Origin of the sequence: Pseudomonas sp. 22082, assembly GCF_052046055.1 — a bacterium.
GTDB classification, from domain to species: Bacteria; Pseudomonadota; Gammaproteobacteria; order Pseudomonadales; family Pseudomonadaceae; genus Aquipseudomonas; species Aquipseudomonas pharyngis.
This window is the reverse complement of the sequence record NZ_JBQEQB010000036.1, coordinates 1-49,468: the sequence shown is the minus strand read 5'-3', so window position 1 is coordinate 49,468 and position 49,468 is coordinate 1. Positions and strand designations below refer to the sequence as shown.

Below are 49,468 nucleotides of genomic sequence, written 5' to 3'. Positions count from 1 at the left end.
GGCGGAACCGGTCAATTGGCCGTCCTCGACATTGGTCGAGAGGGTATAGCTGACAGAGGTCTTGATCAGGTCATGACCTTCGCCGGTCAATTCGATAACGGAATCGTTGGCGTTATCGACGATGAACGTATCATCGCCCACACCGCCACTCATGGCGTCGGCACCTGCACCTCCGTCCAACTGGTCGTTGCCGGTGCCGCCTTGCAGGATGTTGTTGGCTGCGTTGCCGACCAGGATGTTGTTGCTGTCGTTACCAATCAAGGTGAACGCACCTGCACCACTGACCATGACGTTTTCGACGTTCAACAGGTTGGTCTGGGTGAGGTCTACAACATAGGTCTGGGCATTGGCGTTGTAGACAATGTTGAGAGTGTCCAGGCCCTCGTTGGCGTTTTCTTGCAGCAACGCCAGCTCCCCGGCTTGATCGAGACTGTATAGGTCGTCACCCGCACCGCCAATCATGGTATCCAGGCCACCGCCACCGCCCAGCAGATTGTTCCCGGCATTGCCGATCAGAACGTTGTTCAGATTGTTGCCAATCGCATTGATGTTGTCCGAGCCCGTCAGGGTCAGGTTTTCAATATTGGCGCCGAGAGTGAAGCTGACGGACGAAAGGACGGTGTCGATCTCATTCGGCAGTTCGCTGTTCTCAATGACCGCATCGGAAGCGTTGTCGACGATATAAGTGTCGTTGCCCGTGCCACCGATCATGGTGTCGGCACCAAGGCCACCATCGAGGATATTGTTGCCGTTGTTGCCTGTGAGCGTGTTACTCAGGGCATTGCCGGTGGCGGTCAGGTCGTTCCAACCGATGAGGGTAAGGTCTTCCAGATTACTGCCCAGAGTGTAGCTGATTGACGAAATGACTGTGTCGATGCCAGATCCCACAGTTGCCTGTTCGACAATGACGTCACCTGCATTGTCTACATAGTAGGTATCGTTGCCATCACCGCCGGCCATGGCATCGGCGCCGGCCATGCCATTGAGCGTGTTGTTTAGCGCGTTTCCGATCAGGGTGTCATTGAACTGAGACCCCGTGGCGTTTTCGATCTTCGCCCCATAAGCAATCGCCAGCCCGTCATTGATGGCGGTATTGTTGTTGAGGTCAACGAACGCCTTGCCAATCTGACTGTAGCTGCCTTCATTCAGGTTGATGATGACCGAACCAAGCTGGTTGCTACCATCAATCGTGTCATTGCCACCCGCATCCCAGATTGTTTCAAAAATCGACTGGTTGGCATCCCACTTGTAAACGTTGTCGCCGGTCTGCCACAGCATGTTGGCGCCATACAGGCTCTGCATCGTGATGATGTCCAGAACCATCGGCGTCGTTGGCTGATAGGAGTAGTTACTGTTGTAACTCATCACTGTGAAGTGGACGTCGTCGAGTGACGGATCAAGCAATAGCTTGTTGGTGTTGCTCGCATCGAAAGGATGTTTGAGACCCAGCGCATGGCCGATTTCATGGACGAATGTCAGGTAGTCGTAGCTACCTTTGCCCGGATTGGGATCATTGGTCTGAGGCCCGATCCAGACGTCGCCCGCAGTCGGTGTATCGGCAGGGAAATAAGCCCAGGCTGCCGTTTTGTCATCCATCAATCGGTATGCGCCAAAGCGCAGGTCGCCGACGTTGAACAAGGTATCGGTGGTCAATGTGAAATTCAGGTTCGCGACGGCGCTCCATGCATTGAGCGCGCTGGTCACCGCGGTCTTTTGACCGGCCGTCAACTCATACAGGGCGTTGTATTCATTGTCAGGGCTGTAGTTGGTGATGAAGTACGAGGTCACCGGAGCCATGAAGCTGTAACTGAGGTTGGTCGGCCCGTTGGGCGTCCAGTTGGAACCCAGCCAGAAGGTGCCGGAGATCAGACTGTCGACAATGGCATTGCCAGTCAGGGTGGCGGTGAAGGTAGGGGAATACGTCTTGGGCGTCGGCATGGGATTTCCTGAATGCGCTGCGGCCCTTCCTGAATGCGACCGCTACAAAAAAAAGCGATTTTGCACCAGATTTTGTACATTTGACATCATTGAGCCATCATTTTCCGATTGGTGGCGTCAAATTACTGACCCGGCGATCTATATCGGCTTGTGGGATAGAATCATTAGCGAACGCGTATTGCCGTCTGTCGAGGATTCAATGTCTGCCCCAAATCCTGCGCTTCTGCGCGAAACCTTCCCCGTCGGCCCCCTTCAGTGCAATTGCACGATCATCGGCGACCCGCTCACCAAAAAGGCCATCGTCGTTGACCCGGGCGGCAACCCTGACCTGATCATGGCCCGCCTCGATGCGTTGGGCCTGAAAGTGGTCAGCATCATTCACACGCACGCACACCTCGATCACTTCCTGGCGTCCGGGCAAATGAAAGAAAAGACCGGCGCCACCTTGCATCTGCACAAGGAAGATCAGTTCCTGTGGGACAACCTCGAGATGCAATGCCAGATGTTCGGCGTGCCCTACACCCCTGTGCCGTCGCCAGATCGCTGGTTGAGCGACGACGAAGAACTGGCCTGCGGTTGCGGCGTGGCGTTGCACACACCGGGGCATACGCCAGGTTCCATGAGCTTCTGGTTTTCCGAGGCTAAGCTGTTGATAGCCGGCGACACGTTGTTTCGTCGCGGAGTAGGGCGCACGGATTTGTGGGGCGGCGATCAGGCGACCATCGTGCGATCGATCAAGCAGCGGCTGTACTCCCTGGATGAAGACGCGACTGTTGTGGCCGGTCATGGTCCTGATACGCGTCTGGGGGATGAAATGCGCGAGAACCCGTTTGTGCGTGCCTAAACATTTTGTCACGGGTACCCGGCGGAATTTTTGTGCATTGTCATGATCCAACGCCCGCACGGGCCAGTTGCCAATGTCCGCTGCACCACAGAATGCAAAATGTAGGAGCACTCCATGTTCACCACGCGTCGTTTGATTATTGTCGCTACTGCCGTGGCCGTTTTGTCCGGCTGCGCCTCGCCCAACCCGTATGACAATCAGGGTCAGGCCGACGGTGGCTCCCAGGGCATGAGCAAAACCGCCAAATACGGTGGCCTCGGTGCTTTGGCCGGCGCGCTGGCCGGTGCCGCCATCGACCACAACAACCGCGGCAAGGGTGCGCTGATTGGCGCGGCCGTGGTCGGTGCCTCGGCCGCCGGTTACGGCTACTACGCCGACCAGCAGGAGAAAAAACTGCGCGCCAGCATGGCCAACACCGGGGTTGAAGTGCAGCGTCAGGGTGACCAGATCAAGCTGATCATGCCGGGCAACATCACCTTCGCCACCGATTCGGCGAACATCGCTTCCAGCTTCTATCAACCGCTGAACAACCTGGCCAACTCCCTGAAGGAGTTCAACCAGAACCAGATCGAAATCGTCGGCTACACCGACAGCACCGGCAGCCGTCAGCACAACATGGACCTGTCCCAGCGTCGTGCGCAGAGCGTGGCCACCTACCTGACTTCGCAAGGCGTCAGCGGTGCCAACCTGAGTGCCCGCGGTGCCGGTCCGGATAATCCGATCGCCAGCAACGGTGACGTCAACGGCCGGGCGCAGAACCGCCGCGTCGAAGTCAACCTCAAGGCGATCCCGGGCCAGCAGTACGGTGGTCAGCAACAACCGGGCACGGTTCAGCAATACCCGTAACCGTCAGCTACAAAAAAGCCCCCGGACAAGTGATTGTCCGGGGGCTTTTTGTTGGCGCGAAGGTTGATTACTTCTTCAGGCCGTAATGCTCATCAAGCATGCCCGGCGAGTTCGGGGTCTTCGGCGCGTAGTCACGCGGCGGTTCCTGATCCCGTGGTGGCGTCAGGCGTTCCCGTGGGGCCTGTGCTGCTTCGGAGTGCAGCGAGGCCAGCAGGCGTTGACGAGTCTGTTCGTCCAGCGCCAGACGGTTGGCACCCTCGGCGAGGTGATCCTGCACTTCCTGATAGCTCTGGGTCAGTTTCTTGACCAGATTGGCGGTGCTGTTGAAGTGGGTCACCACTTCGTTCTGATAACTGTCGAAACGTTCCTGAATATCGTCCAGTTGACGCTGCGTGCGGCTGGGCGCGGCGTTCGGCGCAACGCGAGCGATCAGGAAACCAATGGCGACACCCACAACCAGGGCAAGAGTCGGTAACAACCAAACTAAGAGCGAGTGTTCCACGAGTCCTTCCTCTATAAACGGCTTTGCTTTACGTTAACGGCTCGAACCTGCGCTGTATACCGCGATTCACTCGCAATAGACTGGCACAGACAATTTGCTAGACGAGTCGACCCGATTCGAGGTCACGGAGTTCCTTCCTTGCTGATGCGTGAAACCCCTGTAGTGATTGATGGCCCGGTAGGGCAACTTGAGTCTTTGTATCTGGACAACGAGCAGCCGCGCGGCATCGCGTTGATCTGCCATCCTAACCCGGTGCAGGGCGGCACCATGCTCAACAAGGTCGTCTCGACCCTGCAGCGCACCGCGCGCGACGCCGGTCTGATCACCTTGCGCTTCAACTATCGCGGCGTCGGTGCCAGCGAAGGCTCCCATGACATGGGCACCGGTGAAGTCGATGACGCCCAGGCCGCTGCCGCATGGCTGCTGGAAAAACACCCGGATCTGCCGCTGACCCTGTTCGGTTTCTCCTTCGGCGGATTTGTTGCCGCAAGTCTCGGCGGCCGTCTCGAAGCCCAAGGCGTCACGCTCAAGCACCTGTTCATGGTTGCGCCGGCGGTGATGCGTCTGGGCGAGCAGGATCAACTGCCGCAGCAGGGCGAGCTGACCGTGATCCAGCCGGAAACCGACGAAGTGATCGATCCGCAGCTGGTCTACGACTGGTCTGACAAACTCCAGCGCCCCCATGAGCTGCTGAAAGTGGCAGAATGCGGACACTTTTTTCATGGCAAGCTGACCGATCTCAAGGATCTGATCCTGCCGCGTCTCTCGAATTGATTGCAGTCTGACAAGCGATTACCCATGACGAACCGTACCCGCATCCTCACCGGCATCACCACCACCGGCACCCCGCACCTGGGCAACTACGCCGGCGCCATCCGCCCGGCGATTCTCGCCAGCCGCGAAAGCCATGCCGATTCGTTCTACTTCCTGGCCGACTATCACGCCCTGATCAAGTGCGATGACCCGCTGCGCATCCAGCGCTCGCGTCTGGAAATCGCCGCGACCTGGCTGGCCGGTGGCCTGGATGTGGATCGCGTGACCTTCTATCGTCAGTCCGACATCCCGGAAATCCCCGAGCTGACCTGGCTGCTGACCTGCGTCGCCGCCAAGGGCCTGCTCAACCGCGCCCATGCTTACAAGGCTTCGGTGGACAAGAACGTCGAGACCGGCGAAGACCCGGATGCCGGCATCACCATGGGCTTGTACAGCTATCCGGTGCTGATGGCGGCGGACATTCTGATGTTCAACGCGCACAAGGTGCCGGTCGGTCGCGATCAGATCCAGCACGTGGAAATGGCCCGCGACATCGGTCAGCGCTTCAACCACCTGTTTGGCCAGGGCAAGGAATTTTTCACCATGCCTGAAGCGCTGATCGAGGAAAGCGTGGCCACGTTGCCGGGCCTGGACGGTCGCAAGATGTCCAAGAGCTACGACAACACCATCCCGCTGTTCTCCAGCGCCAAGGAAATGAAGGACGCGATCTCGCGCATCGTTACCGACTCCCGCGCGCCGGGCGAAGCCAAGGATCCGGACAATTCGCACCTGTTCACCCTGTTCCAGGCGTTCTCCACGCCGGCGCAGGCCGACGAGTTCCGCAGCGAACTGCTGGGCGGTCTGGGTTGGGGCGAGGCGAAGAACCGTCTGTTCCAGCTGCTCGACAACGAGCTGGGCGAATCCCGCGAGCGTTATCACCAGTTGATCGAACGTCCGGCAGATCTGGAGGACATCCTGCAACACGGCGCCCAGAAGGCCCGTGCGGTGGCGACGCCGTTCCTCAACGAGCTGCGCGAAGCGGTCGGCCTGCGTTCCTTCGTCAATCAGGTTCAGGTGGCCGCGACCACCAAGAAGAAAGCCGCGAAAGCCGCACGTTTCGTCAGCTTCCGTGAAGACGACGGCAGCTTCCGTTTCCGTCTGCTGGCGGCCGACGGCGAGCAATTGCTGCTGTCGCGTAACTTCGCCGACGGTAAAACCGCCGGTCAGGTGACCAAGCAGCTGCAATCGGGTCAGGCGCTGGATGTACGTAGCGAAGACCTGAGCTTCAGTGTCTGGCTGGAAGGCGAGTGCGTCGGCGACAGCCCGGCGTTCGCCGACGTGGCTGCGCGGGATGCGGCCGTCGAGGCTTTGCGGATCGCTCTGACGCCGGTTCAGGAATAATCAACGGGCCGGCCCGACCAAGGGCCGATTGCCATTCCCACGGGCCATCGCTACAGTGACGGCCCGTTTTTGTTGCCTTGCTAACGAATTATGACGCCCCTAGAACGATATCAAGCTGATCTGAAACGCCCGGACTTCTTCCATGATGCCGCGCAGGAAACTGCCGTACGTCATCTGCAACGCCTGTACGACGATCTGATCGCGGCTGAGCAGAACAAGCCGGGTTTGCTGGGCAAGCTGTTTGGCAAAAAGGATCAGACGCCGGTCAAGGGTCTGTATTTCTGGGGCGGTGTGGGTCGCGGCAAGACTTACCTGGTGGACACCTTCTTCGAGGCGCTGCCATTCAAGGAAAAGACCCGTACCCACTTCCACCGCTTCATGAAGCGTGTGCACGAAGAGATGAAAACCCTCGGCGGCGAGAAAAACCCGCTGACCATCATCGCCAAGCGCTTCGCGACTGAATCGCGGGTCATCTGCTTCGATGAGTTCTTCGTCTCGGACATCACCGATGCCATGATCCTCGGCACGCTGATGGAAGAGCTGTTCAAGAACGGCGTGACCCTGGTCGCCACGTCGAACATCGTGCCGGATGGCCTGTACAAGGACGGCCTGCAACGCGCGCGCTTCCTGCCGGCCATCGCGCTGATCAAGCAGAACACCGAGATCGTCAACGTCGACAGCGGCGTCGACTACCGTCTGCGCCACCTCGAGCAAGCGGAACTGTTCCACTTCCCGCTCGACGAAGCTGCTCACGAAAGCCTGCGCAAGAGCTTCCGCGCGCTGACGCCGGAATGCACGGCGGCGGTGGAAAACGATGTGTTGATCATCGAGAACCGCGAAATCCGTGCCCTGCGCACTTGTGACGACGTGGCATGGTTCGACTTCCGCGAACTGTGCGACGGCCCGCGCAGCCAGAACGACTACATCGAATTGGGCAAGATCTTCCATGCCGTGCTGCTCAGTGGCGTGGAGCAGATGAGCGTCACCACCGACGACATCGCCCGACGCTTTATCAACATGGTCGACGAGTTCTACGACCGTAACGTCAAACTGATCATTTCTGCCGAAGTCGAGTTGAAAGACCTGTACACCGGCGGGCGTCTGACGTTCGAGTTCCAGCGTACCCTCAGCCGTCTGCTGGAGATGCAATCGCACGAATTCCTGTCCCGGGCACACAAGCCTTAAGCGGATTCGGCAAACAAAAAGGGCCTGCAGATGCAGGCCCTTTTTTGTGTCTGGTCGAGTCGTCAGGCAGCCTGCTGAAACTGCTGTCGATACTGGTTCGGCGACAGTTCGGTGTGTTGGCGGAACAGCCGTGCGAAGAAGCTCGCATCGTCGTAGCCGACTTCGTAGCTGATGGTCTTGATGCTCTTGCGGCTGCCGGAGAGCAGGCCTTTGGCGGTCTCGATGCGCAGCCGTTGCAGATAGTGCAGCGGTTTGTCGCCGGTGGCGGTCTGGAAGCGGCGCATGAAGTTGCGAATGCTCATGCCGTGCTCGCGGGCCACATCCTCGAAGCGGAACTTGTCGGCGAAATGCTCTTCGAGCCAATGCTGGATCTGCAGGATGATCACGTCCTGGTGCAGCTTCTGACCGCCGAAACCGATGCGTCCCGGGGCGTAGCTGCGCTGCACTTCATAGAGAATGTCGCGAGCTACTGCCTGGGCCACGTTGGCGCCGCAGAAGCGCTCGATCAGGTAAATGTAGAGATCGCAGGCCGAGGTGGTGCCGCCGGCACAATACAGGTTGTCGGCGTCGGTCAGGTGCTTGTCCTGATTGAGATAGACCTGCGGAAAGCGCTCGGCGAAGGCGTTGAAGAAACGCCAGTAGGTCGTCGCTTCCTTGCCGTTGAGCAATCCGGCCTCGGCCAGCCAGAACACCCCGGTGGCCTCGCCACATAGCACGGCGCCCCGGGCATGCTGTTCGCGCAGCCACGGCAGGACCTGTGGATAACGCTGGCACAGGGTATCGAAATCGTCCCAGAACGCCGGGAGGATGATGACGTCGGCGTTTTCCAGGCCGCCGTCCACCGGCATGACCACGTCACTGAAGCTGTTCACCGGTTTGCCGTCGGGGCTGACCAGGCGGGTTTCGAACGCCGGAGTCAGGCCGTGGCCCAGTTGTTTGCCGTAACGCAGGCTGGCCAGATGGAAGAAATCCTTGGCTTGCATGAGAGTGGAAGCGAAAACCCGGTCGATCGCCAGGATGCTGACGCGCCGCAAGGGCGGGGAGACGTGCTTGGACATAATTCAACTTTTGTTTTTATAAGGGAAAGTGGTCACCAGACGGCTGGATCGTCTTATTTTTTGTCGGATGTGTCCAGTGTCCTGTATCGGAAGTGAGGCTTAGTCTCTGAAGGTCTGATCCCTCCAACAATAAAGAAAAGGTGCCGCATGATTCCCAGAACCTTGTTCAGCTCCGAGCACGAATTGTTCCGCGACAGCGTACGAACATTCCTCGAAAAAGAGGCCGTGCCGTTCCATGGGCAATGGGAAAAACAAGGCTACATCGACCGCAAACTGTGGAACAAGGCGGGGGAGGCGGGGATGCTCTGTTCGCACCTGCCGGAGGAATACGGCGGGTTGGGCGCAGATTTTCTCTACAGCGCGGTGGTGATCGAGGAAGTCGGCCGGTTGGGCCTGACCGGCATCGGCTTCTCGCTGCATTCGGACATCGTTGCGCCGTACATCCTGCATTACGGCAGCGAGGCGCTGAAGCAGAAATACCTGCCGAAGCTGGTGTCCGGCGAGATGGTCACCGCGATCGCCATGACCGAGCCGGGCGCCGGTTCCGACCTGCAAGGGGTCAAGACCACCGCGGTGCTGGATGGCGACGACTATGTGATCAACGGTTCGAAAACCTTTATCACCAATGGCTTCCTGGCTGATCTGGTGATCGTCGTCGCCAAGACCGATCCCAAGGCCGGAGCCAAAGGCACCAGCCTGTTTCTGGTGGAGGCGAACACGCCGGGCTTCGACAAGGGCAAACGCCTGGAGAAGGTCGGAATGAAGGCGCAGGACACGTCGGAATTGTTCTTCCAGGACGTGCGCGTACCGAAGGAAAACCTCTTGGGTCAGGCCGGGGCTGGGTTTGCCTATTTGATGCAGGAACTGCCGCAGGAACGTTTGACCGTGGCGATTGGCGGTCTGGCTTCAGCCGAGGCGGCGCTGCAATGGACGCTGGATTACACCCGTGAGCGCAAGGCGTTCGGCAAGTCGATTGCCGACTTCCAGAATACCCGCTTCAAACTGGCGGAAATGGCCACCGAGATTCAGATCGGCCGAGTGTTCGTCGACCGCTGCCTGGAGCTGCACCTGCAAGGCAAGCTCGACGTGCCGACAGCGGCGATGGCCAAGTATTGGGGGACCGATCTGCAATGCAAGGTGCTCGATGAGTGCGTGCAACTGCATGGTGGCTACGGTTTCATGTGGGAATACCCGGTGGCCCGGGCCTGGGCGGATGCGCGGGTGCAGCGGATCTATGCCGGGACCAATGAAATCATGAAGGAGATCATTGCGCGGTCGCTGTAATGCAGTGTGATCGTTCCCACGCTGAGCGTGGGAGCGATCTTCGTCTTGGATCAAGGCGCCGGGTTCGGATGATCCTTGTGAATAGCTTCGATCCCTTCCAGCACTTCCCTCGACAGTTTCAGCTCGTAGCTGGCGATGTTGCTGTCCAGTTGCTCCAGCGTCGTCGCGCCGATGATGTTGCTGGTGACGAACGGTTGCTGATTCACAAACGCCAGGGCCATTTGCGCCGGATCCAGGCCATGTTCACGGGCCAGTGCCACATAGCGGCTGCACGCCGCTTCCGATTGCGGGTTGAAATAGCGGCTAAAGCGGCTGTAGAGGCTCAGGCGGCCTTTCGGCGGACGCGCCCCACCTTCGTACTTGCCCGACAGGAAACCGAACGCCAGCGGCGAATAGGCGAGCAGGCCGCACTGTTCACGGATGGCGATTTCTGCCAGGCCGATCTCAAAACTGCGGTTGAGCAGGTTGTACGGGTTCTGGATCGACACTGCGCGCGGCCAGCCCCGCGCTTCGGCCAGGGCGAGAAAACGCATTGTGCCCCACGGCGTTTCGTTGGAAAGACCGATGTGGCGGATCTTGCCGACCTTCACTTGCTCATCGAGCGCCTCAAGGGTGTCTTCGAGCGGCGTCAGGTTGGCTTCGGTCTGGTGCTTGTAGCCCAGTTGTCCGAAAAAGTTGGTGCTGCGCTCCGGCCAGTGCAACTGGTAGAGGTCGATGTAGTCGGTCTGCAGGCGCTTGAGGCTGGCATCCACCGCTTCGGTGATGTGCTGGCGGTTGTGGCGCAGGTTCCTGTCGCGGATGTAGTCGATGGTGTTGCCGGGGCCGGCGATCTTGCTGGCGAGGATCCAGTCGGCGCGGTCGCCGCGGCTCTTGAAGTAATTGCCGATGTAGCGCTCGGTGGTGGCGTAGGTGTCGGCTTTGGGTGGCACCGGATACATCTCGGCGGTGTCGAGGAAATTGATCCCGGCCTCTTTTGCCCGTTCGATCTGGGCGAAGGCTTCAGCTTCAGTGTTTTGCTCGCCCCAGGTCATGGTGCCGAGGCAGATTGCACTTACGTTCAGGTCGGTACGGCCTAGCTGGCGATAGTCCATCGGGTGCTCCTTGGGCAAAACAAGCATAAAAGCAGGTTGAAATTTTTTTCGCAATCTGCATAATTGCCGACCTCTTTCTGCAGTGGAAGTGATGCCCCGCCGCCGAAGAATCTTGCCGTTGAACGGACGCGCCGACCCGAGCCCCCGAAAGCGTCTGTATCCGGCTGCCTTTGACTTGTCAAAGTACGCACTATTCAGTAAGATCCGCCGTCTTATTTACAGGCGGCCCCTGAGGCTATAAAGAATGAAAACTTTTACTGCTAAACCGGAAACAGTAAAGCGCGACTGGTTTGTCGTCGACGCTGCTGGTCAGACCCTGGGTCGTCTGGCCACCGAAATCGCGAGCCGTCTGCGTGGCAAGCACAAGCCTGAGTACACTCCTCACGTTGACACCGGCGACTACATCGTCGTAATCAACGCTGAGCAGATCCGTGTTACCGGCGCTAAAACCACTGACAAAATGTACTACTCCCACTCCGGTTTCCCGGGCGGCATTAAGTCGATCAACTTTGAAAAGCTGATCGCCAAGGCCCCTGAGCGCGTGATCGAGACCGCGGTTAAAGGCATGCTGCCTAAAAACCCACTGGGTCGCGACATGTACCGTAAGCTGAAAGTCTATGCGGGCGCTGCACACCCTCATACTGCTCAGCAGCCCCAAGAACTGAAGATTTAACGGAATAGTTCATTATGTCGGCGACTCAAAATTACGGCACTGGCCGTCGCAAGACCGCAACCGCACGCGTTTTCCTGCGTCCGGGTACTGGTAACATCTCCATCAACAACCGCTCCCTGGACACGTTCTTCGGTCGCGAAACTGCCCGCATGGTAGTTCGTCAGCCGCTGGAACTGACTGAGACTGTCGAGAAGTTCGACATCTACGTCACCGTCATCGGTGGTGGTGTAAGTGGTCAGGCTGGCGCAATCCGCCACGGCATCACTCGCGCTCTGATGGACTACGACGAAACCCTGCGTGGCGCTCTGCGCAAAGCTGGCTTCGTTACTCGCGACGCTCGTGAAGTTGAACGTAAGAAAGTTGGTCTGCGTAAAGCGCGTAAGCGTCCGCAGTACTCGAAGCGTTAATTTCGCTTCCACGTTCAAAAAGAACGCCCGATTCCTCACGGAACCGGGCGTTTTTTTATGCGTGCGATTTCTTGAATAATTGCGCTGTGACAACTTGCCACATTCGTAGACCCCCTATACTACAAGGCTTGAGGGCCAGCCCTCCGGGTAATTACCTTGTCAGAATTGGGGGTTTTCATTACCATTCGGCAAAATTTTTATAAGTACATAGTTTCAATTTAGTAGACGCCTGATTTAACAGGCCACAAAGCTGATGGGAGAGGACTGAATGAGCAATGACGGCGTGAATGCAGGCCGGCGTCGCTTCTTGGTAGCAGCCACATCCGTGGTGGGTGCTGCAGGAGCGGTGGGGGCTGCGGTCCCGTTCGTGGGGTCATGGTTTCCCAGTGCCAAGGCGAAGGCTGCCGGAGCACCGGTGAAAGTGAATGTCAGCAAAATCGAGCCAGGACAGCAGATGATTGCTGAATGGCGAGGCCAGCCGGTGTTCATTGTCCGCCGTACCGAGGAAATCCTGGGGAATCTCAAAAAGATCGAAGGCCAACTTTCCGATCCGACCTCCAAAAACTCCACGCAACCCACTTATGTCGACCCTGAAGTGCGCTCGATCAAGCCGGAAATCCTGCTGCTGATCGGGATCTGCACTCACCTGGGTTGCTCACCGACCTTCCGTCCCGAAGTGGCACCCGCGGATCTGGGCAAAGACTGGGTAGGCGGTTATTTCTGCCCTTGCCACGGTTCCCACTACGATCTGGCTGGCCGCGTCTACAAGTCGCAACCTGCGCCTTTGAACCTGCCAGTACCCCCGCATTCCTATGAGACCGATGACCTGATTGTCATTGGCGTCGATACGGAGAAAGCGTGATGAGCAAGTTCATGGATTGGGTTGATGCACGCTTCCCCGCCACCAAAATGTGGGAAGACCATCTCAGCAAGTATTACGCTCCAAAAAACTTCAACTTCTTCTATTTCTTCGGCTCGCTGGCGCTGCTCGTTCTGGTCAACCAGATCGTCACCGGCGTCTGGCTGACCATGAGCTACACCCCGTCGGCGGAAGAAGCGTTCGCTTCCGTCGAATACATCATGCGCGACGTCGAGTACGGTTCGATCCTGCGTCTGCTGCACTCCACCGGCGCTTCGGCGTTCTTCATCGTGGTCTATCTGCACATGTTCCGTGGCCTGCTCTACGGTTCGTACCAGAAACCGCGCGAGCTGGTGTGGGTCTTCGGGATGCTGATTTATCTGGCGCTGATGGCTGAAGCCTTCATGGGTTACCTGCTGCCGTGGGGCCAGATGTCCTACTGGGGTGCCCAGGTGATCATCTCGCTGTTCGGCGCGATTCCGGTCATCGGCAACGACCTGACCCAGTGGATCCGTGGTGACTACCTGATTTCCGGGATCACCCTGAACCGCTTCTTCGCCCTGCACGTGGTCGCGCTGCCGATCGTGATTCTCGGTCTGGTGGTGCTGCACATCCTGGCGCTGCACGAAGTCGGTTCGAACAACCCTGACGGCGTGGACATCAAGAAGCACAAAGATGAAAACGGTATCCCGCTGGACGGCATTGCCTTCCACCCGTACTACACCGTGAAAGATATCGTCGGCGTCGTGGTGTTCCTGTTCATCTTCTGCTTCATTGTGTTCTTCTTCCCGGAAATGGGCGGTTACTTCCTCGAAAAGCCTAACTTCGAGCAAGCCAACCCGTTCAAGACCCCTGAGCACATTGCACCGGTCTGGTACTTCACACCGTTCTACGCAATCTTGCGGGCGGTCCCTGACAAGCTCATGGGCGTTATCGCCATGGGGGCGGCCATTGCGGTGCTGTTCGTCCTGCCATGGCTGGACCGCAGCCCGGTCAAGTCGATGCGCTACAAAGGCTGGATGAGCAAGATCTGGCTGGTGGTGTTCTGCATTTCGTTCGTGATCCTCGGCATTCTGGGCGTTCTGGCCCCGACGCCAGGCCGTACGCTGCTGTCGCAGGTCTGCACCTTCCTGTACTTCGCCTACTTCATTCTGATGCCGTTCTACACCAGGCTCGAGAAGACCAAACCGGTTCCGGAAAGGGTGACTGGCTGATGAAAAAGTTATTTTTTGCTCTGATTTTTGCTGCTCTGCCAGTGCTGTCTTTCGCGGCTGAACACGGTGGTCCGGAACTGGAAAAGGTCGACATCGACGTTTCCGACAAGGCTGCCCTGCAGGATGGCGCGCGTACCTTCGCCAACTATTGCATGGGTTGCCACAGTGCCAAGTTTCAGCGTTACGAGCGTGTCGCCGATGACCTCGGCGTTCCGCACGAAATGATGCTGGAGAAGCTGGTGTTCACCGGTGCCAAGATCGGCGATCACATGAACATCGGTATGCAGCCGGCCGACGCCAAGACCTGGTTCGGCGCAGCGCCGCCGGATCTGACGCTGGTGGCTCGTGTTCGCGGCACCGACTGGCTCTACGGTTACCTCAAGTCGTTCTACGAAGATCCTGCACGTCCATGGGGCGTGAACAACAAGGTCTTCCCGAACGTCGGCATGCCTAACGTGCTGGTCGGCCTGCAAGGTCGTCAGGTCGTGGGTTGCAAACAGGTACAGATCGTCGAAGACGGCAAGAAGCAATATGACCCGCTGACCGGTACGCCTTTGACTCATGAAGCGTGCGATCAGTTGACCATCGTGCCGAAAACCGGAACCCTCAACGAAGAGCAGTTCGATGAGAAGGTCAAGAATCTGGTAACCTTCCTGGCTTACTCGGCTAACCCGGTTAAGCTGCAACATCAGCGCATCGGTACTTACGTCTTGTTGTACCTGGCGTTCTTCTTTGTGTTCGCCTACCTGCTCAAGCGTGAATACTGGAAAGACGTGCACTGATAACGCTTCAAGCAATTGCTGTTAATCGCGCGCGCCCNTGGTTCACCAGCCGTTGCGGGAGGCGCCCTCTGGGCGCGCGCGTTTTTCCGGCTCCGACTATTTCAACAAGCGAGGAGGATCGCCATGGGCGTGACCAATCGGTTGGCCTGTTACTCCGACCCCGCCGACCACTATTCCCACCGAGTGCGCATCGTGCTTGCAGAGAAGGGTGTCAGCGCCGAAATCATTTTTGTGGAGGCTGGTCGTCAGCCGCCTAAACTGATTGAAGTGAACCCTTACGGCAGTCTGCCCACGCTGGTCGATCGTGACCTGGCGTTGTGGGAGTCGACCGTGGTGATGGAGTATCTGGATGAGCGTTACCCGCATCCACCGTTGATGCCTGTATACCCGGTGGCACGTGCCAACAGCCGTCTGCTGATTCATCGTATTCAGCGCGACTGGTGTGGTCTGGTGGATCTGATTCTGGATTCGCGCACCAAGGAAGCGGCTCGTGCCGTGGCGCGCAAGGAATTGCGCGAAAGCCTGACGGGCGTGTCGCCGCTGTTTGCCGACAAGCCGTTTTTCCTCAGTGAGGAACAAAGTCTGGTGGATTGCTGCCTATTGCCAATACTCTGGCGTTTGCCGATTCTGGGTATAGAACTGCCGCGGCCGGCCAAGCCGCTGCTTGATTATATGGAGCGTCAGTTTGCGCGTGAGGCATTCCAGGCGAGTTTGTCTGGTGTCGAACGCGACATGCGCTAAGGCTTAAGGAGCCGCTATGAACTCCAGTCGACCTTATCTGGTCCGCGCGCTCTACGAGTGGATTGTAGATAACGATTGCACCCCGCACATGCTGGTCAATTCCGAGTACCCGGCGGTGCAGGTGCCACAGGGATTTGCCAGCGACGGGCAGATTGTCCTGAACATTTCGCCAAGTGCCGTGCGGCATTTGCACATGGACAACGACGTTGTGACCTTCGAAGGTCGCTTCGGCGGCGTCCCGCATAGTCTGTACGTGCCGATTGCTGCAATCCTGGGCATCTACGCCCGGGAAAACGGTCAGGGCATGGTGTTCGATCTCGAGTCGCCGATGGATGACGAGGACGAGATCGAGCAGGACGACGACGTTCCGCCACCGGACAGCGAGCCGCCGCGCCCAAGCGGCCGGCCAAGCCTGAAAGTGGTGAAGTAATAAAAAAGGCGATCCGGTTGGATCGCCTTTTTTGTGCCAGTGGGAGCGAGCCTGCTCGCGATAGCGCTTTCGTAAGCGCCACCGAGGGCAAGTCGTTCTCAGTCGATGTACTCGAACAGCTTCACAATCTTCTGCACACCGGAAACGCCCTGCACCAGGTTGGTCGCCTGGGCGGCTTCCTGTTTGGTCAGCAGGCCCAGCAGGTAGACGATGCCGTTCTCGGTCACGACCTTGATCCGCGAGCCGGGAATGCTGGCGTCGGTGAGCATCTGGGTCTTGATCTTGGTGGTCAGCCAGGCATCGTTCTGGCGGGCCAGCAGGGAGGAGGGCTGCAACACTTGCAGTTCGTTATGGACCTTTTTCACGCGCTGAACGTTGGCGGCGGCCTGTTCGGCCTTCTCCTTGAGGTCCGCGCGCGGGGTCTGACCGGCCAGCAGCACAACGCCGTTGAAGCTGGTGACGACGATGTGCGAGTCGTTGTCCAGGGCCGGATCGGCCTTGGCCACGTTGACACCGACTTTGGTTTCGATCAGCGAGTCATCGATCTTGCTGCCGAAAGTGCGGGTACCGCGGTCGTCTTCGATCGGCGCTTCACGGCTGGCATTCACCACAGAGGTGCAGCCGCTGATGCCGAGGCACAGGGTCAAGGCCAGAAGGCCAAGGCGATTAGGGGTCATTCTTCACTCCCGAACAGTTGGCTGTCGATCAGATCGCAAAGGCAATGGATCGCCAGCAAGTGGACTTCCTGAATACGTGCGGTGACATTGGCCGGTACGCGAATCTCGACGTCTTCAGGCAGCAGCAGCGAAGCCATGCCGCCGCCATCGCGTCCGGTCAATGCTACGACAATCATTTCGCGATCATGTGCGGCCTGGATCGCCTGAATAATGTTCGCCGAGTTGCCGCTGGTCGAAATTGCCAGCAGCACGTCACCCGGCTGGCCGAGTGCGCGGATCTGCTTGGAGAACACTTCGTTGTAGCTGTAGTCGTTGGCGATCGAGGTGATGGTCGAGCTGTCGGTGGTCAGCGCGATGGCTGGCAGGCTCGGGCGCTCACGCTCGAAACGGTTGAGCAGTTCCGAGGAGAAGTGCTGGGCATCGCCGGCCGAGCCGCCGTTACCGCACGAGAGCATTTTGCCCTCGTTGAGCAGGGCGTTGACCATCACCTGGCTGGCTTGCTCGATGTGCGGTGCAAGTACGTCCATCGCCTGTTGCTTGGTGTCGATGCTGGCCTGGAAAAGCTGGCGAATTCGGGATTGCATGTCCATCTGTGTGACCTTAATTAGCGCGGCTGTCCGGCACGTGAATGTGCAGCCCGCAAAGCAAAGAGCAAAAGTGTTGAGTGAAAGTGTCCGGGTCGGAGCAGGCGGTCAACTGTCGAACGCATTCTGCAACCAGTTCAGCTGACCGTGGCGGCTGTCGATGGCCACCACGTCGAAGCGGCAGGGGGAATTGGCCCAACGCGACTCGCGCTGAAGAAAATACTGTGCGGCGAAAATCAGTTTCTGCCGTTTGCGCTCATCGATGCTGTCGAGTGCGCCACCCCATTGAGTGTTCTTTCGGTAACGGACTTCGACGAATACTACTGTATCGCCATCAAGCATGACCAGATCAAGCTCACCGCGTTTGCATAACCAGTTCTGCGCCAGCAGGCGCAGACCCTGGTGTTGCAGATGCTCGAGCGCCTGGCGCTCGGCATCCTTGCCGCTTTGCAGGTGTGACCTGTCGGGCATCAGCGTGGAGTGTCCGGCAGACGCTGGATCTGACCGCTGACGAACTGCGCCCATGGCAACTGACGCACAACGCGCTGGGACTGGGTCATGCCCAGGCTGCCCGACTGACCTTCGATGCGGCTGTCCGGCAGTGCCTTGAGCTGGTCCAGGCGTGGCGCCAGGCGATAGGCGTCAACGCCCATCGCGTACAGGCGGCCCAGGCTGCCGGCGGCTTGCGGCCATTGCGCGGTGACCTGCTGACGCAGCGGATCGCTGGTTTCCAGCAGCCACGGGGTTTCGCAGAAACGCACGCCGTTCATGTCGTTGTACTGGTTCACGTCGCCGCTGGCGCTGAACACGTGGGAGGTCGCGTAGACCGGCACGTCACCGGCGTACTGGAAGTTCAGGGTCGGCTTGATCTGCTGCGCCTGTTGTGGGGTGGCGGCGAGGAAGATGAATTCGATGTCCTGGCGACGCGAAGGCTGGGCGGCAACGTTGGTGCCGGCGGCATTCTGCAGGCTCTTGGCGCGAGCTTCGCTTTGACGCAGCTGGAACATGTCGGCGATCTGCTGGGCCAGTTGCACTGGCTGATCGACGCGTTCGGTGGCGACGATGCTGCCGCCGTTGGCTTGCCAGTCCTGGCTGAAGGCGCGCAGGACGCGGTCGCCCCATTCGCCTTTCGGCACCATGATGGCGGCGCGGTGCAGGCCGTCGGCACGGGCGCGGCGGGAGACTTCGCGGGCTTCGTCTTCAGCGGCCAGGCCGAACTGGAACAGCTGCGCCGGGCCTTGGTCACCTTCGCTGTAGTTCAGAGCGAGGGTGGTGATCGGCAGTTGCGGGCGAGTGCTCAGCTGTTTGACCAGCGGCTTCTCCAGCGGGCCGACGACCAGTTGCACGCCATCGGCCTGGGCCTTGCGGTAGAACTCGTCGAGGTTGGTCAGTTTCGAGCTGTCATAGAATTCGATGGCCGGTGGTTTCTGGCCGGCTTGCTGAGCCTGATAGTGCGCGGCCATGAAGCCGTCACGCAGGGCCTTGCCGACCGAGGCCAACTGGCCGTCCTGTGGCAACAGCAGGGCAATCTTGCTCAGAGGCTGGCTAGCCAGCTCCTTGAGTTTGGTCAGGGGCAGCGGCAGGTTGATTGCAGCTGGGTGTTTCGGATGCTGGTTGCGCCATTTGTCGATGGCGGCTTGCTGTTGCTCCAGGGTGCCGGCGGTTTTCACTGCCAGAGCCAGGCTCATCCAGCCGCCAAGGTCATCGGTGGTGTTCGCTTGCAGTTGATCGGCCGGCAGCGACGCAATCAGGGTCCAGATCGCTTCGTGGTTCTTGCTGGCGGCTTCGCCTTCCAGCATCGGCGCGATGAAGATGCGCTCGCGGGCGGCGGCCAGCGTCTGGCCGTCAGCTTCAAGGGCGCGGGCGTGAACGGTACCGGCGCGAACTTGCAGCGGCACCGACATTTCGCTCAGGCGTTGCAGGCTTGGGTGGCTCAGGGCGGTCAGCGCGGCTTTCGGCTGATTGCGGGTCATGGCCAGTTCAGCAGACAGGGTGCTGGCGAATGCCTGCTGGCCCGGCTGGAGTTGTTCCATCGGCACTTGCTGCAGGATTTGCGCGGACTGTCCGGCATTGCCTTGGCGGTACGCCATGTCTGCCGCACTCAGGCGCAGCAGCGCAGCCTTGTCCGGCGATTTGGCCTGGGCAGCCTGTTCGAGCAGTTGCTCGATACTGGCATCCGGGGTCCGTGGAAGTTCGCCAAGGCTGGAGGAAGGGGAGCTGGCGCAAGCCGCCAGCAAGGCAGCGAGGCAGAGGGCAGTGAACAGCCGCAGGCAAGCGATCATGTAAGTGTTCCTGATACTCGATCAAATTAGCGTCGAATTGTACCCAAGCACTGGCCGGGGCGCGATGTTACTGGCGTGAAACCGTCAATTTAGCTGATACAAAGAGTGCGCAGCCTCACAATGGTGCGACAAACCGTGTCCGACCCGGACGCATCGTCCGGCGCACGACGCGCTACAATGGCGGCTTTTAACGATCATGAGGTGTGCGCTTTGACTGCTCCAGGTCCTTTGAATTCCGCTGCGGGCTCGCTTTATGTGGTGGCGACGCCCATCGGCAACCTGGATGACATCAGCGCCCGGGCGTTGAAGATCCTGCGCGAGGTGGCGCTGATCGCCGCCGAAGATACGCGCCACTCCCAGCGCCTGATGCAGCACTTCGGCATTTCCACGCCGCTGGCAGCCTGTCATGAGCACAACGAGCGGGACGAAGGCAGTCGTTTCATCACCCGTCTTTTGGCAGGTGACAACGTCGCGCTGATTTCCGATGCCGGTACGCCGCTGATTTCCGATCCCGGTTATCACCTGGTACGGCAGGCTCGTGCTGCGGGGATCAATGTGGTGCCGGTGCCAGGTGCGTGCGCATTGATCGCGGCGTTGTCGGCTGCCGGTCTGCCGTCCGACCGCTTTATCTTCGAGGGTTTTCTGCCGGCCAAGGCGGTGGGGCGCAAGGCGCGCCTGGAAGCGATCAAGGAAGAACCGCGCACGCTGATTTTCTACGAGGCGCCGCATCGCATTCTGGAATGTCTGCAGGATATGGAGGCAGTGTTCGGCGCTGATCGCCCTGCGTTGCTCGCTCGTGAAATCACCAAGACCTTTGAAACGCTCAAGGGATTGCCGCTGAGCGAGTTGCGGGCATTCGTCGAGGCCGACAGCAATCAGCAGCGTGGCGAATGCGTCGTGGTGGTGGCGGGCTGGACCGCGCCGGAATCCGAAGACGCTGTCAGCAGTGAGGCGATGCGCATCCTCAATCTGTTGCTGGAAGAGATGCCGCTCAAGCGCGCGGCGGCCCTGGCAGCGCAAATCACCGGTGAGCGCAAAAACGTGTTGTACCAAGTGGCACTGGATCAGCAAAAAGGCGCGTAACCCGTCGCGCAGACCGGTTTGCGGGCTATTAGCGCTTGTTCTTCGGCCGCTCTGCCGTTAACCTGCGCGGCGGAGAGTCGATCGGACAGTCGCTGCCCTCTATGAAAATTAGGGGGGGGAGGAAAGTCCGGGCTCCATAGGGCGAAGTGCCAGGTAATGCCTGGGAGGCGTGAGCCTACGGAAAGTGCCACAGAAAATAACCGCCTAAGCGCTTCGGCGCCGGTAAGGGTGAAAAGGTGCGGTAAGAGCGCACCGCACGTCTGGCAACAGTTCGTGGCTAGGTAAACCCCACTTGGAGCAAGACCAAATAGGGTCCCAAGGCGTGGCCCGCGCTGGGACCGGGTAGGTTGCTAAAGATGTCCAGTGATGGCCATCGTAGACGAATGACTGTTCAAGACAGAACCCGGCTTACAGATCGACTCTCCACCTTTTTCTTTTCCCTGCTTGAATTAAAGGCGACAGGGCTGTTTATTATCAGCAGGCCTGCGCTGGAAACCCGGCAGCGGCAAACGCAGTAATAGCCATTTCCCACCTTGCTTCAATCAACAGCAGAAGCGCTTTTGTAATACCGAAAAAATCTTACTCTTAACAAATTACTTTAACTTTCGAGCGCAGCTTTCAGTGCTGCTTCAAGTTATTGGATAAAAGCATCCGCCAGATTCTCGTTGCTCCTCCTTTTATGCTCCTAAATCTCCGTTCTGTAAGGGTTTTCCTTTAATCCGCGCCTTGACGGTGTGGTGGGCGCATTCCTATAGTGTGCGCAAGTGGCGGAAAGTGGCATGAAGTGGGTTTTTTGAGCTCAAAACGATAAAAATTGGAGAAACGCAGACGTGTTTCGCGGAGCTAACGCTATCAGTCTCGATGCAAAGGGCCGTCTCGCCATGCCGAGCCGGTACCGTGACGAGCTCGATTCGCGCAGCTCCGGCCAGTTGATCGTGACCATTGATGCCGTTGATCCATGTTTGTGTGTCTACCCGCTCGATGAGTGGGAAATTATTGAAACCAAGTTGCGCGCGCTTCCTTCGCTTCGCGAAGAGAACCGTCGTCTGCAACGTTTATTGATTGGTAATGCCGTTGACCTCGAGCTCGACGGCAGTGGTCGTTTCCTGGTGCCGCCGCGCCTGCGCGAATACGCGAAACTCGACAAGCGCGCGATGCTGGTGGGCCAACTGAACAAGTTCCAACTGTGGGACGAAGATGCCTGGAACGCGGTTTCTGCCGCTGACCTGGCTGCCATACAACAACCGGGCGCCATGCCTGACGAACTGCGTGATCTGATCCTGTGACTATTGATAGCGGCTTTAACCACATCACCGTACTGCTTGACGAAGCCGTCGAGGCTCTCGCCGTACGTCCTGATGGCTGCTATCTGGACGGCACGTTCGGGCGCGGCGGGCACAGCCGGTTGATCCTGAGCAAGCTCGGGCCGGATGGTCGGCTCATCGGATTCGACAAGGATCCTCAAGCGATTGCCACCGGGCAAACGCTAGCGGCCGAAGACGGCCGCTTTGTCGTTGTGCAGCGCAGCTTTGCCGAGCTCGGTTCGGTGGTTGCCGAGCAGGGTCTGGCCGGCAAAGTCAGCGGCATTCTGCTGGATCTGGGCGTGTCTTCGCCGCAGCTCGATGATGCCGAGCGCGGCTTCAGCTTCCTCAACGACGGTCCGCTGGACATGCGCATGGATCCGTCCCGTGGCATCAGCGCCGCCGAGTTCGTCAACACCGCGCCGGTGGAAGAAATCGCCCGTGTGTTCAAGGAATACGGCGAAGAACGTTTCTCCGGTCGCATGGCCCGTGCCGTGGCCGAGCGTCGTGACATTACGCCGTTCGAGCGCACCGCCGATCTGGCCGAAGTCCTGAAAGTCGCCAACCCGGCATGGGAAAAGGGCAAGAACCCGGCAACCCGAGCCTTCCAAGGCCTGCGCATTCACGTCAACAACGAACTGGGCGATCTGGAAGCGGGTCTTGAAGCCGCGCTCGAATGCCTGGAAGTGGGCGGTCGTCTGGTCGTGATCAGCTTCCACTCGCTGGAAGACCGTATCGTCAAACTGTTCATGCGCAAGCTGGTGAAAGGCGAAGCCGACAACCTGCCGCGCAACCTGCCGGTTCGCCACGTTGCGTTCGAACCGAAAATCAAAGTCCATGGCAAAGCGCAGACGGCCTCCGACGCCGAACTCAAAGCCAACCCACGTTCCCGAAGCGCCGTCATGCGCGTCGCGGAGAAGCTGCGGTGAGCAAGCTTTTCGCCAAGCCACTGCCCGGCGGCAGCTTTTTCATGCTGCTGTTGTTCATCGGCGTGCTCGTGTCGGCCATCGGCGTGTCTTACAGCGCCCACTGGAACCGGCAGTTGCTCAACACCCTTTACAACGAACTGAGCGTGCGCGACAAGGCGCAGGCCGAATGGGGGCGCCTGATCCTGGAGCAAAGCACCTGGACCGCCCACAGCCGGATCGAAGTACTGGCCACCGAACAACTGAAGATGCACATCCCCGGCGCGGCTGACGTGAAGATGGTGGCGCCATGATGAAACTCGAGGGGGCTCTTTTCCCGTGGCGCTTCCGTCTGATGGTGGCACTGCTCGGCGTGATGGTCGCGGCCATCTGCTGGCGCATCATCGACCTGCAAGTGGTTGACCGAGACTTCCTCAAAGGCCAGGGCGACGCGCGCAGTCTTCGGCACATTCCGATTCCGGCTCACCGTGGTCTGATCACCGACCGTAACGGCGAGCCGCTGGCCGTGAGTACCCCGGTGACCACGCTGTGGGCCAACGCCAAGGAAATGCAGACCGCCAAAGAGAAGTGGCCGGCACTGGCCGCCGCGCTGGGGCAGGATCCGAAAGCCCTGGCCGAACGTCTCGAAGCCCAGGCCAACAAAGAATTCATTTATCTGGTGCGCGGGTTGACCCCCGAGCAGGGCCAGGCCGTGCTCGACCTGAAAGTGCCGGGCGTCTACGGCATCGAAGAGTTCCGCCGGTTCTACCCGGCCGGTGAAGTCACCGCGCACATGGTCGGGTTCACCGACATCGATGACCACGGTCGTGAAGGTGTCGAACTGGCCTACGACGAATGGCTGGCCGGCGTACCCGGCAAGCGGCAAGTCATCAAGGATCGGCGTGGACGGCTGATCAAGGATGTCCAGGTCACCAAAAACGCCAAGGCCGGCAAGCCCTTGGCGTTGTCGATTGACCTGCGCCTGCAATACCTGGCCAACCGCGAACTGCGCAACGCGATCATTGAGAACGGTGCGAAAGCCGGCAGTCTGGTGATCATGGACGTGAAGACCGGCGAGATTCTCGCCATGGTCAACCAGCCGACCTACAACCCGAACAACCGTCGCAACCTGCAGCCGGCGATGATGCGTAACCGCGCGATGATCGACGTGTTCGAACCCGGTTCGACCATGAAGGCGATCTCGATGAGCGCCGCGATCGAAACCGGCCGCTGGAAACCGAGCGACACCGTCGAGGTGTATCCGGGCTCCCTGCAGATCGGCAAATACACGATCAAGGACGTATCGAAGACCGAAGGTCCGGTGCTCGACCTGACCGGCATTCTGATCAATTCCAGTAACGTCGGCATGAGCAAGGTCGCGTTCGATATCGGCGGCGAAACCATTTTCCGCCTCGCACAGAAAGTCGGCCTCGGCCAGGACACCGGCCTCGGCTTCCCGGGCGAACGTGTCGGCAACCTGCCGAACTACCGCGAGTGGCGCAAGGCCGAGACCGCAACGCTGTCCTACGGCTACGGTATTTCGGTGACTGCGATCCAGCTGGTGCACGCGTTCTCGGCGCTGGCCAACAACGGTCGTCTCGCACCGCTGACCCTGATCAAAACCGACAAGGCGCCGCAGACCACCCAGGTGCTGCCGGAAGCCGTCGCCAAGACCATGCAAGGCATGCTGCAACAAGTGATCGAGGCCCCGCGCGGCGTGTTCCGTGCGCAGGTGCCGGCGTATCACGTGGGCGGCAAGTCCGGTACCGCGCGTAAAACGTCGGTCGGCACCAAGGGCTACGCCGAAAACTCTTATCGCTCGCTGTTCGCCGGTTTCGGCCCGATGAGCGATCCACGTTATGCAATCGTCGTGGTGATCGATGAACCGACCAAGGCCGGTTACTTCGGTGGCCTGGTCTCGGCGCCGGTGTTCAGCCGTGTGATGTCGGGCACCCTGCGCCTGATGAATGTCACCCCGGACAACCTGCCAACCACACAACAGGCCAACGCCACCCCGGTCGTTCCGCTGAAAGCCAATGGAGGGCGCGGCTGATGTCTCTGAGTCTGAACAAGATTTTCCCCCACGCCGGCCACGATCTGTTGATCCGTGAACTGGCGCTCGACAGTCGCAATGTACGCGCGGGTGATCTGTTCCTCGCGGTGCCGGGCGGCAAGTTCGACGGGCGTGCGCACATCGCCGACGCCTTGCAGCGCGGTGCTGCTGCCGTGGCCTATGAAGTGGAAGGCGCAACGGTGCTGCCGATCACCGAAGTGCCGCTGATTCCGGTCAAGGGGCTGGCGGCGCAGCTTTCGGACATCGCCGGGCGTTTTTACGGTGAGCCGAGCCATCACCTGAACCTGATCGGCGTGACCGGCACCAACGGCAAGACCAGCGTGACCCAGTTGGTGGCGCAGGCGCTGGATCTGCTCGGTCAGCATTGCGGTATCGTCGGCACCCTTGGCTCCGGTTTCCACGGTTCGCTGCAAAGCGGCCTGCACACCACGCCGAATCCGATTGCCATGCAAGCGACCTTGGGCGACCTGAAAAAGGCCGGCGCCAAAGCCGTGGCCATGGAAGTCTCGTCCCACGGTCTGGATCAGGGCCGGGTTACCGCGCTGGCATTCGATGTGGCAGTGATGACCAACCTGTCCCGCGATCACCTCGATTACCACGGCACCATGGAAGCGTACGCCGAGGCCAAGGCCCGGCTGTTCGCCTGGAATGACCTGAAGTGCCGCGTGGTCAACCTCGACGACGATTTCGGCCGGCAACTGGCCGCTGAAAAGCGCGAGTCACGTTTGATCACTTACAGCCTGCTCGACAGCAGCGCCTATCTCTATGTGCGTGAAGCGCAGTTCGACGACGAAGGCGTGCGCGCCACGCTGGTCACGCCGCAAGGCGAACGCCATCTGCGCAGCACGCTGCTCGGCCGTTTCAACCTGAGCAACGTACTGGCCGCCGTCGGTGCATTGCTCGGTCTCGACTACGCCCTCGACGAAATCCTCAAGGTGCTGCCGAAACTCGAAGGCCCGGCCGGACGCATGCAGCGTCTCGGCGGCGGCACTCAGCCGCTGGTGGTGGTCGATTACGCCCACACTCCGGACGCGCTGGAAAAAGTGCTGACCGCATTGCGCCCGCACGTCAAAGGCCAATTGCTGTGCCTGTTCGGCTGCGGCGGTGATCGCGATCGCGGCAAGCGTCCGCTGATGGCTGAAGTGGTCGAGCGTCTGGCCGACCGCGTGCTGGTCACCGATGACAATCCGCGCACCGAAGACCCGGCGGTGATTTTCGATGATATCCGCGCCGGCTTCACGGCTGTGGACAAGGTGACGTTCGTGGCCGGTCGTGGCCAGGCCATCGCGCAACTGATTGCCGGCGCTTCGGCGGATGACGTGATCGTTCTGGCCGGCAAAGGTCACGAGGACTATCAGGAAATCAACGGCGAGCGCCATGCATTCTCTGATCTGGTCGAGGCGGATCACGCCCTGACCGCGTGGGAGGTGGCCCATGCTTAAGGCCCTGAAACTCAGCGAGCTGACCAGCGCGCTCGACGCCCGCCTGATCAGCGCCGACGCCAGTTTTGACGGCGTGAGCATCGACAGCCGCGCGATCAAGGCTGGCCAACTGTTTATCGCCCTGACCGGCCCGCGTTTCGACGGTCATGACTATCTGAATGAAGTCGCCGCCAAAGGCGCCGTTGCTGCATTGGTCGAGCGCGAAGTCGCCGACAGCACGCTGCCGCAATTGCTGGTCAAGGACACTCGCCAGGCGCTCGGCCAGTTGGGTGCCTTGAACCGTGCCGCGTTCACCAAACCGGTCGCTGCGGTTACCGGCTCCAGTGGCAAGACCACGGTCAAGGAAATGCTCGCAAGCATCCTGCGCACACGCGGTCCGGTGCTGGCGACCCGTGGCAACCTGAATAACGATCTGGGTGCGCCGCTGACCCTGCTCGAACTCGCCCCGGAACACAGCGCGGCGGTGATCGAACTGGGCGCCTCGCGTCTGGGTGAAATCGCCTACACCGTGGGGCTGACCAAGCCGCACGTGGCAATCCTCAACAACGCCGGGACCGCCCACGTCGGTGAGTTCGGCGGTCCGGAAAAAATCGTCGAAGCCAAGGGCGAGATCATCGACGGGCTGGCGGCCGATGGCGTCGCCGTGCTGAACCTCGATGACAAGGCGTTTGGTATCTGGAAAACCCGCGCCGGCGCGCGCAAGGTGCTGACGTTTGCCCTGAGCAACACTCAGGCGGATTTTTACGCCAGCGACCTGGCCACCGATGCCCGTGGTTGCCCGGCGTTCAACCTTCACACTCCTGAAGGTGTGGAACGGGTTCAACTGAACCTGCTCGGCACCCACAACGTCGCCAACGCCATGGCCGCCGCCGCTGCCGCTCACGCCCTGGGCGTGTCGCTGTTCGGCATTGCCACCGGGCTTGGCGCGGTACAACCGGTCAAGGGTCGCACCGTCGCGCAACTGGCGAAAAACGGCATGCGCGTGATCGATGACACTTACAACGCGAACCCCACCTCGATGTGCGCGGCCGTTGATATACTCGCCGGCTTTTCCGGCCGCACCGTTCTGGTGCTCGGGGATATCGGCGAGTTGGGCGACTGGGCGGAGCAGGGGCACCGCGACGTGGGCGAATACGCCCGGGGCAAGGTTTCCGCGCTTTACGCTGTCGGGCCGAACATGGTCCACGCCGTGAACGCATTCGGTAACGAGGCGCAGCACTTCGGCACACAAGCCGAACTGATCCAGGCCCTCGGCGCCGAGCAGGACACAAACACCACCATTTTGATCAAGGGTTCGCGCAGCGCAGCGATGGAAAACATCGTTGCGGCCCTGTGCGGGTCCAGTCTGGAGAAACATTAATGCTGCTGCTGCTAGCGGAGTATCTGCAACAGTTCTACAAAGGCTTCGCGGTCTTCCAGTACCTGACCCTGCGCGGGATCCTCGGTGTGCTGACCGCGCTGGTCTTGTCGCTGTGCTACGGCCCGTGGATGATCCGCACCCTGCAGAACCGTCAGATCGGCCAATCGGTTCGTAACGACGGCCCGCAATCGCACCTGTCCAAATCCGGTACGCCGACCATGGGCGGTGCGCTGATTCTGTCTTCGATCGGCGTCAGCACTTTGCTTTGGGCTGACCTGAGCAACCGCTACGTGTGGGTCGTGCTGCTGGTGACCCTGCTGTTCGGCGCCATCGGCTGGGTCGACGACTACCGCAAGGTGATCGAGAAGAACTCCCGTGGTCTGCCGAGCCGCTGGAAATATTTCTGGCAGTCGGTGTTCGGCCTCGGCGCGGCAATCTTCCTTTATATGACGGCCAGCACACCGGTGGAAACCACCCTGATCCTGCCGATGCTCAAGGACTACAGCATTCCGCTGGGCGCAGGCTTCATCGTGCTGACGTACTTTGTGATCGTTGGCTCGAGCAACGCGGTCAACCTCACCGACGGCCTCGACGGCCTGGCGATCATGCCGACCGTGATGGTGGGCGGTGGCCTGGGCATCTTCTGCTACCTGTCGGGTAACGTGAAATTCGCTGAATACCTGCTGATTCCTTACGTACCGGGCGCAGGCGAGTTGATCGTGTTCTGCGGTGCATTGATCGGTGCCGGCTTGGGTTTCCTGTGGTTCAACACCTACCCGGCACAAGTCTTCATGGGCGACGTCGGCGCACTGGCGCTGGGCGCGGCCCTGGGCACCATCGCGGTGATCGTCCGTCAGGAAATCGTCCTGTTCATCATGGGCGGCGTGTTCGTGATGGAAACCCTGTCAGTCGTCATTCAGGTTGCGTCCTTTAAGCTGACCGGTCGCCGTGTGTTCCGCATGGCACCGATTCACCACCACTTTGAACTCAAGGGCTGGCCCGAGCCGCGCGTGATCGTCCGTTTCTGGATCATCACCGTGATTCTCGTGCTGATCGGCCTTGCCACCCTGAAGCTGAGGTAGAACGAGTGTCTCTGATCGCTTCTGACCACTTCCGCATCGTTGTCGGCCTCGGCAAGAGCGGCATGTCCCTGGTTCGCTTCCTGGCGAACCGGGGCGTGGCGTTTGCCGTGGCCGATACGCGGGAAAATCCACCGGAACTGGCCACGCTCCAGCGTGACTATCCGCACGTGGAAGTGCGTTGTGGCGAGTTGGACGTCGAATTCCTGTGCCGTGCCGACGAGCTCTACGTGAGCCCCGGCCTGGCGCTGGCGACCCCGGCCCTGCAAGCCGCCGCGGCCCGTGGCGTGAAGCTGTCCGGCGACATCGAGCTGTTCGCGCGCAACGCGAAGGCGCCGATCGTGGCCATCAGCGGTTCCAATGCGAAAAGCACCGTCACCACCCTGGTCGGCGAGATGGCGGCTGCGGCCGGCAAGCGCGTGGCCGTGGGCGGCAACCTCGGTACGCCGGCGCTGGATCTGCTCAGCGATGACGTCGAGCTGTACGTGATGGAGCTGTCGAGCTTCCAGCTGGAAACCACCGACCAGCTCAACGCCGAAGTGGCGACCGTGCTCAACATCAGCGAAGACCACATGGATCGCTACAGCGGTCTGCCGGCCTACCACCTGGCCAAGCACCGGATCTTCCGGGGGGCGAAGCAGTTCGTGGTCAACCGCCAGGACGCCTTGACCCGTCCGCTGATGGGCGAGGGCCAGCCGTGCTGGACCTTCGGCCTGACCAAACCCGATTTCAAGGCCTTCGGTCTGCGCGAAGAGAATGGCGAGAAATACCTGGCCTTCGAATTCCAGAACCTGATGCCGGTGCGCGAGTTGAAGATTCGCGGCGCCCACAACCAGTCCAACGCCCTGGCGGCGCTGGCACTCGGCCACGCGGTCGGGCTGCCGTTCGATGCCATGCTGGCAGCGCTGCGCACCTTCGCCGGTCTCGAACACCGTTGCCAGTGGGTGCGTGATCTGGACGGCGTCGGTTACTACAACGATTCCAAGGCCACCAACGTCGGCGCTGCGCTGGCCGCCATCGAAGGTCTGGGTGCGGACATCGACGGCAAGGTCGTGCTGATCGCCGGTGGCGATGGCAAGGGTGCCGACTTCAAGGACCTGCGCGATCCGGTGGCAGCCCATTGCCGCGCCGTGATCCTGATGGGGCGCGATTCCGACAAGATCGGCGAAGCGATCGGCGATGCCGTGCCGCTGATTCGCGCGACCACGCTGGTCGATGCGGTCGCCCAATGCCGCGCCGCCGCCCAACCGGGTGACGTGGTGCTGCTGTCGCCGGCCTGCGCCAGTTTCGACATGTTCAAGAACTACGAAGACCGTGGTCACCAGTTCGTCCGCGCCGTGGGGGATCTGGCATGAGCTTGAGAAACATCATCAAGCCATATCCGTCGCCGCTGATTACCGGACGCGGAATCGACCTCGACTTCCCGATGCTCGCCGGTTGCCTGGCGCTGCTCGGCCTGGGCCTGATCATGATCGCCTCGGCATCGACAGAAGTCGGCGCGGCGCAGTCGGGCAGTGCTCTTTATTACATGACCCGTCACCTGATCTACGTGGTGCTGGGCCTCGGTGCCTGCATCGTCACCATGATGATTCCGATCGCCACCTGGCAGCGCCTCGGCTGGATGATGCTGATCGGTGCGTTCGGTCTGCTGGTGATGGTGATCATCCCGGGGATCGGCCGTGAGGTGAACGGTTCGATGCGCTGGATCGGTTTCAGCTTCTTCAACGTACAGCCGTCCGAGATCGCCAAGGTGTTCGTGGTGATCTACCTCGCCGGTTACCTGGTGCGTCGCCAGAAAGAGGTGCGCGAGAGCTGGATGGGCTTCTTCAAGCCATTCATCGTGCTGCTGCCGATGGCGGGCCTGCTGCTGATGGAGCCGGACTTCGGTGCCACCGTCGTGATGATGGGCGCTGCGGCGGCGATGCTGTTCCTCGGCGGGGTCGGGCTGTTCCGCTTCTCGCTCATGGTGGTGCTGGCCGTCGGTGCGGTGGTGTTGCTGATTCAGATGCAGCCGTACCGGATGGCGCGTCTGACCAACTTCGCCGACCCGTGGGCCGACCAGTTCGGCGCCGGTTATCAATTGTCGCAAGCCTTGATCGCGTTCGGTCGCGGTGAATGGCTGGGTGTTGGCCTGGGCAACAGCGTGCAGAAACAGTTCTACCTGCCGGAAGCGCACACCGACTTCGTGTTCTCGGTTCTCGCCGAAGAGCTCGGCGCCGTGGGCTCGCTGTGCACCGTGGCGCTGTTCGTGTTCGTGTGTATTCGCGGGATGTACATCGGTCTGTGGGCCGAGAAGGCCAAACAGTTTTTTGCCGCTTATGTTGCCTACGGCCTGTCGTTCCTGTGGATCGGCCAGTTCCTGATCAACATCGGTGTGAACGTCGGCCTGTTGCCGACCAAGGGCCTGACCTTGCCGTTCCTCAGTTATGGCGGCAGTTCCCTGGTGATCTGCTGCGCCTGCCTTGGCCTGTTGCTGAGGATCGAGTGGGAGAGCCGGACCCACCTGGGCAGTGAAGAGATGGAATTCCATGAGAGCGACTTCGCCGAGGAGCCGATCCATGGGCGCTAACGTATTGATCATGGCCGGCGGCACCGGTGGCCACGTGTTCCCGGCGCTGGCCTGTGCCCACGAATTCCAGGCGCGCGGCTACACCGTGCACTGGCTCGGGACGCCGCGCGGGATCGAGAACGATCTGGTGCCGGCGGCAGGTATTGAACTGCACCGCATCAACGCCACTGGCCTGCGTGGCAAGGGCAAGCTGTCGCTGCTCAAGGCGCCGTTCATGCTGCTGAAATCGGTGTGGCAGGCGCGGGCGATCATTCGCCGCTTGCGGCCGGTGTGCGTGGTCGGATTCGGCGGCTATGTGACCGGCCCCGGTGGTCTTGCCGCCAAACTGGCCGGCGCGCCGGTGATCGTTCATGAACAGAACGCCGTGGCCGGCACCGCCAATCGGTTGCTGGTGCCGTTCGCCGCCCGGGTGTGTGAAGCGTTCCCCGACACCTTTACCCTGTCGGACAGCCGCCGTACCACCGGTAACCCGGTGCGCAGCGAGCTGTTCCTCGAAACACCGCGCCCGGCCCTGGTCGGACGCAAGGCGCGTTTGCTGATCCTGGGCGGAAGCCTGGGCGCAGAGCCGTTGAACAAGTTGCTGCCTGAAGCCCTGGCACAAGTCGCTGCCGACTTGCGTCCGGAAGTGTTCCATCAGGCGGGCAGAAACCACGATGAAGTGACTGCAGAGCGCTACCGCGCCGCCGGCGTGGACGCGCAGGTGCAGCCGTTCATCAAAGACATGGCCCAGGCCTATGGCTGGGCTGACCTGGTGGTGTGCCGCGCCGGCGCATTGACCATCAGCGAACTGGCCGCCGCCGGTCTGCCCTCGATGCTGGTGCCCTTGCCCCACGCGATCGACGATCACCAGACCCGCAACGCCGATTATTTGGCTCGCGAAGGCGCTGCCTTCCTGATGCCGCAAAGAACGACTGGTGCCGCGGACCTTGCCGCGCGCCTGACAGAGGTCTTGATGCAACCGCAACGACTCGAACAAATGGCCCAAGCGGCCCGCCGTCTGGCGAAACCCGAAGCCACCCGCAGCGTGGTCGATACCTGTCTGGAGGTGGCCCATGGTTGAGAATCAGAAAGCCATGCCGCAACCGGAAATGCGCCGCATCCGTCGCATCCACTTCGTCGGCATCGGCGGCGTGGGCATGTGCGGTATTGCTGAAGTGCTGCTGAACCTGGGCTATGAAGTGTCCGGTTCGGACCTGAAAGCTTCGCCGGTGACCGAGCGCCTGGAATCCTTCGGTGCGCAGATATTCATTGGCCACCGTGCCGAGAACGCCGCAGCCGCCGACGTGCTGGTGGTGTCGAGCGCCGTCAACACCTCCAACCCGGAAGTCGCGACTGCGCTGGAACGCCGCATTCCGGTGGTGCCGCGTGCCGAAATGCTCGCCGAACTGATGCGCTACCGCCACGGCATCGCCGTCGCCGGTACCCACGGCAAGACCACCACCACCAGCCTGATCGCTTCGGTGTTCGCCGCCGGTGGCCTGGATCCGACCTTCGTCATCGGTGGCCGTCTGAACGCCGCGGGCACCAATGCCCAGCTCGGCACCAGCCGTTACCTGATCGCCGAGGCCGATGAAAGCGACGCGAGCTTCCTGCACCTGCAACCGCTGGTGGCCGTAGTCACCAACATCGACGCCGACCACATGGCGACCTACGACGGTGACTTCAACAAACTGAAGAAAACCTTCGTCGAGTTCCTGCACAACCTGCCGTTCTACGGTCTGGCGGTGATGTGCCTGGACGATCCGGTGGTGCGTGAAATCCTGCCGCTGGTCAAGCGTCCGACCGTGACCTATGGCTTCAGCGAAGACGCCGACGTGCGCGCGATCAATGTTCGTCAGCAGGGCATGCAGACCTTCTTTACCGTGCTGCGCCCTGATCGCGAGCCTCTTGATGTGTCCGTGAACATGCCGGGCAACCACAACGTGCTCAATTCCCTGGCGACCATCTGCATCGCCACCGACGAAGGCGTCAGCGATGAAGCCATCGTCCAGGGCCTGTCCGGGTTCCAGGGTGTCGGCCGACGCTTCCAGGTCTACGGCGAACTGCCGGTGGACGGCGGCAACGTGATGCTGGTCGACGACTACGGTCACCACCCGACCGAAGTTGCCGCAGTTATCAAAGCCGTGCGTGGTGGCTGGCCGGAGCGCCGTCTGGTGATGGTCTACCAGCCGCACCGTTACAGCCGCACCCGCGACCTGTACGACGATTTCGTCAATGTCCTGGCCGACGCCAATGTGCTGCTGCTGATGGAAGTTTATCCGGCCGGCGAAGAGCCGATTCCGGGCGCCGACAGCCGCAAGCTGTGCAACAGCATCCGCCAGCGCGGTCAGCTCGACCCGATCTACATCGAGCGCGGTGTCGACCTGGCGCCGGTGGTCAAGCCGTTGCTGCGTGCCGGCGACATTCTGCTGTGCCAGGGCGCCGGTGACATCGGCGGCCTCGCACCGAAACTGTTGAAAAGCGAGTTGTTCGCCGGTGCCGTGGCGGCGTCGGTCGAGGGGAAGTTGAAATGACTGCTGCCTACGCCAACCTGTTCTCCACCATCGCCCCGAAGGACTTCGGCCGTGTGGCCGTGCTGTTCGGTGGCCTGAGTGCCGAGCGTGAAGTCTCGCTGAAGTCCGGCAATGCCGTGCTCACTGCGCTGCAAAGCGCGGGTGTGGACGCGTTCGGCATTGACGTCGGCGCCGATATCCTGCAGCGCCTGCTGAGCGAGAAGATCGACCGCGCGTTCATCATCCTCCACGGTCGCGGCGGTGAAGACGGCAGCATGCAGGGCCTGCTCGAAGTGGCCGGCATTCCGTACACCGGCAGCGGCATCCTGGCTTCGGCACTGGCGATGGACAAACTGCGCACCAAGCAGGTCTGGCACACGCTCGGGATTCCGACGCCACGTCACGCCGTGCTGCGCAGCGAGGCCGATTGTATTTCGGCAGCGACGGAACTGGGCTTCCCTTTGATCGTCAAACCGGCGCATGAAGGTTCAAGTATCGGGATGGCCAAAGTGACTTCCGCGTCCGAGTTGATCGACGCATGGAAAGCGGCCAGTACCTACGATTCGCAAGTGTTGGTCGAGCAATGGATCCACGGTCCCGAGTTCACCATCGCCACCCTGCGTGACCAGGTGTTGCCTCCTATCGCCCTGGGTACGCCGCACACGTTCTACGACTACGACGCCAAGTACATCGCCAACGATACCCAGTATCGGATTCCGTGCGGGCTCGATGCCGCCAAGGAAAAAGAACTCATGGACCTCACGGCGCAAGCCTGCGAGGCGCTGGGTATTGCCGGTTGGGGCCGGGCGGACGTGATGCAGGACGCCGACGGCAAATTCTGGTTCCTGGAAGTCAACACCGCTCCCGGCATGACCGATCACAGCCTGGTACCGATGGCGGCGAAAGCGGCCGGTCTGGATTTCCAGCAACTGGTCCTGGCCATTCTGGCCGCCAGTGTCGATGCCGATGGCAAGAAAGAGGCGCGAGGTTAAGACCATGCAAGGCGCTCATCTCAGACATCAGCCACCCGCACCCGGCCGCAAGCCGGTGCCGCGGGGTGCCAGCCGAATGGTGGCCAAAGAGCCGATGTCCGCGCGCCTGCCAAAAGCCAACTTCGGCTTTTTGAAAGGTCTGTTCTGGCCGGTGCTGCTGGTGGCTCTGGGGTTCGGCACTTACGAAGGCGCACAGCGTTTGCTGCCGTACGCCGACCGGCCGATCACCAAGATCGCGGTACAGGGCGACCTGAGTTACATCAGTCAGCAAGCGGTGCAGCAGCGGATCGCCCCGTATGTGGCGTCGAGCTTCTTCACCATCGACCTGGCGAGCATGCGCACCGAGCTGGAACAGATGCCGTGGATCGCCCACGCCGAAGTACGTCGGGTGTGGCCGGACCAGGTGGTGATCCGCCTCGAAGAGCAACTGCCGGTGGCCCGTTGGGGCGACGAGTCGTTGCTCAACAACCAGGGCCAGGCGTTCACGCCCAAGGAACTGGCGAACTACGAACACCTGCCGCAGCTGTTCGGTCCACAGCGGGCCCAGCAGCAAGTGATGCAGCAATACCAGGTGCTGAGCCAGATGCTCCGGCCATTGGGCTTCTCGATTGCGCGGCTGGAGCTGCGTGAACGCGGCAGCTGGTTCCTGACCACCGGAGCCGGCAGTTCCGGCCCCGGGATCGAGCTGCTGCTGGGACGCGGCAACCTGGTGGAAAAGATGCGCCGCTTCATTGCCATCTATGACAAGACGCTCAAAGAACAGATTACGAACATTGCGCGCATCGATCTGCGCTACGCCAACGGCCTCGCTGTTGGCTGGCGGGAACCAGTAGCGCCGACGACAGCCCAACCCGCTGTCGCAAAGAATTAAGAAGAGGCAGGACCCATGGCAAACGTGCAAAGCGGCAAAATGATCGTCGGTCTCGATATCGGCACCTCCAAGGTGGTGGCGCTGGTCGGCGAGGTTGCGGACGACGGCTCGCTGGAAATCGTCGGGATCGGCACTCATCCGTCCCGCGGCCTGAAAAAAGGCGTGGTGGTCAACATCGAGTCCACCGTGCAGTCGATCCAGCGCGCGATCGAGGAAGCCCAACTGATGGCGGGCTGCCGCATTCACTCGGCGTTCGTCGGCGTGGCGGGCAATCACATTCGCAGCCTGAACTCCCACGGCATCGTGGCGATTCGTGATCGCGAAGTCAGCTCGGCTGACCTGGAGCGCGTACTCGACGCCGCCCAGGCGGTGGCGATCCCGGCCGACCAGCGTGTGCTGCACACCCTGCCGCAGGATTACGTGATCGATAACCAGGAAGGCGTGCGCGAGCCGCTGGGCATGTCCGGCGTGCGTCTGGAAGCCAAGGTTCACGTGGTCACCTGCGCCGTCAACGCCGCACAGAACATTGAAAAATGCGTGCGTCGCTGCGGTCTGGAAATCGACGACATCATTCTCGAGCAACTGGCCTCGGCCTACTCGGTCCTGACCGACGACGAAAAAGAGCTGGGCGTGTGCCTGGTCGACATCGGCGGCGGCACCACCGACATCGCGATCTTTACCGAAGGCGCGATCCGCCATACGGCGGTGATCCCGATTGCGGGCGACCAGGTGACCAACGACATCGCCATGGCGTTGCGCACCCCGACCCAGTACGCCGAAGAGATCAAGATCCGCTACGCCTGCGCCCTGGCCAAACTGGCCGGTGCCGGCGAGACCATCAAGGTGCCGAGCGTCGGCGACCGTCCGCCGCGCGAACTGTCCCGTCAGGCCTTGGCCGAAGTGGTCGAGCCGCGTTACGACGAACTGTTCACCCTGATCCAGGCCGAGCTGCGTCGCAGCGGCTACGAAGACCTGATCCCGGCCGGCATCGTGCTGACCGGTGGTACCTCGAAGATGGAAGGCGCCACGGAACTGGCCGAAGAAATCTTCCACATGCCGGTCCGCCTGGGCGTGCCCCACGGCGTGAAAGGTCTGGATGACGTGGTACGCAACCCGATTTATTCCACTGGCGTTGGCTTGTTGATGTACGGCCTGCAGAAGCAGTCCGACGGGATCTCGTTCTCGGGCATCGGCAGCCGCGACAGCTACAGCAACGATGAGCCGCAGGCGCCGTTGCTGGACCGTTTGAAGAAGTGGGTTCAAGGCAACTTCTAATGCTTTACCGCAGCACCGCAACAAACAGCAGTAGGCGAAAAAACTAGAGAATGTAAGGAGAGGGAAAATGTTCGAACTCGTAGACAACATCCCCGCAAGCCCGGTAATCAAAGTTATCGGTGTTGGCGGTGGCGGCGGCAACGCTGTCAATCACATGGTCAAGAGCAACATCGAAGGCGTGGAATTCATCTGCGCCAACACCGATGCTCAAGCGCTGAAAAACATCGGCGCGCGCACCATTCTGCAATTGGGTACCGGCGTGACCAAAGGCCTGGGCGCCGGCGCCAACCCGGAAGTCGGCCGTCAGGCTGCGCTGGAAGATCGCGAGCGCATCGCTGAAGTGCTGGCCGGCACCAACATGGTGTTCATCACCACCGGCATGGGCGGCGGTACCGGTACCGGTGCGGCGCCGATCATCGCCGAAGTGGCCAAGGAAATGGGCATCCTGACCGTTGCGGTCGTGACCCGTCCGTTCCCGTTCGAAGGCCGCAAGCGTATGCAGATCGCCGACGAAGGCATCCGCATGCTCTCGGAAAGCGTCGACTCGCTGATCACCATTCCGAATGAAAAACTGCTGACCATCCTCGGCAAGGACGCAAGCCTCTTGTCGGCTTTCGCCAAGGCTGACGATGTACTGGCCGGTGCCGTTCGCGGTATCTCCGACATCATCAAGCGTCCGGGCATGATCAACGTCGACTTCGCCGACGTACGTACCGTGATGAGCGAAATGGGCATGGCGATGATGGGCACTGGCTGCGCCAGCGGTCCGAACCGTGCACGTGAAGCGACCGAAGCAGCCATTCGCAACCCGCTGCTGGAAGACGTGAACCTGCAAGGCGCACGCGGCATCCTGGTGAACATCACTGCCGGTCCTGACCTGTCCCTGGGTGAGTACTCCGACGTGGGTTCGATCATCGAAGCGTTCGCTTCCGAGCACGCGATGGTCAAGGTCGGTACCGTTATCGATCCGGACATGCGCGACGAACTGCATGTGACTGTGGTTGCCACCGGTCTGGGCGCGAAAATCGAGAAGCCTGTGAAGGTCATCGACAACACCGTTCACACCTCGATGGCGGCTGCTCAGGTACAGCAACCGGCACCCGCTCGTCAGGAGCAGCCAGCGGTGAATTACCGTGACCTGGACCGTCCGACCGTCATGCGCAACCAGGCTCAGGCCGGTGCTGCGACTGCCGCGAAGATGAATCCGCAAGATGACCTGGACTACCTGGACATCCCGGCTTTCCTGCGTCGTCAGGCCGATTGATGAAATGTATCAGGGGTATTCAGGTGATTGGTGTTCAGCAAAGGCTCGGTCTGCTATCATCGCCAGCCTTTGTTGATACCAGTTCGCAATTTGCGCTGAAGCGGCCCATGCCATGATTAAACAACGCACACTGAAAAATATTATCCGTGCCACCGGTGTAGGTCTGCACTCCGGGGAGAAGGTTTACCTGACCCTCAAGCCTGCACCTGTCGACACCGGGATCGTCTTTCGTCGTGCCGATCTCGATCCGGTTGTCGAGATACCGGCTCGCGCGGCCAACGTCGGCGAGACAACCATGTCGACGACGCTGGTCAACGGTGACGTGAAGGTAGACACGGTGGAGCACCTGCTCTCGGCCATGGCTGGCCTGGGCATCGATAACGCCTACGTCGAGCTCTCCGCGTCTGAAGTCCCGATCATGGATGGCAGCGCAGGACCTTTCGTATTCCTGATTCAATCGGCTGGCCTAGAAGAACAGGACGCCGCCAAGAAATTCATCCGCATCCTGCGTGAAGTGACAGTGGAAGACGGCGACAAGCGCGCCACTTTCGTCCCTTTCGAAGGGTTCAAGGTGAGCTTCGAGATCGATTTCGATCACCCGGTTTTCCGGGACCGCACCCAAAGTGCAAGCGTGGATTTTTCCAGCACTTCGTTCGTAAAAGAAGTCAGCCGCGCCCGTACTTTCGGTTTCATGAGTGACATCGAGTACCTGCGCAAGCACAACCTCGCACTCGGCGGCAGCGTGGAAAACGCGATCGTGGTCGATGCCGATGGCGTACTGAACGAAGACGGCCTTCGCTACGAAGACGAATTCGTGAAGCACAAGATCCTCGACGCGATTGGCGACCTGTACCTGCTGGGCAACAGCCTGATTGGTGAGTTCAAGGGCTTCAAGTCCGGCCACGCACTGAACAACCAGCTGCTGCGCAAGTTGATTGAGCAGAAAGATGCCTGGGAAGTCGTGACGTTCGAAGACGCCAGCACTGCACCAATCTCTTACATGCGCCCGGTTGCGGCGGTGTAAGTAAAAAACCTCTCTAGTTTTTTGAAGGCCACCTTTCGGTGGCCTTTTTTTATGCCCGCAGGTTTTGCATTGGCTGTACCGGCCTCATCGCTGGCAAGCCAGCGATGAGGCCAGAAAGGCCAAAACACCCATCAAGCGACGACGACCCGGTTTCGCCCACCTTCCTTGGCCTGATACAACGCCTTGTCCGCCGCGAACAACAGCTGCTCCAGACTGATTTCGCTCGTCGCCGTCCAGGTACTGATACCGACGCTCACGGTCATCGGTGACTGGTCTTGATTCAGGCTCGGCAATTGCTCCACCGCTGCACGAATGTGTTCGGCGATCTGCTGCGCCCCGGCACTGTCGGTTTCCGCGAGGATCACCGAAAACTCCTCACCGCCATACCGCGCCACCAGATCCGCCGGACGCCGCACATTGGCGGTGATCACCCTGGCCAGTTCACGCAACGCCTGATCTCCGGCCTGATGCCCGTGGCGGTCATTGAAGGTCTTGAAGTGGTCGGCGTCGATCATCAGCAATGAAAGCGGCTTGCCCGAGCGCTGGGCGCGGAACCACTCGTGGCGCAGTGACTGATCGAGCATCCGCCGGTTGGCGACCCCGGTCAGGGCATCAGTTGCGGCGAGTTGTGCCAGTTCATGTTCGGCCCGCTGACGCAGGCGCAGCTCCCTGGCCAGCAGCCAGGTCAGCCACAGAAGACCGGCACATAACACGCCGGTAGCGCCGCTGATCAGGATCGCCGTGCGTCGCCACGCGCCGAACACTTCCTCGCTGGACAGGGCAACGATTACCGTCAGCGGCAGATTGCCGACCCGCGAATAGGTGTACAGCCGTTGCTGATAATCCATGCTCGAAATGCTGTTGAAACTGCCATTGCCGTTGTTGTCGCGCAGAATCCGCACCACATTGGGCCGGGCGGCAAAGCTCTTGCCGATCGAGTCGCTCTGCAGATAAGGCTTCTGCGCCAGCAGGATGCCGTCGTTGTTGATGATGTTTAGAGTGCTGTCGATGCCGATGTCGAGGCTGTTGAACAACTGATCGAAGTAATCGAGCTTCATCGACGCCACGGCCACGCCCAGAAACTCAGCGGTGTCTGAAGAAATGCGCCGACTGAAACTGATCCGCCACTGGTTCGCGTCATCGCAGTCGCAGCGGGGTTTGAACGGACGGCTGATGAACATGCCGGTGTCGCGGTTGAAGGCGTGGGCGAGGAAGTAGTCACGGTCGGCGAAATTGCCCGGCAGCGGATCGACCCGCGAGGAGTCGGCAATCACCTCGCCATACTTGTCGAGCAACAGGATGTCGCCCTTGAAGCGCGCCGTGGTGGAGCGGTCGAACAACGCCAGATGGCGGATCTGCGGCGACACGTCTTTCAGGTCGTCACGCTGGGCGGCGGCGATCAGCCCTTGCAGCGTCAGGTCATACAGCTCGACGGTGCGCAGCACGTCGGCATCGATCAGCTGGGCGATGGTGGTGGCGCCACGGGTGGCCGATTCCTGGGCGTTGGCGCGTTCACGGATCAGCAGGAACGTGACGATGCAGACAATCGCGATCACGCTCAGCAGGCTGCCTGAGATCAACAGCAGCTCGGAGCGTCCGGTCGTGCCGGAAACGGTAGGGGTGCGGCTCGCGATCATGGTCCGGTTTTCGGTTGGGGATTCTTCTAAGCGTAGTTGTACCCGCTCGCTGCCACAGGCAAGAAAAAGGCCAGCGCGTCAGGCTGGCCTTTTATCGCAGTGCCGATCTTAGAAGACGTTGATCGGGTAGTCGATGATCACACGGTATTCATCGGTGTCCGTATCGATTGCGCCGTAACCGTTGCCGCCGCGGTTGGTCGCCCATTGCAGGCATACCGCCAGGTCTTTGGCCTGGCCGCTCTGCACCACGTATTTGAGGTCGATGTCGCGCTCCCAGTGTTTGGCGTTGCGGCCTTCGGCGCTGTACCACGAGGCGTAACCCTTGCTGTCCGGATCGGCCTTGGTCAGGTCCAGCGTACCGCGTGAGTAAGACAGCGACGAGGTCAGCCCCGGCAGGCCGACGCCGGCGAAGTCGTAGGCGTACTTGAGTTTCCAAGAGCGTTCGTTCGGGCCGTTGAAGTCCGAGTACTGCTGCGAGTTGTCGAGGTAGACGCTATCACCCTGGCTGATGTAATCGAACGGCGTATTGCCGTTGACCCGCTGATACGCGGCGGTAACGCTGTGGCTGCCGATGCCCACGGTGAAATGCAGGCTGTAGGTGTTGTTGTCGATGTTGCCCAGCAGCGCGTCGCCGGTGTCCTGGGTGTGATAGAAGTGCAGGCCCGGGTTGAGGGTCACCCGATCATTCAGCGCCCAGGTGTAGTCGAGGTCGTAGTAGTACTGGTTCCAGATGTCCTTCAGCTCGGAGGCATACAGGCTGCTGGTCAGGCCTTCGACACCGCTCCAGGCCACGCCGGCCCAGTTCAGGTGCTGGCTCTTGTCGCCGTCGGCGAGGGTGCCGTAAGAAGTGCCGATGCGTTTGTGCCCGCTCTGGTTGTAGGGTTTGGTAAAACTGGCCTGACCACCTTCGATCATCCAGCCCTCGAAGCTGTGATTGGTCAGGCTGAGGCCGCGAAAGGTCTGCGGCAGCATGCGCGTCTCGCCACCGGCGATCACCGGGTTGGCAAGGAACAGGTCGCCGGCCTTCAACTCGGTATCGAACGCCCGCATTTTCAGGGTGGCGCCCGCCGTGGAGAACGACCCCGGCGCTTTGCCGCTGCCGTCACTGACCGGCAGGATGCTGGAGTTGTCCGTTCCGCCACCACCGTCGAGTTTCAGACCGAGCATGGCGTGGGCATCGAGGCCGAAGCCGACCGTGCCTTCGGTGTAGCCCGACTCGAATTTGCCGAGGAACCCCTGGCCCCACTCGATGTTGTCGTCCGCCTGCTGCAGACGGTTGCGGTTCATGTAGTAGTTGCGGGCATTGAGGTTCAGGCTCGAGCCTTCGACGAAACCTTGCTGCTCGGCTTCGGCAGCGTGGGCGGCGGGGGCAATCGTTGCGGCAATTGCAATGAACAGTGGGGTGAAACGAACTGGGTAACGCACGTGCGGTAAAGCTCCTTGGGTCAACTGACACTTCAATGTCATGAGGTGCGGGATGTTTCCAGTTGTTAAAGACGTACCAGACAGCTTTCAGACCACAACGAAAAAAGGCCGCTGAAAATCAGCGGCCTGCAAGGACGACGGTTGAACGGGAAGAGCCAAACAACCGCGTCGAGGGAAACGTTGCGCGGTGCGCGACTCAGCTGTCTTTCTCGGAGGCTTGAGCCTGAGAATTTAAGGCCTGCGGGGCTTGCGTAGCGTCCTGAGCCTTGGCCATCACTTCTGCCTGATGCTGTTCGAATGCTTGAGCGCGAGCGGCGTTTTGCGCTACGAACGTCTGGGATTCTTCAGCCATCGCCATCGGCGACAGGATCAATGAGGACAAAACGAAAGCGCTGGCAATACCCATACTGTTGGACATCTTGAAAACCTTCTTGCTTGGCAAGTGCTGTTTGGTGCGGGCAAAGATAAGGTTGCCGGGCGTTGGGAAACAGCGTGATTTTCATAAATGACTGTTACGGCATAAGCAAAGATCAGCGGGGGGAGGTCGTTTCCGGGCTCGGCTTGAGAGGGACGCGGAGCGTCCCGGGCGGCGTTCCCACGCAGAGCGTGGGGAACGATGAGGGGTGGGGTCAGACCGGCAAATGAATCCCGAAGGTATTCATCCCACGATCACTGCGCACAAACACATCCCCACCATGCATCAGCGCAATCGCCTTGACGATCGCCAGCCCCAATCCGTGGTTGTTGCCGCTGTTGCTGCGCGACGCATCGACCCGGTAGAAGCGCTCGAACAAGCGCGGCAAATGCTCGCTGGCAATCGGCGCGCCGGGGTTGGCCACGCCGATGCTGACCTGATGTTCCTCGACCGTGATATGCACCTCGATCACCTGTCCCGGCGCGGTATGTTGCACTGCGTTGCTCAACAGATTGATCAAGGCCCGGCGCAGATGAGCAATCTCGATCTGCACCTGCGCATCGCCGCTTACCCGAACCTGGACCTGCGCATCCTCAAGGATGAAATCGAGGTATTCGAGAGTAGTCGCCACTTCATCGGCCAACGAAGTCGACGTCAGTTTGGTGGCCTTGCTGCCCTGATCGGCGCTGGCCAGGAACAGCATGTCGTTGATGATCGAACGCAGGCGTTCCAGCTCTTCGAGGTTGGATTGCAGCACTTCGAAATAATGCTCGGCCGAGCGCCCGCGAGTCAGGGCGACCTGGGTCTGGCCGATCAGGTTGGTCAGCGGCGAGCGCAGTTCATGGGCGACGTCGGCGTTGAAGGATTCGAGACGTGAATAGGCTTGCTCAACCCGCTCCAGCGTCGAGTTGAACGAGTCGACGAACTGCTCCAGTTCCGGCGGTAACGGCGACAGTCGCAGACGCCCGGCCCGCAACGGCGGTGCCAGCCGCTGGGCTTCGTGGGACAGTTTGATCAGCGGTTTGAGGCCGATTCGCGCCACCCAGTAACCCAACGCCGAAGCCAGTAGCACGCCGATCACCGCCAGACTCACCAGCGCGATCAGCAACTGATGCTGGGTCTGGTGAAAGGTCTCGGTGTCGATGCCGATCATGAAGCGCAGCGGCGGGCGTTGATCCTTGGCCGGCAGTTCGGTGAGCAGCACTTTCAGCGGATAGGGATGGTCGGGCAGCTGCAGGTCGCGCATGCCCAGCGGGCCTTGGGCAAACGCGCGGATCGAGACATCGGGCTCGCCGAATTCATAGCCCGGATTGCCGCTGACCACCCAGAACCGGATGCGCTTGTCTTCTTCGCCGAGCAGCTTGAGCTTGGCGTTGATCTTCACCCAGTGCTCGGGGGTGCCATAGCGGTTGAGCGCCGATTCGAGCACGCTGTAACGTGCGTCCAGTTCCGCTTCCGGCAGCAGGCCCAGGCCTTTGTCCACTTGTTGATACAGCGCGCCGCCGATCAACAGGAACACCAGCAGCGCCACCAGCGTGAACATCCCGCTCAAGCGCAGCGCGATAGAGTTACTGGACACCACGGCTCTCCAGCACATAACCCATGCCCCGGATGGTGTGCAGCAGTTTCTCGTCGAACGGCCCGTCGAGCTTGGCGCGCAGGCGCTTGATCGCGACTTCGACCACGTTGGCGTCGCTGTCGAAATTGATGTCCCAGACCATCTCGGCAATCGCGGTTTTCGAGAGGATTTCGCCCTGACGCCGGGCCAGCACGCTGAGCAGGGAAAACTCCTTCGCCGTCAGATCCAGCCGCGTCCCGGCGCGGGTGGCCTTGCGGCTGATCAGATCGATCCACAGATCGGCGATGCTCACTTGCACCGGTTCATGGCCGCCACTGCGCCGGGTCAGCGCTTGCAGGCGCGCCACCAGTTCGAGGAAGGAGAACGGTTTGCCGAGGTAATCGTCGGCGCCATCGCGCAGGCCGCGGATTCGGTCTTCGACCCGTTCGCGGGCGGTGAGCATGATCACCGGCGTCTGCTTGCGCGCACGCAGCGCGCGCAATACGCCAAAGCCATCGAGGCCCGGCAGCATCACGTCGAGGACGATCACCGCGTAGTCGCTTTCCAGCGCCAGATGCAGGCCCTCGACGCCGTCGCGGGCCCGATCCACGGTGTAACCCTGTTCCGTCAGGCCGCGGTGCAGGTAGTCCGCGGTTTTCTCTTCGTCTTCGATAATCAGAACGCGCATGACCCGCCTCAGTCTGTCGTTGCCAGCGCCGCAATGGGCGCAGGTTTGGGCTTGTGGAACAGCCGCTCGAGCCACAAGTATATGACCGGCGTGGTGAACAACGTCAGCATCTGGCTGACCAGCAGACCACCCACAACGGCGATCCCCAGCGGCTGGCGCAGTTCCGCGCCGGTGCCGTAACCGAGCATCAGCGGCAGGGCGCCGAGCAGCGCGGCGAGGGTGGTCATGATGATCGGCCGGAAGCGGGTGATACACGCTTCGAAAATCGCATCCTGCGGCGACAGCCCGCGATGACGCTGCGCCTCCAGGGCGAAGTCGATCATCAGGATGCCGTTCTTCTTCACGATACCGATCAGCAGCACCAGCCCGATCAGCGCCATGATCGAAAAGTCCTGGCCACAGATCCACAGCATGATCACCGCGCCGAGACCCGCCGCTGGCAAGGTTGAGATGATCGTCAGCGGATGGACGAAGCTCTCGTAGAGCACGCCGAGAATGATGTACACCGCCACCAGCGCCGCGAGAATCAGCCACGGCTGACTTTTCAGCGAACTCTGGAACGCCTGGGCCGCGCCCTGAAAGTTGCCGCTGATGGCGGTCGGCATGCCGATCTCGGCCTTGGCCTGATTCAGCAGGATCACCGCGTCGCCCAGTGCCACACCGGGCGCCAGGTTGAACGATAGGTTGGCGGCCGGGAACATGCCGTCGTGGGCGATGGACAGCGGGCCGATGGTCGGCGCGTCGAATCGGGCCAGTGCTGACAGCGGCACCATCTCTCCGCTCAGCGGCGAGCGCAGGTAGAAATAGTTGAGGCTTTCGGCCTTGCCGCGCTGTCTGGTGTCCAGTTCCAGGATCACGTTGTACTGGTTGACCTGGGTCTGGAACTCGTTGATCTGCCGCTGGCCGAAGGCGTCGTACAGCGCCTCGTCGACATCACTCGCGGTCAGGCCGAAACGCGCGGCGGCGCTGCGGTCGATGCTGATATGGGTGATGCTGCCGCCCAATTGCAGGTCGTTGGAAATGTCACGGAACGCCGGGATGCTGCGCAGTTTCTCGGTGAGTTTCTGGGTCCAGGTGGCGAGGGTCGGCCCGTCGTTGCTCTTGAGCACGTATTGATATTGCGCACGGCTCGGGCCGGAACTGAGGTTGATGTCCTGGCCGGCGCGCAGGTAAAGCACGATGCCGGGAACTTTCATCAGTTGCGGACGAATGCGGTCGATGAACTGGCTGGCCGAAACATCGCGATCGCCGCGTTTTTTCAGGGCGATCCAGAAGCGGCCGTTGGCGATGGTCTGGTTGCTGCCGGACACGCCGACCGAGTGGGAAAACGCCTGTACGGCCGGGTCGGCGGCGACGATTTCGGCCATCGCCAGGTGTTTTTTCACCATGTCGCTGTAGGAAATATCGGCGGCGGCTTCGGTGGTGCCGAGGACGAAACCGGTGTCCTGCACCGGGAAGAAACCCTTGGGGATAAACACGTAGCCGCCAATCGCCAGTGCGACGGAAATGCCGAACACGCCGATCATCAGCTTCTGGTGGGCGAGGGCGCGGCGCAGGCCTTTTTCGTACCAGCCGAGCAGGCGTGCGCTGAAGCCCGGTTTGTCATGGGGGTGATGCACCGGTTTGCGCATGAACAGCGCCGCCAGCGTCGGCGCCAACGTCAGCGATACCACCACGGAAATCATGATGGTCGAGGTGGCCGTCAGGGCGAATTCCTTGAACAAGCGCCCGACCACGCCGCCCATGAACAGCAGCGGAATGAACGCCGCCACCAGCGAGAAACTGATCGAGACCACGGTGAAACCGATCTCGCCGGCGCCCTTGATCGCGGCGTCGCGCATGCTGTCGCCGGCCTCCAGATGACGGTGGATGTTCTCCACCACCACGATGGCATCGTCGACCACGAAGCCCACGGCCACCACAATGGCCACGAGGGTCAGGTTGTTCAGGCTGAAACCGAGCAAATACATCAATGCGAAACTGGCCGTCAGCGACACGCCGAGCACCGCCGAGACAATCATCGTCGCCGACAGTTGGCGCAGAAACAGCGCCATGACCGCCACCACCAGCAGGATCGCGATCAGCAGGGTGATTTCCACCTCATGCAGCGAGGCGCGGATGGTCTGGGTGCGGTCGATCAGGGTTTTGACCTGCACCGAGGCCGGCAGCATGGCTTCGAGGCCGGGCAGGGCGGCTTGAATCCGGTCGACGGTTTCGACGATGTTGGCGCCGGGCTGGCGCGAGATCACCAGATTGACCCCCGGTCGATCGCCGGCCCAGGCTTGCACGTAGGCATCTTCCGAACCGTTGACGACTTTGGCGACATCCTTGAGGTGAACCGGGGCGCCGTCCTTGTAGGAAACGATGAGCTGGCTGTATTCCTCGGGGTGGAACAACTGGTCGTTGGTCGACAACGTGGAAATGCTCGAGTCGCCATACAGCGCGCCTTTGGCGAGGTTGAGGCTGGTCTGCTGGATCGCCACACGAATGTCGGCGAGGGTCAGGCCGATGGCCGCCAGTTTGTCCGCCGAGGCCTGCACGCGGATTGCCGGACGTTGCTGACCGGTGATGTTGATCTGGCCTACGCCGTCGATTTGACTGATCTGACGCGCGAGCAGGGTTTCCACCAGGTCGCTGAGCTCGGTGCCGGGCATTTGCGTGGAGCTGACGCTGAGGATCAGCACCGGGCTGTCGGCCGGGTTGACCTTCTTCCAGGTCGGCAGGGTCGGCATGTCTTTCGGCAGTTTGCCGGCGGCGGTGTTGATCGCGGCCTGCACTTCCTGGGCGGCGGTGTCGATGCTCTTGTCGAGGGTGAATTGCAGGGTCAGCAGGGTCGAGCCCAGCGCACTGCTGGAGGTCATCTGGGTCATGCCGGGGATGGCGCTGAATTGCACCTCCAGCGGCGTGGCCACGGACGAAGCCATGGTGTCGGGGCTGGCGCCGGGTAGTTGGGCGGAGACCTGGATCGTCGGAAATTCCGCTTCCGGTAGTGGGGCAATCGGCAGGCGCGGGAAGGCAATCACCCCGACCAGTACCAGCGCGATGGTCAGCAGAATCGTCGCCACCGGGTGATCGATGCACCAGGTCGAAACGCCTTTGTGCTGCTTCATGGCTTGGGCTCCGCTTGCACCACCTGCGGCGGTTCGCTCATGACCTGCACGGTCGAACCGGGCTTGAGCCGCGACTGGCCATCACTGACCAGCACGTCGCCGGGCTTCACGCCCTTGATGATGTCCTGACCGCTGCCCTGATAAACCATCTGCACCTGCACCGCTTCAACCTTGTCGCCGTTGACCCGATAAACGAAGTGTTGGTCGAGACCGCGCTGTACGACGGTGGGCGGGACCACCAGCGCATCTTTATCCAGCGCTGTCTGAATCTTTACCGTCACCAGCAGGCCCGGCCAGAGTTTCTGGTTGGGGTTGTCGAACTCGGCCTTGGCGCGGATGGTGCCGGTGTTGGCGTTGATCTGATTGTCGATCAGGGTCAGGTGACCTTCGCCGAGCAGGTTGCCGGTTTCGCCATCGGTGTCGGCGCCGATGTAGGCCTTGACCAGTGCGCGCTGCGGGTCGCTGATCAGGCCTTGCAGGGTCGGCAGCATTTGCTGGGGCAGGGAGAACTCGACGGCGATCGGGTCGATCTGGGTCACGGTGAACAGACCCTGGGTGTCGGTCATGCGCAGGAAGTTGCCTTCGTCGACCGTGCGAATCCCGACGCGGCCGGTGACCGGGGAACGAATCTGGGTGTAGGAAAGTTGTACCTGTGCCGCGTCAATCGAGGCCTGGTTGCCTTGGGCGGTGGCCTTGAGCTGGTTGACCAGTGCCTGTTGCTGGTCGTAGGTCTGCTTGGAGACGCCGTCGTCGACGCTGAGCAGTTTGTAGCGTTTGAGGTTGACCAACGCGACTTGCAGTTGCGCCTGGCTTTCGCCAAGTTGCGCCCGGGCCTGGTCGAGGCTGGCGCGGATCGAGCGGTCGTCGATGGTGGCGAGCAGGTCGCCCTGTTTCACCAGTTGGCCCTCTTTGACCAAAAGCTTGGTGAGGATGCCGTCGATCTGTGGGCGCACCACGACGCTGTGCAGTGAGAGGACCGAGCCGATGCCGCTGGTGTAGCGGGGGACGTCTTTTTCGCTGACGGCGACGACCCTGACCGGGATGGCGGTGGGGGCTGCCAGTTTGGCCGGGGCGGGTTTGTATGCGTACCACAGACCTGCGGCTGCGAGGGCGATCAACAGGGTGGCGAGCAGGGCCTTTTTCTTCTGGATTTGCATGCTTGTGGGGCGCCAGGGGGACGGGGTTTGGGCAGGTTTTGTCTTTATAAACTTGTTTGGGGGTCAGGAGGGTGACGGCTAACTGACGGCGCTGTCAGTTTCGGCTTTTGACTTGGCGGCCTTTGGGCCGACCATTCTGGGGATTTATCGAGTACATATCCGTTTCTTCGGGTGCGCCCGCTGGCGGTTTCGCCCT

Annotated in this window: 45 protein-coding genes and 1 other RNA gene; 31 read left to right on the top strand and 15 right to left on the bottom strand. The window is 60.8% G+C overall.

Annotation, left to right across the window (positions count from 1 at the left end):
* The coding region (locus tag ACTJK9_RS28460) for a M10 family metallopeptidase C-terminal domain-containing protein (RefSeq protein WP_440817654.1) at nt 1-1,938 on the bottom strand (1,938 nt) is incomplete at its 3' end.
* Between the two features lie 199 nt (nt 1,939-2,137).
* Between ACTJK9_RS28460 and ACTJK9_RS28455 the strand changes: the two genes are divergently transcribed.
* Together ACTJK9_RS28455 and ACTJK9_RS28450 are read left to right on the top strand one after the other, a co-directional pair.
* Entirely contained in the window at nt 2,138-2,782 is a 645-nt protein-coding gene (locus ACTJK9_RS28455; protein ID WP_440817659.1) for an MBL fold metallo-hydrolase, read from the top strand.
* Between the two features lie 114 nt (nt 2,783-2,896).
* Nucleotides 2,897-3,628, top strand: a complete 732-nt coding sequence (locus tag ACTJK9_RS28450; protein WP_007956806.1) for an OmpA family lipoprotein — start codon at nt 2,897-2,899, stop codon at nt 3,626-3,628.
* 67 nt (nt 3,629-3,695) lie between these two features.
* Here ACTJK9_RS28450 and ACTJK9_RS28445 read toward each other — a convergent pair whose 3' ends face one another.
* Complete coding sequence (locus ACTJK9_RS28445) at nt 3,696-4,130, bottom strand: YhcB family protein (RefSeq protein WP_039766275.1); 435 nt, start codon at nt 4,128-4,130, stop codon at nt 3,696-3,698.
* A 144-nt stretch (nt 4,131-4,274) separates the two neighbouring features.
* Here ACTJK9_RS28445 and ACTJK9_RS28440 point away from each other — a divergent pair, with 144 nt between their 5' ends.
* The 3 genes from ACTJK9_RS28440 to zapE all read left to right on the top strand — a co-directional run bounded on the left by ACTJK9_RS28440 (nt 4,275) and on the right by zapE (nt 7,469).
* Complete coding sequence (locus ACTJK9_RS28440) at nt 4,275-4,904, top strand: alpha/beta hydrolase (RefSeq protein WP_085610982.1); 630 nt, start codon at nt 4,275-4,277, stop codon at nt 4,902-4,904.
* A 24-nt stretch (nt 4,905-4,928) separates the two neighbouring features.
* The gene (locus ACTJK9_RS28435) at nt 4,929-6,284 is read left to right on the top strand and encodes a tryptophan--tRNA ligase (protein ID WP_440817652.1); all 1,356 of its coding nucleotides are present in this window, start codon (nt 4,929-4,931) and stop codon (nt 6,282-6,284) included.
* Nucleotides 6,285-6,374: 90 nt separating this feature from the next.
* The gene (zapE, locus tag ACTJK9_RS28430) at nt 6,375-7,469 is read left to right on the top strand and encodes a cell division protein ZapE (RefSeq protein WP_085606932.1); all 1,095 of its coding nucleotides are present in this window, start codon (nt 6,375-6,377) and stop codon (nt 7,467-7,469) included.
* 62 nt (nt 7,470-7,531) lie between these two features.
* Here the strand turns inward: zapE and ACTJK9_RS28425 are convergent, their stop codons facing one another.
* Complete coding sequence (locus ACTJK9_RS28425) at nt 7,532-8,428, bottom strand: GlxA family transcriptional regulator (protein ID WP_178076451.1); 897 nt, start codon at nt 8,426-8,428, stop codon at nt 7,532-7,534.
* Between the two features lie 246 nt (nt 8,429-8,674).
* Here ACTJK9_RS28425 and ACTJK9_RS28420 point away from each other — a divergent pair, with 246 nt between their 5' ends.
* Nucleotides 8,675-9,811: an acyl-CoA dehydrogenase family protein gene (locus ACTJK9_RS28420; protein ID WP_221398075.1), complete on the top strand. Its 1,137-nt coding sequence runs from the start codon at nt 8,675-8,677 to the stop codon at nt 9,809-9,811.
* 50 nt (nt 9,812-9,861) lie between these two features.
* Here ACTJK9_RS28420 and ACTJK9_RS28415 read toward each other — a convergent pair whose 3' ends face one another.
* Complete coding sequence (locus ACTJK9_RS28415; RefSeq protein WP_440817648.1) at nt 9,862-10,902, bottom strand: NADP(H)-dependent aldo-keto reductase; 1,041 nt, start codon at nt 10,900-10,902, stop codon at nt 9,862-9,864.
* Nucleotides 10,903-11,146: 244 nt separating this feature from the next.
* Here ACTJK9_RS28415 and rplM point away from each other — a divergent pair, with 244 nt between their 5' ends.
* The 7 genes from rplM (at nt 11,147) to ACTJK9_RS28380 (ending at nt 16,008) form a co-directional block, all read left to right on the top strand.
* Nucleotides 11,147-11,575, top strand: a complete 429-nt coding sequence (gene rplM / locus ACTJK9_RS28410; RefSeq protein ID WP_003228062.1) for a 50S ribosomal protein L13 — start codon at nt 11,147-11,149, stop codon at nt 11,573-11,575.
* A 14-nt stretch (nt 11,576-11,589) separates the two neighbouring features.
* Complete coding sequence (gene rpsI, locus ACTJK9_RS28405; RefSeq protein WP_039766266.1) at nt 11,590-11,982, top strand: 30S ribosomal protein S9; 393 nt, start codon at nt 11,590-11,592, stop codon at nt 11,980-11,982.
* 268 nt (nt 11,983-12,250) lie between these two features.
* Nucleotides 12,251-12,844, top strand: a complete 594-nt coding sequence (petA, locus tag ACTJK9_RS28400) for a ubiquinol-cytochrome c reductase iron-sulfur subunit (RefSeq protein ID WP_007917031.1) — start codon at nt 12,251-12,253, stop codon at nt 12,842-12,844.
* Nucleotides 12,844-14,055 carry a cytochrome b gene (locus ACTJK9_RS28395; protein ID WP_007956792.1) on the top strand — a complete coding sequence of 404 codons (1,212 nt, stop codon included), beginning with the start codon at nt 12,844-12,846 and terminating at the stop codon, nt 14,053-14,055. Before petA ends, ACTJK9_RS28395 begins: the two co-directional genes overlap by 1 nt.
* The gene (locus tag ACTJK9_RS28390) at nt 14,055-14,837 is read left to right on the top strand and encodes a cytochrome c1 (RefSeq protein WP_085668170.1); all 783 of its coding nucleotides are present in this window, start codon (nt 14,055-14,057) and stop codon (nt 14,835-14,837) included. The genes ACTJK9_RS28395 and ACTJK9_RS28390 overlap by 1 nt, the downstream gene beginning before the upstream one ends.
* A gap of 123 nt (nt 14,838-14,960) precedes the next feature.
* Nucleotides 14,961-15,578, top strand: a complete 618-nt coding sequence (locus tag ACTJK9_RS28385; protein WP_011335872.1) for a glutathione S-transferase N-terminal domain-containing protein — start codon at nt 14,961-14,963, stop codon at nt 15,576-15,578.
* A gap of 16 nt (nt 15,579-15,594) precedes the next feature.
* A complete protein-coding gene (locus ACTJK9_RS28380) occupies nt 15,595-16,008 on the top strand; it encodes a ClpXP protease specificity-enhancing factor (RefSeq protein WP_007956787.1) in 414 nt (137 codons plus the stop codon).
* 98 nt (nt 16,009-16,106) lie between these two features.
* Here the strand turns inward: ACTJK9_RS28380 and ACTJK9_RS28375 are convergent, their stop codons facing one another.
* From ACTJK9_RS28375 to ACTJK9_RS28360, 4 genes are all read right to left on the bottom strand, one after another.
* Nucleotides 16,107-16,685 (bottom strand): BON domain-containing protein, encoded by a 579-nt coding sequence (locus tag ACTJK9_RS28375; protein WP_011335871.1) that lies wholly within the window; start codon nt 16,683-16,685, stop codon nt 16,107-16,109.
* A complete protein-coding gene (locus tag ACTJK9_RS28370; protein ID WP_007928463.1) occupies nt 16,682-17,275 on the bottom strand; it encodes a phosphoheptose isomerase in 594 nt (197 codons plus the stop codon). Before ACTJK9_RS28370 ends, ACTJK9_RS28375 begins: the two co-directional genes overlap by 4 nt.
* Nucleotides 17,276-17,377: 102 nt before the next feature.
* On the bottom strand, nt 17,378-17,740 hold the full coding sequence (locus ACTJK9_RS28365) for a YraN family protein (protein WP_064599309.1): 363 nt from the start codon (nt 17,738-17,740) through the stop codon (nt 17,378-17,380).
* Nucleotides 17,740-19,551, bottom strand: coding sequence for a penicillin-binding protein activator (locus tag ACTJK9_RS28360; protein ID WP_440817643.1), 1,812 nt, complete (start codon nt 19,549-19,551; stop codon nt 17,740-17,742). Before ACTJK9_RS28360 ends, ACTJK9_RS28365 begins: the two co-directional genes overlap by 1 nt.
* Nucleotides 19,552-19,728: 177 nt before the next feature.
* On the opposite strand from ACTJK9_RS28360, the gene rsmI reads away from it, so the two are divergent.
* The 18 genes from rsmI (at nt 19,729) to lpxC (ending at nt 39,282) form a co-directional block, all read left to right on the top strand.
* On the top strand, nt 19,729-20,634 hold the full coding sequence (gene rsmI / locus ACTJK9_RS28355; RefSeq protein ID WP_085610963.1) for a 16S rRNA (cytidine(1402)-2'-O)-methyltransferase: 906 nt from the start codon (nt 19,729-19,731) through the stop codon (nt 20,632-20,634).
* Nucleotides 20,635-20,707: 73 nt separating this feature from the next.
* Nucleotides 20,708-21,061: RNase P RNA component class A (gene rnpB / locus ACTJK9_RS28350), an RNA gene on the top strand.
* Nucleotides 21,062-21,464: 403 nt separating this feature from the next.
* Nucleotides 21,465-21,920, top strand: a complete 456-nt coding sequence (gene mraZ / locus ACTJK9_RS28345; protein ID WP_007917012.1) for a division/cell wall cluster transcriptional repressor MraZ — start codon at nt 21,465-21,467, stop codon at nt 21,918-21,920.
* Nucleotides 21,917-22,864 (top strand): 16S rRNA (cytosine(1402)-N(4))-methyltransferase RsmH, encoded by a 948-nt coding sequence (rsmH, locus tag ACTJK9_RS28340; protein ID WP_039766256.1) that lies wholly within the window; start codon nt 21,917-21,919, stop codon nt 22,862-22,864. Before mraZ ends, rsmH begins: the two co-directional genes overlap by 4 nt.
* A complete protein-coding gene (ftsL, locus tag ACTJK9_RS28335; protein WP_007956777.1) occupies nt 22,861-23,154 on the top strand; it encodes a cell division protein FtsL in 294 nt (97 codons plus the stop codon). The genes rsmH and ftsL overlap by 4 nt, the downstream gene beginning before the upstream one ends.
* Nucleotides 23,154-24,893 (top strand): peptidoglycan D,D-transpeptidase FtsI family protein, encoded by a 1,740-nt coding sequence (locus ACTJK9_RS28330; protein ID WP_170844883.1) that lies wholly within the window; start codon nt 23,154-23,156, stop codon nt 24,891-24,893. Before ftsL ends, ACTJK9_RS28330 begins: the two co-directional genes overlap by 1 nt.
* Nucleotides 24,893-26,356: a UDP-N-acetylmuramoyl-L-alanyl-D-glutamate--2,6-diaminopimelate ligase gene (locus ACTJK9_RS28325; RefSeq protein WP_085610962.1), complete on the top strand. Its 1,464-nt coding sequence runs from the start codon at nt 24,893-24,895 to the stop codon at nt 26,354-26,356. The genes ACTJK9_RS28330 and ACTJK9_RS28325 overlap by 1 nt, the downstream gene beginning before the upstream one ends.
* On the top strand, nt 26,349-27,716 hold the full coding sequence (locus ACTJK9_RS28320; RefSeq protein WP_285414003.1) for a UDP-N-acetylmuramoyl-tripeptide--D-alanyl-D-alanine ligase: 1,368 nt from the start codon (nt 26,349-26,351) through the stop codon (nt 27,714-27,716). The genes ACTJK9_RS28325 and ACTJK9_RS28320 overlap by 8 nt, the downstream gene beginning before the upstream one ends.
* Nucleotides 27,716-28,798, top strand: a complete 1,083-nt coding sequence (gene mraY, locus ACTJK9_RS28315; protein WP_007956769.1) for a phospho-N-acetylmuramoyl-pentapeptide-transferase — start codon at nt 27,716-27,718, stop codon at nt 28,796-28,798. Before ACTJK9_RS28320 ends, mraY begins: the two co-directional genes overlap by 1 nt.
* A gap of 5 nt (nt 28,799-28,803) precedes the next feature.
* Entirely contained in the window at nt 28,804-30,150 is a 1,347-nt protein-coding gene (murD, locus tag ACTJK9_RS28310) for a UDP-N-acetylmuramoyl-L-alanine--D-glutamate ligase (RefSeq protein WP_440817638.1), read from the top strand.
* The gene (gene ftsW, locus ACTJK9_RS28305) at nt 30,147-31,364 is read left to right on the top strand and encodes a putative lipid II flippase FtsW (protein ID WP_409348310.1); all 1,218 of its coding nucleotides are present in this window, start codon (nt 30,147-30,149) and stop codon (nt 31,362-31,364) included. The genes murD and ftsW overlap by 4 nt, the downstream gene beginning before the upstream one ends.
* Complete coding sequence (gene murG / locus ACTJK9_RS28300; RefSeq protein WP_440817635.1) at nt 31,354-32,424, top strand: undecaprenyldiphospho-muramoylpentapeptide beta-N-acetylglucosaminyltransferase; 1,071 nt, start codon at nt 31,354-31,356, stop codon at nt 32,422-32,424. The genes ftsW and murG overlap by 11 nt, the downstream gene beginning before the upstream one ends.
* Nucleotides 32,417-33,877 (top strand): UDP-N-acetylmuramate--L-alanine ligase, encoded by a 1,461-nt coding sequence (gene murC / locus ACTJK9_RS28295; protein ID WP_085610958.1) that lies wholly within the window; start codon nt 32,417-32,419, stop codon nt 33,875-33,877. The genes murG and murC overlap by 8 nt, the downstream gene beginning before the upstream one ends.
* The gene (locus tag ACTJK9_RS28290; protein ID WP_064383956.1) at nt 33,874-34,848 is read left to right on the top strand and encodes a D-alanine--D-alanine ligase; all 975 of its coding nucleotides are present in this window, start codon (nt 33,874-33,876) and stop codon (nt 34,846-34,848) included. The genes murC and ACTJK9_RS28290 overlap by 4 nt, the downstream gene beginning before the upstream one ends.
* A gap of 4 nt (nt 34,849-34,852) precedes the next feature.
* Entirely contained in the window at nt 34,853-35,719 is an 867-nt protein-coding gene (locus ACTJK9_RS28285) for a cell division protein FtsQ/DivIB (RefSeq protein ID WP_039766241.1), read from the top strand.
* Nucleotides 35,720-35,734: 15 nt separating this feature from the next.
* Complete coding sequence (gene ftsA, locus ACTJK9_RS28280; RefSeq protein WP_007956755.1) at nt 35,735-36,994, top strand: cell division protein FtsA; 1,260 nt, start codon at nt 35,735-35,737, stop codon at nt 36,992-36,994.
* A 67-nt stretch (nt 36,995-37,061) separates the two neighbouring features.
* Nucleotides 37,062-38,258: a cell division protein FtsZ gene (gene ftsZ, locus ACTJK9_RS28275; RefSeq protein ID WP_007956754.1), complete on the top strand. Its 1,197-nt coding sequence runs from the start codon at nt 37,062-37,064 to the stop codon at nt 38,256-38,258.
* A gap of 112 nt (nt 38,259-38,370) precedes the next feature.
* Entirely contained in the window at nt 38,371-39,282 is a 912-nt protein-coding gene (gene lpxC / locus ACTJK9_RS28270) for a UDP-3-O-acyl-N-acetylglucosamine deacetylase (protein ID WP_007956752.1), read from the top strand.
* 131 nt (nt 39,283-39,413) lie between these two features.
* Here lpxC and ACTJK9_RS28265 read toward each other — a convergent pair whose 3' ends face one another.
* The 7 genes from ACTJK9_RS28265 to ACTJK9_RS28235 form a co-directional block, all read right to left on the bottom strand.
* Nucleotides 39,414-40,919: a sensor domain-containing diguanylate cyclase gene (locus tag ACTJK9_RS28265; RefSeq protein WP_440817632.1), complete on the bottom strand. Its 1,506-nt coding sequence runs from the start codon at nt 40,917-40,919 to the stop codon at nt 39,414-39,416.
* 108 nt (nt 40,920-41,027) lie between these two features.
* Complete coding sequence (locus tag ACTJK9_RS28260; protein WP_440817629.1) at nt 41,028-42,344, bottom strand: OprD family porin; 1,317 nt, start codon at nt 42,342-42,344, stop codon at nt 41,028-41,030.
* 196 nt (nt 42,345-42,540) lie between these two features.
* On the bottom strand, nt 42,541-42,762 hold the full coding sequence (locus tag ACTJK9_RS28255) for a hypothetical protein (RefSeq protein ID WP_440817626.1): 222 nt from the start codon (nt 42,760-42,762) through the stop codon (nt 42,541-42,543).
* Between the two features lie 211 nt (nt 42,763-42,973).
* A complete protein-coding gene (locus tag ACTJK9_RS28250; protein ID WP_221398070.1) occupies nt 42,974-44,338 on the bottom strand; it encodes a heavy metal sensor histidine kinase in 1,365 nt (454 codons plus the stop codon).
* Nucleotides 44,328-45,005: a heavy metal response regulator transcription factor gene (locus tag ACTJK9_RS28245; RefSeq protein WP_011335857.1), complete on the bottom strand. Its 678-nt coding sequence runs from the start codon at nt 45,003-45,005 to the stop codon at nt 44,328-44,330. The genes ACTJK9_RS28250 and ACTJK9_RS28245 overlap by 11 nt, the downstream gene beginning before the upstream one ends.
* 8 nt (nt 45,006-45,013) lie before the next feature.
* Nucleotides 45,014-48,115: a multidrug efflux RND transporter permease subunit gene (locus tag ACTJK9_RS28240; protein WP_440817624.1), complete on the bottom strand. Its 3,102-nt coding sequence runs from the start codon at nt 48,113-48,115 to the stop codon at nt 45,014-45,016.
* Nucleotides 48,112-49,272: an efflux RND transporter periplasmic adaptor subunit gene (locus tag ACTJK9_RS28235; RefSeq protein WP_074691007.1), complete on the bottom strand. Its 1,161-nt coding sequence runs from the start codon at nt 49,270-49,272 to the stop codon at nt 48,112-48,114. Before ACTJK9_RS28235 ends, ACTJK9_RS28240 begins: the two co-directional genes overlap by 4 nt.
* Nucleotides 49,273-49,468: the final 196 nt, after the last annotated feature.

Coding starts and splice junctions, on each gene's coding strand:
- ACTJK9_RS28455 (WP_440817659.1), top strand. CDS start 2,138: ATGTCTGCCCCAAATCCTGCGCTTCTGCGCGAAACCTTCCCCGTCGGC.
- ACTJK9_RS28450 (WP_007956806.1), top strand. CDS start 2,897: ATGTTCACCACGCGTCGTTTGATTATTGTCGCTACTGCCGTGGCCGTT.
- ACTJK9_RS28440 (WP_085610982.1), top strand. CDS start 4,275: ATGCGTGAAACCCCTGTAGTGATTGATGGCCCGGTAGGGCAACTTGAG.
- ACTJK9_RS28435 (WP_440817652.1), top strand. CDS start 4,929: ATGACGAACCGTACCCGCATCCTCACCGGCATCACCACCACCGGCACC.
- zapE (WP_085606932.1), top strand. CDS start 6,375: ATGACGCCCCTAGAACGATATCAAGCTGATCTGAAACGCCCGGACTTC.
- ACTJK9_RS28420 (WP_221398075.1), top strand. CDS start 8,675: ATGATTCCCAGAACCTTGTTCAGCTCCGAGCACGAATTGTTCCGCGAC.
- ACTJK9_RS28415 (WP_440817648.1), bottom strand. CDS start 10,902: ATGGACTATCGCCAGCTAGGCCGTACCGACCTGAACGTAAGTGCAATC.
- rplM (WP_003228062.1), top strand. CDS start 11,147: ATGAAAACTTTTACTGCTAAACCGGAAACAGTAAAGCGCGACTGGTTT.
- rpsI (WP_039766266.1), top strand. CDS start 11,590: ATGTCGGCGACTCAAAATTACGGCACTGGCCGTCGCAAGACCGCAACC.
- petA (WP_007917031.1), top strand. CDS start 12,251: ATGAGCAATGACGGCGTGAATGCAGGCCGGCGTCGCTTCTTGGTAGCA.
- ACTJK9_RS28395 (WP_007956792.1), top strand. CDS start 12,844: ATGAGCAAGTTCATGGATTGGGTTGATGCACGCTTCCCCGCCACCAAA.
- ACTJK9_RS28390 (WP_085668170.1), top strand. CDS start 14,055: ATGAAAAAGTTATTTTTTGCTCTGATTTTTGCTGCTCTGCCAGTGCTG.
- ACTJK9_RS28385 (WP_011335872.1), top strand. CDS start 14,961: ATGGGCGTGACCAATCGGTTGGCCTGTTACTCCGACCCCGCCGACCAC.
- ACTJK9_RS28380 (WP_007956787.1), top strand. CDS start 15,595: ATGAACTCCAGTCGACCTTATCTGGTCCGCGCGCTCTACGAGTGGATT.
- ACTJK9_RS28375 (WP_011335871.1), bottom strand. CDS start 16,685: ATGACCCCTAATCGCCTTGGCCTTCTGGCCTTGACCCTGTGCCTCGGC.
- ACTJK9_RS28370 (WP_007928463.1), bottom strand. CDS start 17,275: ATGGACATGCAATCCCGAATTCGCCAGCTTTTCCAGGCCAGCATCGAC.
- ACTJK9_RS28365 (WP_064599309.1), bottom strand. CDS start 17,740: ATGCCCGACAGGTCACACCTGCAAAGCGGCAAGGATGCCGAGCGCCAG.
- ACTJK9_RS28360 (WP_440817643.1), bottom strand. CDS start 19,551: ATGATCGCTTGCCTGCGGCTGTTCACTGCCCTCTGCCTCGCTGCCTTG.
- rsmI (WP_085610963.1), top strand. CDS start 19,729: ATGGCGGCTTTTAACGATCATGAGGTGTGCGCTTTGACTGCTCCAGGT.
- ACTJK9_RS28330 (WP_170844883.1), top strand. CDS start 23,154: ATGAAACTCGAGGGGGCTCTTTTCCCGTGGCGCTTCCGTCTGATGGTG.
- ACTJK9_RS28325 (WP_085610962.1), top strand. CDS start 24,893: ATGTCTCTGAGTCTGAACAAGATTTTCCCCCACGCCGGCCACGATCTG.
- ACTJK9_RS28320 (WP_285414003.1), top strand. CDS start 26,349: ATGCTTAAGGCCCTGAAACTCAGCGAGCTGACCAGCGCGCTCGACGCC.
- mraY (WP_007956769.1), top strand. CDS start 27,716: ATGCTGCTGCTGCTAGCGGAGTATCTGCAACAGTTCTACAAAGGCTTC.
- ftsW (WP_409348310.1), top strand. CDS start 30,147: ATGAGCTTGAGAAACATCATCAAGCCATATCCGTCGCCGCTGATTACC.
- murG (WP_440817635.1), top strand. CDS start 31,354: ATGGGCGCTAACGTATTGATCATGGCCGGCGGCACCGGTGGCCACGTG.
- murC (WP_085610958.1), top strand. CDS start 32,417: ATGGTTGAGAATCAGAAAGCCATGCCGCAACCGGAAATGCGCCGCATC.
- ACTJK9_RS28290 (WP_064383956.1), top strand. CDS start 33,874: ATGACTGCTGCCTACGCCAACCTGTTCTCCACCATCGCCCCGAAGGAC.
- ACTJK9_RS28285 (WP_039766241.1), top strand. CDS start 34,853: ATGCAAGGCGCTCATCTCAGACATCAGCCACCCGCACCCGGCCGCAAG.
- ftsA (WP_007956755.1), top strand. CDS start 35,735: ATGGCAAACGTGCAAAGCGGCAAAATGATCGTCGGTCTCGATATCGGC.
- ftsZ (WP_007956754.1), top strand. CDS start 37,062: ATGTTCGAACTCGTAGACAACATCCCCGCAAGCCCGGTAATCAAAGTT.
- lpxC (WP_007956752.1), top strand. CDS start 38,371: ATGATTAAACAACGCACACTGAAAAATATTATCCGTGCCACCGGTGTA.
- ACTJK9_RS28265 (WP_440817632.1), bottom strand. CDS start 40,919: ATGATCGCGAGCCGCACCCCTACCGTTTCCGGCACGACCGGACGCTCC.
- ACTJK9_RS28255 (WP_440817626.1), bottom strand. CDS start 42,762: ATGTCCAACAGTATGGGTATTGCCAGCGCTTTCGTTTTGTCCTCATTG.
- ACTJK9_RS28245 (WP_011335857.1), bottom strand. CDS start 45,005: ATGCGCGTTCTGATTATCGAAGACGAAGAGAAAACCGCGGACTACCTG.
- ACTJK9_RS28240 (WP_440817624.1), bottom strand. CDS start 48,115: ATGAAGCAGCACAAAGGCGTTTCGACCTGGTGCATCGATCACCCGGTG.
- ACTJK9_RS28235 (WP_074691007.1), bottom strand. CDS start 49,272: ATGCAAATCCAGAAGAAAAAGGCCCTGCTCGCCACCCTGTTGATCGCC.